The organism is Thermoanaerobacterium sp. R66 (assembly GCF_028895185.1).
GTDB lineage: Bacteria > Bacillota > Thermoanaerobacteria > Thermoanaerobacterales > Thermoanaerobacteraceae > Thermoanaerobacterium.
The window spans coordinates 57,672-115,342 of record NZ_JAEUWW010000001.1 but is presented as its reverse complement, the minus strand read 5'-3'; the positions used below and the strand labels follow the sequence as shown (position 1 = coordinate 115,342).

The window sequence follows — 57,671 nt, the reverse complement described above, 5'->3', positions numbered from 1 at the left end:
CAAAATTTCTTTTAAACATGCACCCAGCTCCATTTGAAATTATATGTTACCATTGCCAACAAGCTGTAGAAAAAGTTTTAAAAGCATATTTAATTTATCACGATGTTGAACCATTGCGAACTCATGATTTAAGATTGCTTTGCAAAACGTGTTCAAGTATTGACAATGATTTCGATGAAATAAGTAAGTTTTGCTCAAGCCTTACAGTATATGGTGTGCAGCCAAGATATCCATTTGAAATTGAAATAAACGAAAGTGATGTACTTAAAGCCATAAATGATGCGGAACATATAATAAACTTTACTGTTAAAAAAATAGGATATAATACAAAAGATCATCAATAATTCGGATTACACTAAAAAAAGCCCAACGTTTAGTTGGGTTTTATTAATCATTCAGCAGTTTTTAATCTGCTTAACTCACTTTCTAACATCTCTATCCTGCTTTTAAGCTCATTTACTTCTCTTATTGCCTTCTCTCTCTCTTTTTCTAAGCTGTCTATTTCGCTTTGATATAAATTTTCATCTTCAACGTTATTTCTTTCATTGTCATTAAACATTTTTGCTATTCTATCTTTGCCTTTATTAATTACTGAAGATGCCTTATCAGCCATATCATAAGTGCTTTTAACGCCATTTACCAGGACTGGCTTTACCTTTTCCTTTGCTTTTGGAAATAGGATATAACTTAATGCAGCAACACCAATTCCCCAGAAAAAGCTTCTACTTCCTAAAGTTTTAGCGATACCCATTGAAGTTTCCTCCCTTCATAGGTTCTTCTATTATTTTATCCCGAAAAAAATATATTATTAAATCGCTATTTTCCAAAAATGAGTGCCCTTGCAATAGATTTATACAGCTCTTTAGCTTGGTGTTTTTCGCTCATCTTTACAGCATACTGTAAAAAATCGTTAATTGTTTCTTGCCACAATTTTACAATTTCGTTTTTAGTCGATTTATCCTTTGAATACTCTGTAAAAGATATGTCAACCGTCTGTCTTAAAACTTTCGAAGCTTCTTCAAATCTTTTTTTCATTTCTTCCATCAGAAATAATCCTCCTTGATGAATATTTATAAACTTTAAGCGAATTTGCCAATATTATGATTTGATTCATGCTGTGAAGCATTGCAGCCGTAAATGGATTCACCTCGCCAAAAAGTGTCATGATGTATTCTATATAGCTCATCATCGATGCTATAACATGATTTTGCTTTATCACTTCTTTTGAATACCTTGATAGCTCTATTAAATACGTTATTTTTAAAGGATTTTCGTCGATTACAGCCACATCGAGCGCTTTTAATATTTTTTTACTTATGGGCCTTCCTAAAATGATTCCAACATCAGCGCTTCTCATCGCCTTAACATCATTTAGCCCATCACCAACCATTATGACGGTTTTGCCATAATCTTTTTGCCATTCTACAAAATTTTTCTTCTCCTCAGGCGATACTGAACTAAACGCATTGATTATACCTAACTCATAAGCAACTCTATCTGTAGGCTCTTTATCATCACCTGATAAAATATAAATGCTATCATCGTTAAAGCCTAACGATCGTGCAAATTCTACTGCAGCTTTACTTTTTTTCTTAAGCACGTCTTTCATTCCGATGACTCCAATAGCATTTCCATCAACAGCAACGTATATCACACCTCTATTTAGGTTTTTTAAAACATTGCTAAGATCCTCCACATCATGTAGATCAATGTTGTTTATCTCCATAAATCTCTCATTGCCAACATGCAATTGTTTCCCATCTACATAAGCAAAAGCACCCATGCTTTTGACTTCTCTGCCATGAGAAAAATCCTCAACCTTTATTCCCATATCATCTGCTTTTTTAATTATAGACAATGCTACAGGATGTACGACACCAGATTCTGCAGACGCAGCTATCTTTAATATATGATTTTTGTCAGTACTTGATGACGGTAAAATTTCACTTACAATAGGTCTGCCTTCCGTAAGTGTTCCCGTTTTATCAAAAATCAACATATCGGCTTTTGCCATATTTTCGATTGCAGATGAGCTTTTTATCAATATGCCTCTCTTTGCAGCATTTTTGACAGCTATGCCGTAGACGCCAGTAGAACCATGTGCAAAAGTACATGGACATAAAACAAGCATGGATGATATTCCTTTTAATATATCCTTCGTACAAAATGCCACAAGCCCCGTTATGATAAAAGACAGCGGTATAACTTTGTTAATATATACGTCAGCAGTATTTGTAATATATTTCTCCCTTGACTCTAATTCCACAATTTTGTACAGATCTTCTATGCTCTCGTTTGCCTCAATGTCAGTTATTCTGGCCTTTACTTCCCCGTCTATCAGCAAAGATGATTCAATTATTTTATCTCCTTTTTTCTTTTCAACGTATTTCACTTTTCCTCGTATATACTTTTCGTCCACGACTGCACTGCCTTCTACTACTTCGCATTCAAACGGCGCCACATCACCTTTTTTGAGCGAAATCACATCGCCTTCATTAAGCTCCTCTACAGGTACTTCTATTTCTTTCCCTTCTAATGCCATCCACACTTTCCCCGGTTTTAATTTAAGGAAACTTTCAAGTGCTTTTTTATTATAGTGTATGTTTAAGGAGTGAATAAAGACACTTAAATTGACCAGAAAAATAACCACAAGTCCTAATATGCTTTCTCTCATAAGAAGCGTTATAGTAGTAGCAATTGTTATCATTAAATCTCCATTTATTTTGCGCTCCTTAAGCAGTGTATTTATACCGCTTCTAAATATTGGATATCCAGCAACAATCGATACAATTGACGATATACTTAGTAGTCCATAATGACCGCTTAGCGGCGATTTGCCAGCAAATATGCGCTTTAACACAGTGTAAATCGTAGCAACCATTGGAAGAGACACCATAAAAAATTGAGTCTTTAATGGAAGATCTTCTGGTTCATATGGCTTTATCTCATCATCTACATCATCTTTGAAAATCGTATCTATGATTTCTCTTTTTATTTCTCCTATGGTCTTGCCTTCGTACTTTACAAGCACTTTTCCAGTAACACTGCTGGCACTTATATATTTGATTCCTTTAGAACTTTTTAAATAATGGTTTATCTTATTTTCAATAGATTTATCTTTGTAAAGTGCATCAAAGCTTAATCGTGCTAATCCAGTCAGCGAAAAAATCTCTCTTATCATGTTAAATCCTCCAAATACGTGCATAATCCCTCTTATGAGGGATTATCTGCTGTTTCAGGCTGTGTATTTATTTTTGATTGAGTATGTTGATACTGAGCTTCGGCTATTATATCTTCTACTTCCTCTTTTACATTCATAGCCAATTCTTTGCCTTTATCAGCAATAATCATGGCAGTACCTACAAGACCTACCGCTAACCTCTTTGCCGGTTTTGCCAATAAAAATGCTAATCCCAATACACCTACGCCAATCCAAAATTCTTTGCTCATACTAAAAACCTCCTGTTTGTTTTTATTTATTTTAACCTGTATTTGCAAATAATATTAATAAAACCATCGCTATGTCATTCATAATTTTTCCTTCTCTAAAATAAAAATTTTGGGACAAAATATTTTTATTATAAAGCATTCTGGAGGTATGAAGATGGAACTCATAAGAAAATATACATCATATACGAAGCGAATCAGATTTTCTGTAAACGGCCTATACAGAAACGAATTATTGGCAAAAAGATTGGAAAAAAATCTATCTCTTAAAAGCGGAATACTAAGTGTAACAGCAAACCCAATGACAGGAAACATCATCATTGCCTTTGATGACAGATTAAAAGCTGAAGACATCAAAAAAGAAATATACAAAATAAAGTTCAATATAAGAGACGCTAAAGATAATTTCCCTATGAAGCAACAAGCTCAATACCCTTGGCACATCATGACAAAAAAGCAAATAGAAAAAGTTCTAAACACAGATATTGACAATGGACTATCAACAGTTGAAGCTAAAAAAAGATTAAGTACATACGGTTTAAATCAACTGATAAACGGTAATAAACCATCTTTCTTTAAAATGATGCTAAATCAGGTGAACAACTACCTTTTTAAGATACTTTTTTTTGCAGGAGGCATTTCTTTGTTGATTGGAGATATAGCTGACTCTATTGTAATAATATCAATTGTCATATTAGAGTCAAGCCTTGGCGTACTTCAAGAGTACAATGCCGAAAAATCTCTAGAATCGTTGCACAAGTTGACATCACCCCGATCATCTGTTTTAAGAGACGGTAAGATTTCATTGTTAAGCTCATCAGAACTTGTACCAGGCGATGTAGTGATTGTAAAACCAGGTGACATTGTCCCTGCCGATGGTCGCATAGTGGAAAGTAAAAATTTAGAAAGCGACGAAAGCTGTCTAACGGGTGAGTCACACCCATCATCAAAACATGATTTAGTGATATTAAAAGATGATATTCCATTAGCTGAGAGAAAAAACATGGTTTACATGGGAACAAACATAACTAAAGGATATGGCAAACTTATCATAGTCACAACCGGAATGTCAACAGAAATAGGCAAAATTGCAAAAATGTTGAACGAAGAAAGAAATGCTTTATCACCACTTAAAAAAAGCCTTGAAATCTTAGGGAAAAACATAACAATAGCAATCATAACAATCAGTTTCGGCATTTTTTTAAGCGGCATAATAAAAGGCAAATCTTTTTCACAGATGCTTGGAATAGGCATAAGCCTTGCCATAGGTGCCATACCCGAAGGCCTATCTACTATCGTGACAATAGCTTTAGCTTATGGTGTACAACGAATGGCAAAAAGAAATGCCATCGTGAGAAAACTTAATTCTGTAGAAACATTGGGAGTAGCTAATGTAATATGTACTGACAAAACTGGAACACTTACAAAAAATGAAATGACCGTGAAAGAAATACGAACCCTTGGCAAAGTCTGGACCATCTCAGGAATTGGGTATTCACCATTAGGTGGTTTTTATCACGATAATGTTAAGATAAATCCAAAAGATGATAAAGACCTATATTCAATCTTGCAGTATGGTGCTTTATGCTGCAATTCAAAATTAATAAAAAAAGGAAATGATTGGACAGTATCTGGTGATCCAACAGAAGGCGCTATAATTGTTGCAGCTTCAAAAGCTGGCATTGAAAGTGAGGAATACGAAAAAATTGATGAGATACCCTTTGACTCATCAAACAAATTCATGACTGTCGTAGTCGATGCTGTTTCATACAAATTGGTCATATCAAAAGGGGCTCCTGATGTGATCTTAAATAAATGCAGCTACTTTTTAAGGTCAGGCAAAGCTATAAAATTAGGAAAAATAAACAAAAACAAGATCATCAAGCAAAACGATGAAATGTCTAACAAAGCATTAAGAGTCTTAGCTGTTTCTTACAAGATTTTAAACGATGAAGACAATAACGTTGACAGTGATTTTATATTTGCCGGTCTTATAGGCATGGAAGATCCGCCAAAAGATGAAGTCAGTCAGACTATTGAAGAATGCCTTAGGAGTGGAATTAACGTCGTCATGATAACAGGAGACCAAAAAAACACTGCTATGTCAATAGGAAAGAGAATCGGACTTTTAAAGGACAAAAAAGCAATTTCAGGTCAGGAGCTTGATAAAATGGATGACGATGAGTTAATAAACCTTATAGATGATGTAAACATATTTTACAGAACTTCACCCCATCACAAGCTAAAGATCGTCAGAGCTTTGAGAAAAAAAGGGTACATCGTTGCCATGACAGGAGATGGCATCAACGATGCACCAGCGGTAAAAGAAGCAAATATCGGCATTGCAATGGGTAAAGGCGGAACAGATGTTACAAGAAATGCCTCTGATATAACACTGGCTGATGACAATTTCACTACAATTGTCATTGCTATAAAAGAAGGTCGCGGCATCAACGAAAACATAAAAAAATTTCTAAGATACGTTTTGTCAGGAAATGTTGGCGAAATAATAGCTTTAGCCATGGCATCCATGACAGGCATGGAGATGCCACTGACATCAAGCCAGATTTTAAGCATAAATCTCGTCACTGAAGGAATACCTGCACTGGCATTAGGCGTAGAACCATCATCATTAAAACTTAAAAAAAATGAAAATGCACAACTGCTTGACAGCAAACTATACAACTACATACTCAAAAGAGGCTCCTTAATAGGATTTACGACGCTATTTGCGTTTAAATACGGTGAAGCATTTAGAAATCCAGCCATCGCCAAAACTATGGCATACTTAAACTTAGTCATGGCACAGATGTTCAATGTATTTGACGCAAGACGTACAGAAATGGCTACACCGATTTCACAAAATAAATTATTGGTGCCATCTGTGGCAATATCTATTGCAACGCTATTGACAACCATATACGTAAACCCTATTGCAAATATATTTGGAAATGCAAGGCTTAGCCTTATGGATTGGCTCATCGTACTTGTAAGCTCCGGCATAATTAGCAGAATTTAATAAAGAATTGAGAGCTTTTGGCCTCAATTCTTTATCGCTATGTCAAATATCTTGTCAATATTTATATCTTCAGCAAGCCTTAATATGGTGTACCTCTTTCTTACCTCTTTTGCATTCAATAAAACATCTTTAAGTTCATCATATTTAAGCTCAAGATAGGTGATATCATTTGGTGCACCGGCATCATTTAAAAGCTCATCAACATACTCCACCGTCGGCACATTTTCTGATACCCACTTCCGCATCTTATCCCAGTTGTCCAAAATCCTTTCCTGTCTCGTCTTTCTATCATTTTCATCCAAATAGTAATAACCTATATCGTCAAAAATCTCCGATGATAAGTTTCCAAAATTTTTATTTATCCTAAATTCAAACTCTTCCTTTGATTCACTTTTTCTTTCCTTCATCATTTCAATAATATCATCTTTGTCAAAAGAAAATACAGTATTGTAAAGTTTGACAACAATTTTCGTCATGATGCCTACCTTTGCACCATGGGAGTGACGAATTTCTCCGTTTGAAAGTTCTTTCATCTCGATGAAGTGTGACAAATGGTGCTCAGCACCTGATGCAGGCCTGGAATTTCCAAACTTAAGCATCGATATGCCTGACAAAATTAGCGCATCCATAAGCTTGCTTACAGCACTTTCATCTTTGCTTTTTAAGCTTTTGCTGACATCCACACATTTATAAAGGGACTTTTTTACATCATCTGCGATTTCTTCAGAGTAGTCCTCTCCCGTTATGATGCTACCTATATACCAATCTGCTAATGAGGTGAATTTACCGATTATATCTCCAAATCCTGATGCAATCATGTCATATGGTGCATCTTTAAGCACTTTAGTATCACCCACAATAAATATGGGATACGTAGCATCGTAAGTCCTTTTAAAGCCATTTACGATAAGAGGCGACACAGATGACGCATAACCATCCATCGATGGGGCTGTTGCAACAATGCCATAAGGTATTTTGGCTCTGCTGCTTACAAACTTCACAACATCGTTTATTGTGCCTGCTCCAACAGCAATCATAGCCTCGATATCATCTTTAAGATGTATCAGCACTTCACCTACTGCTTTTTCATCAGGCACTAAATTTCCACTTCTATTCAGATTGCACAACAATACATCGTACTTTTTATCTTTTAATACATCTTTTAGAGTCAATCCTGCCGCTTCGTAAGTATTTTTATCGCATACGAGCAATACTTTAGAATTTATACCTACTTTATTCAATATATTCGGAACATCATACAAGGCACCACTGCAGATTTCTATCTCCTTTATCTTTGTGCCATCATTCATCGCACTTCCTCCAATTCGATCTCCTTAGTAGAATTCCTAATCCTTATTTCAGGCTTTATGCAAATATTAACAGGATTTGCAAAAGCCTTTTTCCCTTTTTTTATAAGGTCGAATAGTGTTGAAGCAGCAAGCCTTCCCATCTCTTCTTTAGGATGTATGATGGACGTAAGCTTTACATTGGAAAGCTCTGCATAATCAGAATCATCAAAGCTTACGATTGAAATGTCATCAGGCACACTGTAGCCCAATTCTCTTATTGGATCCAATATCCACATGGCGATTTGGTCGTTGTAACTGACAATAGCCGTCGGTTTATTGACCCACTTCGAGTATATCTCGTATATTTTTTCCCTTGGCTTTGTCTTCATTTCCTCTGTCGTGTAAAAGATTATGTTGTCCTCTTTGATTTTAATATTGTGTTCCCTTAAGGCTTTAACATATCCTTTGTACCTATTAAGCCCCTGGTTATCGTCGCTTTTAAATATGCCTATTATGTTTTTGTGTCCAAGCTTTATAAGATGGTCTGTTGCCATGTATCCTCCACCTTCATCATCTTGAATGATGTAAGATGGATTTAATTCTTCATAAAAGCTATTGATAAAAATGTACGGTATCCCTTTGTTTTTTAACTCATCAAAATAATTTAGATTGATATGGGGCAGTGCGCTCTTTGTAGGCTCGATGATCAGTCCTCTAATGTCCTTCGTCAAGACGTTCTCCAATATGTCCATTTCAGTTTCAATGCGGTTATTCGTATTGAAAAGCAATATAGAGTATCCGTTTTTGGCTAATATTTGATCAATTCCTTTTATGATCCTAGGAAATATATAGTCATTTATATACGTTGTTATAACTGCAATATTTTTATTATCATAGCTTTTCACAGAATTTCTATCAGCACAAAAAGTCCCCAAACCTTGCTTCCTGTAAAGCCACCCTTCATTTTCAAGGTCATCAAGAGCTTTCCTAATAGTATGTCTGCTTACACCGAATATTTCCATTAATTCGCTTTCCGTCGGCAGTGGATCATCTATGTTTATATTGTTTTTTATTATTAAATTGGTAATATAGTCTTTTACTATTTGATATTTTGGCACATTTTCTTCCAAAATAGAACATCCCCCCTCACATCATATCTACCTATATATAATTATATCGCTTACTTAGAATATAACTAAATTTCAAATCTGACAAAATATTTATTAAATATTCGTCACAATTATTTTATTTTTTTAAGTAATGGGTAATAAAATTATCACCTGAATCATCTTAACAGGTGATAATTTAAAAACATCTTATTTAAAAGGGTTCTCGCTTTTGTACAACATTGAAGCTGGCTGATTAAATGAAACATCATCTACGCCTAATAGCTTCATAGCAGCGTACAAGACTTTACCTGCATGTTTAAATGCGACTCCAACATGATGCGGGAAATTCTTTTCTATCAATACATGCCTGTAGAAGCGAGCCATCTCTTTAACTGCAAACACTCCAATGCTTCCAAAAGACATAGGATCTATATCCAGCACTTCACCTTCGGCCACGTAACTTCTAAGCTTAGTATCTGCAGTGCTTTGCAACCTAAACAGAGTTATATCGCCAGGCCTTATCGTGCCTTCCAATGTTCCTCTTGTTATATCAGGCTCTTTATCAGGTTCTAACAATCTGTGCATTATTCTCTGATACTTCATAGAGAAATTTTTCATCATGCAACTGCTGGTATTGCCGCAGTGAAATCCCATAAAAAGATCGCTATTTTTATAATCGCCTATGATTTCCTTATTGCTTTCGTACATATCTTTGGGCACTGTATTGTTTATGTCAAGAAGCGTAGCTGGTAAGTCTGTAGCGCATGTTATGATATACTCGCTAAGTGCTCCATAGATGTCTGTCTCACAAGCCACAGGTATGCCATTTGCTGCAAGCCTTGAATTCACAAAGCATGGCACAAATCCAAACTGTGTCTGAAATGCTGGCCAACACTTATTTGCAAACACAACGTACTCCGATGCACCTATATTTTTTTCTACCCAATCTTTTAATGTAAGTTCATACTGTGCAAGCTTCGGCAATATCCCACCAAACATATTGCCAGAACCTAATTCCTTTTCCATATCTTTTATGACATCTGGAATCCTTTTGTCATCTTTATGATTATTGTAAGCCTCAAAGAGATCCAATTCTGAGTTCTCCATTATCTCAATCCCTAAGTCGTACAAAGGCTTTATGGGGGCATTGCAAGCGAGGAAATCCTGCGGTCTTGGACCAAAGCTCATTATTTTTAGCTTCTTAAGTCCAAGTACCACTCTCGCAATATCTTTAAAATCGGATATCATATCAGCTATTTCATCTGCATATCCTACTGGATATTCTGGTATATAAACCCTCAAATTTCTCAAATTTATATTATATGATGCATTAAGCATTCCGCAATATGCATCTCCACGCCCATCGTAAAGATTGTCCTTCGTCTCCTCCGCTGCGGCTACGAACATCACTGGACCATCAAACTTTTGGGCCAGCATCGTCTCTGGTCCTTCAGGGCCAAAATTCCCAAGGTATACGACAAGCGCATTTACGCCTAAATCGTAAGCTTCTTTCAGTGCATTCATCGCATCTATTTCATTTTCTACAGTTTTGGTGATTTCACTTATAGATATGCCTTTTTCAATACACGCTTTTACTACCGCATCTCTTCTTTTCTCACTTAAAGTGATAGGGAAACAATCCCTGCTGGTAGCTACAATTCCTACTTTAACTTCTGGTATGTTTATCATGCAAAATCCTCCTTCATTAAACTGACATCATATTTTTCATTGACCATATTTCGTCATATATCTCTCATGTGCTCTTTTCACTTCTTCATCTGGTATCACATCAGGTGTGCCTAAAAGCAGTGATAAGTGCACTGTCTTAGCTGTATCTTCTACCATAACAGCGGCTTTTAAAGCTGCTTCAGGTGAATTGCCAATGGTAAAAACACCGTGATTTTTCATAAGTATTGCAGGGCTTTCCCCTATATAATCTACGATAGCCTTCCCTATTTCTTCTCCACCAATCTTTGCATAAGGTCCTACAGGAATTGCACATCCAAACTCGTCTGCAATGGCTGTAAGATAAACCGGAATTGACCGGCCAAGTACTGCAAAACTTGTAGCATAGGGTGAGTGTGTATGGACAATTCCATTCACATCACTTCTATGTCTGTAGACGTAAAGATGTGTAGCAGTATCAACAGATGGTTTTAGCTTACCTTCAACCACATTGCCATCTAAATCCACGACTACCATATCATCTGGCGTCATGTCATCGTACAAAACTCCACTGGGCTTTATGACAACAAGATTTGTTTCAGGGTCTCTTCCGCTGACATTGCCGCTTGTCATTGTGACCAAATTGTTTTTAGGAAGCATCATGTTCATTTTATATACACGTTGTTTTAGGTTCTCTAACATCTGAAACCACCTCTTTTATGTTTTTAAGCCTCTTCATCACATCATTTGCTCCTCTCCCGAAGTAATCATGAAGCAGTTTGTACTCCTGGAAGAGTTTCTCGTAAATTTCGACATTTTCAGAAATAGGCTTGAACGTCTCATCTTTTAACTTTGGTATGACTTTAGCTGCTTCAAATATGCTGTCAAATCCTCCATTTTCCCTTCCTGCCGCCACTGCACCAAACATTGCTGCACCTAATGCAGGCGTCTGATTGGACTTGGAAACTTTAATCTCTAAGTTTGTCACATCAGCGTATATCTGCATAAGCATCGGATTTTTTTCAGGAAGTCCGCCACATGCGTAAAGCTCATCTATCTTTATGCCATACTCATTGAATGTATCTATTATCATACGTGTACCATATGCTGTTGACTCTATCAAAGCTCTGTATATCTCTTCAGGTTTCGTCCTAAGTGTCAATCCTAAAATCAAACCGGTAAGATCCGCATCAACCAGGACAGACCTGTTTCCATTAAGCCAATCCAGTGCAAGAAGTCCGCTTTCCCCCGGTTTTAACTTTGAAGCTTTTTCTGTCAAAAGCTGATGTACAGATATGCCTCTTTCTTCGGCTTCTTTTTTGTAATCATCTGGAACACAATTATCTACAAACCACGCAAATATATCCCCTACCGCTGACTGTCCAGCTTCATATCCATAAAATCCTGGCACAATGCCGTCTTCAACCACTCCACACATACCAGGAACTTCAACTTCTTTGTCGCCTAAGACTACATGGCATATAGACGTGCCCATTATCATAACCATCTTTCCCGGGGATGCTACACCTACTGCCGGCAGCGAAACATGTGCATCGACATTGCCTACCGCAACAGCAACACCAGGGTTTAAGCCGATCGTATTAGCCATTTCCTCAGTTAATTCACCTGCTTTTGTACCTAACGGATATATGTCTCTTGACAGCTTTTCATCTACTACATTTTCAAGCCTTTCATCTAATGCTTTAAAAAATTCCTTTGAAGGGTATCCTTTTCTTTTGTGCCAAATCGCTTTATAGCCTGCAGTACAGCTATTTCTCCTTTCATTGCCAGTAAGCTTCAATATCACCCAATCAGTCGCTTCTATGAATTTATCTGCTTCTTCATAGATATCTGGAGCCTCATTTAAAATCTGCCATATCTTCGGTATCAGCCATTCGGAGGAAATCTTCCCACCGTATCTTGCTAAGAAATCCTCTCCTCTTTCAGATGCAATTTTATTTAACATATTTGCCTCAGGCTGTGCTGCATGATGCTTCCACAGTTTGACATACGCATGGGGATTTGATTTATATTCTGGTAAATCGCACAAAGGCGTCCCGTCTTTTTTTATGGGAAGCATCGTACATGCTGTAAAATCTATGCCAATTCCAACAACATCATCTTTATTTATACCAGACTTTATTATCACATCTGGAATTATCTTTTTTAGAACTTCAATATAATCATCTGGATGCTCTAATGCCCAATCCTGTGGTAATACTGTCCCATCTGGAAGTCTCTCATCCATAACTCCGTGTGGATAGTTCATCGTTGAAGAAGCTACTTCCTCTGCCGTATCAAGATTTAAAAGCAATGCTCTTGCAGATTCTGTGCCGTAATCGATACCTATTGAAAATTTTGCCATGTTACCAACCCCTTTACACTTCAACATACTCGATATCTAATAACTCGCATAAAAGCTTCCATCTTTTAGTAGCATCACCTAATGTCAAGCACTGATGATGCGTACCACCATTTTTAAGCCAACCGTTTAAGCATCCTCTAACTCCACTTTCAGGTTTAAAGTGGAAATACGGCATCTCTATATTCTTTGCTTCTTCTGTATCTAAAATTTCTCCCTTTGAAACAACAAGTCTATATTTTTCGCCTTCCAATGACACCAACGATGCCAGTGTCGCAATACCTGGTTGAGCCATAAACACCACTGTTGGAGGATTATCAAGCTTTCCTATTCCAAGCTCTCGATCGACTAATTTTATAGGTCTATCTTTTCTGGCTATCTTCCAATTGCCCTCTCCCATGTGGCTCATCAAAATTGAATCTCTCTTAAAATCCATCGCATACATCTCAGTAAAGTGTGCATCGCCTATCAAAACATGACCTGCTGCCACCAGGCTTGCCGTAACTACATCGCCTTCTGCCGCATAGCCATATCCTTCTGCCATCAAGTTTGATGCCGCCATCATGTGTATCTGTTTAAACCTTCCATCGCCTTTAAACACATCAAAATGGGCGCTAAAGCCAGCGTATCCTTTCTCCTCAAGCAATTTCTTAAATCCTATTTGAAGCCTTGCAGCATATCTGTGGCTCTCATCACTTAATTTAGGATCTATATAGAAATTCTTCTTGTTTTCCTCTATGACTTTGTCGATTTCTTCATCGGTAGCTTCTTCCATGTATCTAAAAACTTGGCCAATATACTCTTGATTTATTTGCGGCCCCAATTTTCTTGTAAAAGCTGCATCATCACCCATTATGTCATACATGCCATGCATTCTTCCAAATTGTGCTATCTTCATATTCCTCAAAGCTTTTACTGTCTTTACAGTTTTAGCCCAATCATTCACAAAATCTTTAAATGCATCAGAATGCCAATCCTCTGTTATAACAGGACAAGTTATGCCCATTCTCAGGATAATATTTGAAGTATCCTGCGCACCATGAACACCTTGATTGTATGTCAAGTCCCCCATATCCCAATCGTCTGTCACAGTGCTTTCTGGCTGTATATTTGCCAGCATAATTGGAAGCCTATTATTTCTTAAAGCATTCACAAGATTCGTGGCTGGCCCGTATGTCAGCATCACGATCATTATTCCGTCAAGATCTTTATCATTGAATTCTTTAACTATCCTTTCTATATCATTTCTGTTTTTTGCAGCGCCCGGGAAATAAAAATCCGCAATATCACCTAATCTGCCTATAACCTGTTGTGCATACATCTCTTGCCTTTCGGTGATACCCGGTAACATATCATCGTATAACTCCTGCATAATACCTAGAAAGCCTATCCTGGGCTTTTCATCTTTGTACACAATAATCACTCCTTTGGATTAAAATAATGTCATACATTCGGATATATCTATCCATTATTATAAATGTACGTACATTTATAATATTTATATTCTACATCACATCCAAAATTCCTGCTAATTAAAAAACTTCTTATCATTCTCGTACCCAAACTTCCATTTCACCAGGTGTACGATTTGCCCATACAAAATATGGCACAAATCTTATTCTTGTTTTTTCATAAGAAACTTTTACGTCAGATTTGTACAGTTCATCATTCCAATCATCATATTTCTCTCTAAAAGCATCCGTTTCAATAACGCATACATCATTTAAATCTTTATCTTTTTTTATTTCAAACTTACTATCAGTTGGTAATACGATATTATTTAGATTTTTACCATTATCAACTTCTTCAAGACAATATACAATCGGTCCTCTTTGAATAGCAACTTTACCCTCATCTTCCCTTACATTAGGATTAGCTTTTATCCTCATAACAGGCATTGAAAGATATACTTCTACCTTATCATGTTTCCATATGCGATTGATTTTTGCATATCCTTTTATCATAACATTATTTAAATCAATTTCTTCATTATTAACTTTGATTTTAGCCTCTTTGCACCAACCAGGTATTCTCAAAGACAATGTAAATTCTGTTTCTTTCTCACAAACAACCTCTATATCTATCTTCTCATCCCATGGATATTGGGTGCTCTGTTTAATACTTACTTGACTTTCTGAAATCTTTTCTTTTAATTCACTATCAACATATAAATGAGCAAATACCTCTTTGTCTTTCTTAGAATATATATATTTACCTAACGATGTCAGCAATCTCGCAATATTAGGTGGACAACATGCACATCCAAACCATGGTTGTCTTGTATATTTCACATGCGATTTAACTTTATTCTTTTCACAAGCTTCCGGCCATACTTCAAGTGGATTTACATAAAAGAATTTCTTACCATCTAATGACATTCCACTTATAACTGTATTATACAAAGCTCTCTCCATTACATCAGAATATTGTCTATCAGCATCAATCTGTAACATCCTATATGCAAAAAACACAAGCCCTACGGATGCACATGTCTCTGAATAATTAGTATCATTAGGAAGATCATAATCAAAAGTTAAAGACTCCCCTATCGACATAGAGCCAATACTTCCTGTAATATACATTCTCTTCTTCGTTAAATTGTCCCATAATCTTTTACAAGCATCAATTAGGCATTGATCCCCTGTCTCTAATGCAACATCAGCCATACCTGAGTATAAGTAAACAGCTCTAACAGCATGTCCTTCAGCAGTAGTTTGTTCTTTCACAGGTAAATGCACTTGAAAATATTTAGGTCCTAATTTATCCCATAAATCAAAGAAATTTGTGTTTCCTCTCTCTTTTGCTTCAATTTCAAAATAGAGTGGCCTTTTACCTCGTTCATCAATAAAATATTTGCTTAAGTTTAAATACTTTACATTGTTAGTTACTCTATATAATTTAATTAATGCTAATTCAATCTCTTCATGTCCAGGATAACCTTTTTTCTTATTTGGTTCCGGTCCAAAGACTGAATCTATATGATCGGCAAAACGACAAGCTACGTCAAGCAATTTTTTCTTTCCTGTAGCCTCATAATAAGCAACTGCTGCTTCTATCAAATGTCCAGCACAATACAGCTCATGACAATCTCTTAAATTCGTCCATTTTTTGTCAGGTTCTTTAATTGTAAAATAAGTATTTAAATAGCCATCACTTTGTTGCACTTTTGCAATCAAATCGATAACTTCATCAGCAGTTTTTTCTAATTCCGTATCCGGAAATACAATTAAACTATAGCTAACTGCTTCAAGCCATTTATACAAGTCACTATCTTGAAATACCATTCCAGCAAATTCACCTTGTATTTCACCTGCTGCTATCTTGAAATTTTTAATAACATGGCTAGGTTCAGCATTAGGAACACGATCATTTAATGCTTCCCATTGATATGGTATCATCGCATCTTTTATCAGTTTTATATAATATGACCAAAAACCTTTATTAATTGAAATCTGTTTCAATGATATGAAATTTTGATTATTAATCATTGTCGCCACCATACCTTTTTACAAACTTTAGTTTATGGATAACCAAAAACATTATTATTTTGGTTATCCATAAAAAATTATTTTTTAACTTTTCCCAACCGAATAACATTCCATGATAATCTAGGCAAAATCACCTTTACCAATCCATCTTCAATTACAACATCATTTTTACTATGAGGAACAACATTGTCTGGATTTTCTTTTGTATTAGTTGCTTTTATATCATTATTTTCAAGTACTATATGCTCGATAGATCTATAGTTTTCAAAACCTTTTAATTCACATTCAAAAAGCATCGAATCATCTTTGTCTCTATTTACAGCAAATATTGTAATTTCATCATTTTCATCATTTGTTACGGCAGTAGATTCTAAAAATGGTACATCGCTGAAATCTTTACTATCATATTTGGGAGAGTCGATAACAGATGCTAATACTTCCCCTCTGCCATAAGTAGAAGCATGTAAATAAGGATAGTAAATTGTTTGGCGCCATGAACTTTTAATTCTTTAACTAATTCTATTACATCTTTTCGAAAACCCATTTCATCCGCTTTTTTTATGATCTGGTTCATAAATTCCATCATAAACTGCACGTCCTAAATGCTCAATGAACGATCCATAGATACGTTTATCCACCTTACTTATTTTAAAATCTTTATCCAAAATCATTTTTGCTTTCTTCTGCATTCAAATCTCCTCCTGTTTATTAATTGTTACTTTAAAATGATAATCAAAAATAATCATTTTTAATTTATTTCTTTATAAGCTTAAGAAGTCTCACTCCATGGGATGGAATTTCTAAATTCATGTTTTGATTTACTATTCCAATAACCTGATGCCTCCATAAATCTCTAACTAAGTAATCACCTGATGGAATATCTGCTTTATTTAATTGGAAAACTAAATTGCTTATAATTGGTCCAATATTAAAAATTGCAAGATAATAACTACCATCTTCATCCAATGCTGACCATACAATATATTGTCCATAACGCAAAACTTGACGTCCTGAATGAGAATGTTTAAGTGCCCTAAGTACTTCTTCATTAGTTAATATAGAAAGAGTCCATTCATCGTTATCTCTCAACTCACAGCCAACCATAAGTGGAGAACGGAATATACACCATAATGTCATTAATGTCATTTGTTCATCTTTTGTAAAGCGAGTCCATCGATCACCTAAGCCATGCTCACATGATCTAATGCCTATATGCCCTATTGGCAACATATCAGCATCTGGCCAATGTCCTGGTCCCACATATTTGCTCCATTGGTTACATCTTTCAAATGTATTATACAAATCATCCCATCTATCCCAAAAGTCTCCTGATATTCTCCACATATTAGCATACTGCTTTAAATGATCAGCATATTCTAATAACGCTGGACCTGGTGATAAACTTAATACCATTTCTCTACCACATTTATCTATAGCATTTCGAATTAGTTCTACTTCTCCACTATGATATTGCTCATACCCTATATCTGAATAAGCTATATCATCAACTTTAACATAATCTACTCCCCAATCAGCATACAATTTAAAAAGAGAGTCATAATATTGTTGTGCACCTTCCTTAGTAGGATCAACTCCATACATATCTGTATTCCATGAACAAATAGAATTCATATGTGCAATTTCCCTTGCTTTTACTTCTGTCCCATATATCGGTGTATTAGCATGAACAGCTTGTCTTGGAATACCTCTCATTATATGTATGCCAAACTTTAGTCCAAGATCATGAATATAGTCTGCTAATGGTTTAAAACCTTTCCCATTTTTTGAACTAGGAAATCTGTTGGGAGCAGGAATTAAACGCGAATATTCATCCATTTGTAATGGAACAAAAGGTCTATAAATTGAATTCTTTGCTCCTGGCTCATACCATTGTATGTCAACGACAACATACTCCCATCCACATTCTTTCATATGATTTGCCATATATTCAGCATTCCCTTTTACCTCATCTTCTGTAACACTTGCGCCATAACAATCCCAACTATTCCAGCCCATTGGCGGTGTCATAGCAACTTTATCATTAATTTTTAATACCCCCTATATTTTTTTAGACTATTGCCAAACCCCAAAAAACTCTAAAATATTGATGTTTCGCATTATATTTTCAAAGGCTTTCCCCCGCTTTTATTGAATTAATATATAGACTTGTGCATATCTCAAAAGCCTTGATTTAAGCTATTTTTAAGATATGCTTTTTTCTTATCACCCTAAAAATTTTTATCTGATATGTGGGATTTCATTACTTTTATGTCGAACTACTGTATTATTAACATCATTAAACATTAAAGGAGGAAACCCTATATGTACCAGCTTCAACAAGTTTTGAACATTATTGACCCTTTTACTTCTAAGCTTAAAATTGATTTTTATACTTCTTTATTTAGTAATCTTGATCTATCTTCTATTCCTGAATTCCCGCCTTCTAAATTTGGTCCTACGGATTATTCTCGTCACGCTCTCTTTAGAGCCATCATTGTTATAAAAGCTGAAAAATTCGGCGAAATCTCTGATCTCATTGATTATCTTAGTAATAATCTTATTATTGCTCATCTATGCGGCTTTGATATTACTAAAAGGATTGTAAACTTTGTGTTCATACTGTTTCTAATGATTCTTCTAATAAAAATTATGAGTTTTATTGAGGATATAAAAATCACATTATTATTGATTGTTTGTCTGGTCTTCCTATTGCTGAAGTAACTACTACTTATTTCATATTCAGCAGCGATTTCATTAAACGTTTTTTCTTCTCTATACCTATAATACAATTTATGCTCTTTGTTCTGGTGTAAAATTTCTTCTTTTATTCATAACTATATTCCAACTTATTTTTGCATTTTTGTCCGTCTAGTTTTCTTACTTGCAGCAAATAAATTATTCTTTAAAAAATAGTAACTTTTATCATAAATTATATGAAATTTTCAATAAACTCAAGATTTATTTTAAAACTCAATAGTAATTGCAGTAACACCATGTTTAGGCTGAAAAAGTTTTATAATTTTTTTGTCTCCTTCGTTAGAAATTCCCACGCATTCTTTTTCCAACTTCGACTTATTAATAAGTTTTTTAATCATATCCTGATCTAGATACTCAAGTGAACCCATTTTAATCCACTCTTTCTTTGGATTTGCATGATCTTCATCTATCCTTTCTGCATATGCGCACTTCCATCTATCCAAACCTCTGATTTCTATACTAACCTCCACATCTTCTATAGGATTTAATGGCATATTATGGTTATATATAAATAACATAAGCTTTTTATCATCAATTACAGCAGAAAGCTCAACAAGAGAATCTTTTTCTTGATTTACAGTAAGCAATTTATTTCCCGTTCGATGTAAAAGTTCAAAAGCCCTATATGTCGGTTTTGGTATGCCATAAATGTTTAAAAGGCCAAATCCACCATGATAAGGCATTGAAGATTGAGGCAATTCTTCAAAGATGTCTGAAAATGTCCAAAAAGAATATATATCTACAAGCCCAACATTATCAAATATTGACTTAACTACAAAGGCAGCTGCAAAAGGCTCATCGTGATAAATATCTCTGCAACTTGGAGAACTATTCCACTCAGTATAAAACAAAGGATAATCTCCAGCTTCTTTTCTGGCTTTTTCAGCCCTTATTTTAGTAATCCCACGAGGAGCTTTAGCCAATGCCTCTTCCATATTAAGACCATGTCCTAAAGGTTCATCGGTTGGATAATGATGTGTGGATATAAAATCTAATGGAACATTTTCGGTACTGCAAAAATTAATTAAGTCTGGTATCCATTCATCACAGGCTGTGGCCGGTCCACCTACCTTCAAATTCTTGTAAACTTTTTTAATAGCATGTGCAGTTGTCTTATACAACTTAAAGTATTCTTCCTTCGTACCGGACCAAAACATTTTAAGATTAGGTTCGTTCCAAACTTCAAAATACCATTTTTCAACTTCTTCAATGCCATATCTGTCTACAAGATGTCTAGCCAGTGCTTCTATTAAATTTCCCCATTCCTTGTAATCTTTGGGGGGTGTTATATTGCCTTTATAATGAAAAACTGTTTCTTCACCAGATGCCAATGCTTCAGGCATAAAGCTCAATTCAACTAATGGCTTCATATCAATACTTAAAAGAAAATCAAATATTGAATCTATATTAAAAAATGAATAAATATACTTACCATCTTCTTTTGAGCATACACTCATATCATCATTTAATAATCCGTGAAACCTCACATATTTAAATCCCAACTCTTCTTTAACTTTTCTTAATTGAATTCTCCAATCCTCTCTAAGTGCTGTTGCCGCATGGCAACTTCCAACACACTCTTCAAAATAATGTGGAAAGTCAATTTTATCACTATTTAAATCAACAATAAATTTTTTCATGCTTAAGAACACCCTTTCTTTATTTCTATATTTCCTATTTTTCAAAATACTCCGCTATATGATATAAAGCACATATAATAGGTTTGAGTTCACATCAAAAGCCATAAGCAATGTATTATAATAATTTTTTTATCCCACCAACATTTAGTAACTAATATTTACCTTTTAGTTCTCTAACTTTGCAAAGCCATATTTGTTGATATAATAAGTAAACTAGCAATTAGTATTTAAAGAATTCTTTCCATCAATTTATTTGTAAAATATTTTCTAATCATTTCTAAAAGCAACATTCTTCTTCAATAAATTTCATGAAGCTGATCATCAATGACAACAAAACTATTAGCTTCAATATCAACTAATGTTTTTAAATTTCTATACCGTATGGTATATTTTCCCGAACAAGACGCCTTCAATCGTGCCTTAGTAAGCTTCCCTTGCTCCCATTCAATGTCCACCTCTATTCCTCCTCGAGCACGTAAACCTTTTACATACCCATCTGACCACGCCGATGGTAATGCAGGAAGAAGGCTTATCCATCCCGCATGACTTTGCAATAGCATCTCGGCAATCCCAGCTGTACCTCCGAAATTCCCATCAATCTGGAATGGAGGGTGATTGCAGAAAAGGTTAGGTAATGTAGAACTTTTCAATAGCTCAAGTAAATTTTCATACGCCTTTTGACCATCATCCAACCTCGCCCACAGATTAATAATCCACGCCCTGCTCCAGCCGGTATACCCGCTGCCATGGGCAAGCCGCCTCTCTAATGTAACCTTTGCCGCTTGAGCAAGTTCAGGTGTAGTCGTATTTGTAATAAGATTACCAGGATATAATGCAAACAAATGTGAAATATGTCGATGCCCTGGCTCAGCTTCCTCGTAATCCTCTAACCATTCCATAATCTGGCCGAATTTTCCGATCTGTAGTGCTGGAAGTTTTCTCAACATTGTCCTAATGGTATCGGTAAATTCATCTGAAATACCCAGAATATTAGCTGCTTTAATACAGCAAGCAAAAAGAAGTTGCAAAATTTGGCTGTCCATTGAAGGACCAGCACAGAGAGATCCTTTTTCTCCGGTTGGAAGGATATAAGTATTTTCAGGCGACACTGAAGGGCATGTAACAAGTATGCCCTTCGAATCTTCCACGAGGAAATCAACAAAAAACTCCGCAGCTTCTTTCATTGTGGGATAAACTTTTTGCAGGAATTCAACATCCTGACTAAACTCATAATGATCCCACAGATGCAAACAGAGCCAGGCTGCTCCTATTGGCCAATATGTCGCAGGAACAAAGATATCCTGCGGCGCGGTGTCAGCCCAGATGTCGGTATTATGGTGAGCAGTAAACCCTCGACAACCATACATCTCTCTGGCGGTCTTTCGTCCTGATACTCTCATACGTTCAATATGGTCAAATAACGGCAAATGGCATTCGGCCAGGTTGCATACCTCGGCAGGCCAATAATTCATCTGTGTGTTAATATTAATCGTATACTTGCTATCCCACGGCGGCGTCATGTCCTTGCACCAAATGCCTTGCAAATTTGCAGGCAATGTCCCTGGCCTGCTACAAGAGAGAAGCAGATAACGTCCAAATTGAAAGTAAATACTGATCAACCCCAAATCTTCGAAACCAGCTTTTAACCGTTCCAGACGCTCGTCGATAGGAATCTTATCAAATTCACACTCTTGTTCCGTGCAGCAAAGTTTTAGCTCTACCCTATTAAAAAATGATGAGTAGTCCTTTATATGATTTTCTAACAATTCAGCATATGGTTTCTGGGACGCATTCGCCAATTGCTGCAAACACATCACTTGATAATCTTCATGTCTAAATGATGTTGCACAAGCAATAAATATCGTAACAGCATCTGCTTTTTCAACAATAAGATTCTCCCCTATTGTATAAGTAGTACCTCCTTCAGCCACTGCACGAACCAATGTACGAAAGCGAACAGCTTTACCACCACCGCAACTTACATCCATAAAAATAGTATCTGAAGACAATCGCCCAACTGCATCGAGATACCTACCTCTGCGCAAACATGCGGTAAATGAGATACCGCCATGCGTATCCGATGTGATTCTCACAACTATAACTTGATCGACTGCACTAGCAAAGTATTCGCGAATATAATTTGCAGAACCTAAAGTATATCGTACTTTTGCAACAGCATTCTGCAAATCGAGTTCTCGTACATATTCTTTTACTTCTTCGTCTGGATGGGTAAAGTAAAGATAAAGATCCCCCATAGTTTGATATGGGCGCTGGCTTTCGGGTGTACCAGAAAGTGCAAGCTTTGCCAACTTTTCTGCCTCAGAAATCTTACCACTAAATATCAATTCCCTTATCTTAGGTAAATATTTAATGGCATCAGGATTATTCCTATCAATAGGTTCCCCATACCAAATGCTATCCTCATTCAATTGAAAGTGTTCTTTTTCAATTGTTCCGAAAACCATGGCACCCAAGCGCCCATTACCAATAGGAATTGCCTCATTCCAATCCCTTGCAGGATTTCTGTACCACAATCTTCTCAATATCATCACGCTTCTAACAAAATTAAATTTTTATCCTTCCGTCCTATGCGTTTTTCCATTTTTCAGTTGGTAAACATCTCTATTGTTTCAATATATTCCGTCACATTATACCAAGCAACCATTTGCAACTGCTCTTACACGTAAATGATGGTACACTTCCATATTAGGAATCATTTGATGCATATAAACCATTGAAAATCTTTCGCTTGGATCGATTGTGACATAAGTCCCAAGTGCTCCAGTCCACCCAAATTCTCCAATTGAACCATTAGAATTGCCTTCAGCAGGATTCATTAAAGTTCTAACTCCCAAACCATATCCATATCCAGCCAAATAAGGATTATTAAAATTAAAGTCTTTTAGCTGTCGTTCATTTAACTGGTTTGCCCTCATCAAATCTATAGTTTTTCTACCGATGATCCTTTGTCCATTGTAGCATCCATCATTTGCAAGCATTTGTGAAAACTTTAAATAGTCCCTTACTGTAGAATAAAGACCCGCACCTCCAGATTCATAAATAGCATCAGGCTGATGATACTCATCAAATATCCCCGAAGCCTTCTCTAATGTTCCATCTTCATTCTTCTTATAGCAAGAAACCATTCTTTCTTCAATGTCATCGTGGAAACGGTATCCTGTACTATCCATACCCAAGGGACCAAATATCTCATCATATAAAAACTTTCCTACAGATTTCCCAGATATTACTTGAATTAACCCCGCAATTATATCATGTCCATATCCATATAGCCAATGAGTACCTGGCTCGAAAGCAATTGGGACTGAACCCATCGCTTTAACTTCTGTTACAATATCATATTTCCCATACTTCTCGCTTAACTCTTTTTTTATTCTTCTCATTTCATTTGCCGTCGGTGAATCATCTAAAAATGGATACGGCATTCCTACCGCCATAGTAAAAGCATGCTTGATTAACATAGGATTCTTTGCTCTCTCCACATGCACATTCCCATTAGAATCTGTAACAAATACCTTAGTATCTTTGTACTCTGGAAAATATTCGTAAATTGGCTCATGTAATAAGAACTTTCCTCTTTCAAAAAGTATCAAAGCAGCAGTACAGATTATTACCTTAGTCATAGAAAAAATACGGAAAACACTGTCTTCAGTTATATGTGTTTTCTTATCTAAATCAGAATACCCAAAATATCCTTCATACAAAATTTTTCCATCCTTTGCAATTGCACAACCACATCCTGGAAGTCCATCATCTACAAATTTTTTTAACAGATTAGATAAATCATCAAATTTGGCCATAACATTTTTTCACCCTTTCAGGATTTATATAAATCAAAAACATATTAACCCTTAACACTGCCAATAGTTAAACCCTTCACAAAATACTTCTGCAAGAATGGATAAACCATCATAATTGGAACAACCGCTACTATCGTCATAGCTGCTCTTATGCTTTCTGGGGTAACTGTATTGGAATTGTTTCTTAGTCCCATATCAAATGATGCTTGCTGTGTAAACTGCTGAGTCGACTGCAAAACTTTCTGCAATTCATACTGTAATGTGCTTAAATTTGGATTCATTGAACAAAAAAGCATTGTATCAAACCATGAATTCCATTGTCCAACTGCAACAAAAAGCGTTATCGTCGCTAATACTGGTACACTAAGTGGAAATATGATAGAAAATATTATTCTTAGTTCGCTTGCACCATCTAATTTCGCTGATTCTACAAGACTAGCTGGTAAACCATCAATATAGCTTCTTACAACCATTATATTCCATGCACTTACTATCCCTGGCAAGATGTAAACCCAAAAATTGTTCATAAGATGTAAGTCTCTGATCAACAAGTAATATGGAATTAAGCCACTTGTAAAATACATTGAATAAGTAAAAATTTTCGAAACGATTCCTCTTAAAACAAAATCCCTTCTGCTTATGGCATATGCGACTATTATGCTTGCAATAACATTTAAAACAGAACCTATGATAGCTCTTAATGCAGAGATTATCGTTGCATTGTAAATCTCAGAATCATTTAAAATTGAAACGTAATTAAAAGTCGTAAATTTCCTTGGAAACAGATAAATTCCACCTCTCACTGTATCTATAGCATCGTTAAATGAAACTGCTAATACATGTACAAATGGATACAGGGTGACTATTATTACAATCGTGAGAATAATGTAATTGATTGTGTCAAATACAATGTCTTCTGTACTCAACCTTATTCTATTATTTCTAGCCACTTTATAACCTCCTGAAATTTTGTAAATTAGATTAAAATGCACTTTCACCACTAAGTGCCTTCGATATTCTATTTGCTAATGTAACCATTGCTAAAGAAACAACTGAGTTAAATATACCGGCTGCTGTCGCAAATGAAAATCTCCCCATTGGTATACCATAATTGTATACATACAATTCCAATGTCTGTGAGTAGTCTATAACCATCGGATTTGATAATAGAAATACTTGTTCAAATCCTGCGTTTAATATCCATCCTGCATTTAATATTAAAAGTATTTTTATGGTTGGCACTATTGATGGTAATGTTATGGAGAAAATCCTTCTTATTCTGCCTGCTCCATCTATACTTGCCGCCTCATATAACTCACTGTCTATGGCAGTCATTGCCGCCAGGTAAATTATTGAATTCCATCCAACTTCTTTCCACATATCTGAAAGCGCCATCAAGGGCCAGAAAAGATGTGGAACTCCTATAAAGTTTATAGACTGCTTTATAATGTGAAATTTTAGAAGTAGTTGATTTATAACTCCATCTGGTGATAAGACATCAAGGACGATACTTGCTGCAACAACCCATGAAACGAAATGAGGCAAATATGATATAGTTTGCACCGTCTTTTTGAATTTCACATTTCTAACTTCATTTATCAGAATCGCCAATGTTATTGAAGAAAAAAATCCAAGAAAATATTTTAAAATACTAATTCCTAACGTATTTCGTATTGATTGATAAAAAGTTGGATCTTCAAACAACATTTTGAAATTTTCAAGTCCGACCCAAGGAGATTGGTTTATTCCAACAGCTGGATTAAAATTTTTAAATGCTATTATCCATCCCCACAACGGCACATAGCTAAATATAATCAGCAATACAAGAAACGGTATTACAATCAATACCAGTTCCTTTTGCTGAGCTAATTTTCTAAAAAACTTCTTTCTCTTGTCTTTTTTATCATTTACCATCTTTTCTTCTGATAAAACTTCTACTCTAGCATCTGTAACAGCCATGTTCAATCCTCCAAATAATATTTTAAGCGTAATGAAGTACGAAAATCGTACTTCATTACAAGATTTTTTAATTATTTTAATTATATTGATTTATTATTTCGCGCCCCAATGCTGTATTCTCCAATCAATTTGCTTCTGGATATATGGCACTTCAAGATCGTAATTGGCTTTCTGCATTTCAGAAACGTACTCTTTCCAAATGCTTTCAAACTGATCTGGTTTTGCTGGTATCATTTGTGCTACATATTTTCTTGTAAGGTCAGATGCTTTTTGGTTTGCAATCTTAATCTGCTGTTCACTATCCGGTATGCTTATATCGTATACAAAGCCATAAGGTGTTTCAATTGGTGGTGCCATCATTTGCGACAAATTGGTTATATTATATGCTTTTAATACTTCTTGTTCGTATGGTTTGTATGAACTTGCTATATATTCTGGAGTATCTTGCGGTGATGCAAAATTTCCATCTGCAAGTTTTTCACCGTCATTTGGATGTGGGAAATACCAATATTGTCCGATTCCTTCTTGTTTAGTATAATTGCTATCTTTATATTGAGTTAATTGGTCTGGTGTCATGTACATCTTTCCGTCTTTTACTGAATAATCTTTGCCTTCGATGCCCCAGTTTTCAAGCTTCAAAGCTTCATCGCTGCACATAGCATCTAAGAATTTGAATGCAGCAACAGGATCTTTGCAGCTCTTTGTTATAACAATGCCTGCACTATTTCCTGTCATATTCATGCTATTATAGTCTTCTTTTGTAACACCATCGAAGGTAACAGGCAAAGCAAAAGGTACTCTGTCATAAAGTTTTTGCTGTTCGAGTGAATTAATTGCATTTTGGATATCCCAACGTTGATCGTAAAATCCTAAAACTCTTCCTGATGAAATCAAAGATAGATATGAATCATAATTTCTAGTAAACATCTGCTTATCAAGTATGCCTTTGTTCCATTCTTCGTTCAACTTTTTATAATAATCATGTGCCCATTGGCTTATTGCAAATGGATGTGCTTTATTGTTTTCATCAACCCATACATCGCCTGTATTTGCATTCCCAGCTAAGTAACTTGGAACACCAGTTAACGTAAATATCTTCCAACTGTCAGTAAGAGCAGTAAATCCTACTACTGGCTGTCCATTATATGTCGGATGCTTTTTAACATAATCTTCGATTATATTAAAATACTGATCAAGCGTTAATTTCTTAGGCCATCCAGCATCTCTTAAAACCTCTAATGGAAGATAGAAACCAGAATATGGATATAGGTATTGTGCTTTTCTTGCCGGTGTCAAATAATAAATATGTCCATCTTTTGGGTCTCTCATCTTGTTTAAATCTTCTTGAGAATACCATCTTTTAATGTTTGTTCCGTATTTGTCGATCAAATCATCAAGAGGCACTAGATCATTAGCTTCTCTAAAAAGTTCAAATGTGTTATTACTTGCCACAATTAAATCAGGCAAATCGCCACCACTTATCATAAGTGTCGCTTTTGATGTTTCATCTGTACCAACAAGATAACTTACTTGTAAATTAACACCTGTTAAATCAGAAAGCTTTTTCCAGACAGGTGTCTTTGTATAGTCGTATGGCGTAGCTGTTGATGTATCGTAGAAAAGTGTGAATGTCTTCTTTTCTTTAGTATTATTGCTAGATGTGTTTTTGCTTATATTATTGCTGGTTGTTTTTGTGTTACTGCAGCCTGTCAAGAGAGCTGAGATAACCATTACAATCGTCAGAATTAAAATAAATAATTTTTTCCCTTTCATCATTTCCCCTCCTAACAAAATAAATTTAATATCTTAAAATTTTTTTTAAAACAATCACCTCTCTTTTTAATAAGTTTTAGACTTGTGCACATCTCAATAGCTTTGATTTAGGCTATTTTTAAGATATGCTTTTTTCTGATCACCGTAAATTTTTATCTGATATGTAGGATTCCATGCTTTCTATGTCAAATTAGTATCTTGATAACATTATTAAGCATTAAACCCTACATATATCAGCATCAACAAGTTTTTAATATTATTTTTGTCTTTATCAGATTAAATTAATTTAACTTTATGTTTTTAGTTTTTAACGTAAATTTATGTTAATATCCTCAAAAATTTTACTTTGTATGGATTTTCATCGCTTATGTTTTTATAGCTTTTACAATATTTCAATTTCAAATTTTCCATTACCCATCAATTTCTACCCCTACAATCGCCATCTTAGGCATTGTTACGACTATCTTATTTTCAGCAATTTTAATACCGTCAAATTCTTTTGGTACAACTTTATTAGGATTATCAAAAGTATTATGTGCATTCATTTCATCAGCAGTTAAAATTGTACCTGTTGCTTTGCTTACTTTTGCTCCTCTAAATTCACATTCCACTGTTACCGATTCTTCAGGATTTAGATTGCACAGAGAAATATGAATTCTTCCGCTATCATCAGAAGAAACAGTAGCTGTTACTTGAGGAATACTTTCTTTCGAATTTACATTATATTCAGGCGTATCAATATTAAAATCTAATAACTCTGCATCATGATGAACTTTGTACATGTCAAATACATGATATGTCGGTGTAAGTACCATTTGGGCTCCATCAGTAAGAATTACTGCTTGTAAAACATTTATAGTCTGCGCAATATTAGCCATTTTGACTCTATCGCAATGTTTATTAAATATGTTAAAGTGAATACCTGCAACCAAAGCATCTCTCATTGTATTTTGTTGATACAAGAACCCAGGGTTTGTACCTGGTTCTACATCATACCATGTGCCCCATTCATCTACAACTAATGCAACTCTTTTTTCAGAATCATATTTATCCATAATAGTGGAATGTTTTGTTATTAATTCATCCATGTATAACGCTTTCTTCATCGTGATAAACCATTCTTCTTCATCAAAATCTGTGGCTGATCCTTTTCTTTCCCATGTGCCTGGTACTGTATAGTAATGCAAACTAAGACCATTCATCAGTCTTCCAGCTTCTCTCATCAAAACTTCTGTCCAATTATAATCGTCTGTATTGGGTCCACAAGCAATCTTAAATATCTTATTGCTGCCAAAATTCCTGACATATGTGGAATATCTTCTATATACATCAGCGTAATATTCTGGGCGCATATTACCACCGCAGCCCCAGCTTTCATTGCCAACGCCAAAGTATTTAAGCTTCCACGGTTCTTTTCTACCATTTGAGGCTCTCAAATTTGCCATTGGCGATTCTCCATCAAATGTCATGTACTCTATCCATTCTCTCATCTCTTGAACTGTGCCACTTCCAACATTGCCACAAATATATGGCTCTGCATTCAATAGACCACATAGTTCAAAGAATTCATGCGTACCAAAGTGATTGTTTTCGATTACACCACCCCAATGTACATTGATCATCTTGGGTCTTGATTCATAAGGTCCTATGCCATCTTTCCAGTGATATTCATCTGCAAAACATCCACCAGGCCATCTCAATACAGGTATCTTAATCTTCTTTAATGCTTCAACAACGTCTTTCCGAATCCCATCTATATTAGGTATCTCTGAATCTTTTCCAACCCAAAAACCACCATAAATACATCTTCCTAAATGCTCTGCAAAATGGCCGTAGATATTTTTACTGATCTTGCCTTTTTTGTTATCTGCATTGATAACGATTTTAGCTAACATATAAATGCTCCTTTATATTAAAATTCATTTACTATCTATAGATACTACTTATATATACATTTAAGATGATATTTTAAATTTATACGTACATCTTATATTAATATATATTCTACATGTTTTTTAAAATTCCTCCTTCCATTTTAAAATTTTTTAAAAAAATTTTTTATGCTAACTTTTTCCCTTGAATTATCAGTAACTGTGAGGCAATTCATCTTACGTGCTTATAAATTATATATGTTTTTATCATTGTACGTACATCTTGTTATAATATATTCGACGTCATTTTTAAAATTCCTTCTTTGATTTAAAAATTTTTTTACTTTTTTATAAAAATAAAAGGCTTCCCTCTAATCAATTTATTAGTGGAAACCTTTTATCTATTAATAATATCTTACAACAATATGATATTTATTTTTGAACTATCTTTCTCAGGTATTATCCTTATGCCCAACTCATCTTCCTCATATGAAGCACCTACTATTTCATTTACATTATAAATTCCTCCCAGCAATACACTCCAAGGTTTTTTGGCACCATCTACATTTACTACAATTGAATTTCCATCTTTTCTAGCAATTACGGTTACTTGATCTTCTCCGTTTATTCCATAAACTACTGTAGATGCCTCTAATCTATCTTCTAACTGGAATATCTCAAAAGTTACATTGTCTAAATAATCATAGTCAGGTCTACTGTCGATATTTCCTGTTGCGATAATCGTATTTGGTTTAACCATAAGAGGTATACTCATATAGCCATGTTTTTCCTGAATCCATTGTTGACCATTTATGACTGCGCCATTTAAATAATTAGTCCATTTTCCCTTTGGTAAGTAGTATTTTGCAATTCCTTCTTCGTTAAATATTGGAGCAACCATTAAAGAATCTCCAAGCATATACTGTCTATCAATGTACGCACAAGTTGGATCATCTAAAAATTCCACAACCATCGGTCTCATGACAGGCACTCCAGTAATTGATGCTTCATACGCTTTTGAATACAAGTATGGCATCAGTTTGTTTTTCAATCTTGTAAAATGCCTTAGAACATCGACGGCTTCTTCACCATATAACCATGGCACTTTATATGCTGCATTGCCGTGAAGTCTACTGTGAGAAGATAAAAGCCCAAAAGCTGTCCACCGTTTATATATATCTGGTGTAGCTGTACTTTCAAATCCAGCTATGTCATGACTCCAAAAAGCAAATCCCGACATGCTTAATGAAAGACCACCGCGTAAGGTTTCTGCCATTGATTCATATGTGGCATTGCAGTCACCGCCCCAATGAACTGGGAACTGTTGACTACCTACTGTAGCTGACCTTGCAAAAACAATCGCTTTGTCTTTTCCAAGTTTTTTGGCAAGTGTATTATAAACCACTTTATTGTATAAAAATGTATAATAATTGTGCATTTTTTCAGGATCAGAACCATCGTAATAAACAACATCTGTTGGTATTCTTTCGCCAAAGTCCGTCTTAAAACAGTCTACGCCAATGTCAATAAGTTTTTCTAATTTTGACGAAAACCATTGGCACGCATGAGGATTTGTGAAATCAACTATTCCCATTCCAGGCTGCCATAGATCCCATTGCCATACATCCCCATTTGCCTTTTTCAGAAGATAACCCTTTTCTGATGCTTCATCAAAAAGCTTCGACTTTTGGGCTATATATGGATTTATCCAAACAGATATCCTAACACCTCTTTCCTTTAACCTCTTTAACATATTTTCAGGGTCAGGAAAGTATCTTGAGTCCCATTCGAAATCACACCACTGAAATTCCTTCATCCAAAAGCAATCAAAGTGAAATACACTAAGTGGTATGTCCCTCCTTAGCATTTCATCTATAAAAAAGCTAACCGTCTTCTCATCATAATTTGTTAAAAAAGATGTTGTAAGCCACAATCCAAATGACCATGCAGGAGGCAATGATGGCTTCCCTGTTAGAGAAGTATAATTTATAAGTACGTTTTTTATGGTTCCTCCGCCGATTATAAAATATTCCATCTCTTCATCCATCACACTAAATTGTACTTTTGAAACCCTCTCAGAAGCTATCTCGTATGAAACGAGTCCTGTATCATTTACAAAAACACCGTATCCTTTATTTGTTACATAAAGTGGTATATTTTTATATGCTTGTTCACTGCTGGTACCACCATCCCTATTCCATATATCTACCTGTTGACCATTTTTAATAAAAGACGTAAACCTCTCGCCTAAGCCATATACATATTCATCAACACCTAAATCTAATTGCTCCCGCATGTAAGTATCTCCACTTTGCGATGTTATACATGCCATGTTTTTAAAACCTGTACCAGTAATACGCTTATCACCTATGAAAAAATCAATTGACCAATCTCCTTTAGTTTTTATCTTCGCCGTAAGATTTCCGCTTGTAAAAGCAATATAGCCATCATCTTCTTTTATATCTACTTCTACGTCTTCTTTTCTGTTTATTTTAAATTTAGGACTCTTTTTTGTCTTGCCTTTAAAATGATATAATTTAACACTAATTACATTTTCCATCGGCGAACTCACTTCTACAGTCAAAAGAGGACCACCTAATGTATTTCCTCTACTGTTTACATGAAACGTAGGTACATATAAAATTACACTATTACTACTAATCTCATAATCATTTACTTCTACAGCTCCAAAAATGTTGTATTCTTTCTTTACAAGCCAATTTCCATCTGTAAATTTCATTGTCTATCAACCCCTTTATTTTCTCTTTTCTACAATCTTAAATCCATAAGGCGGCAATACAACTTTTCCGCTTAATATGCCATTATCTACTATATCTATATATTCAGTGTCTTTTAGATTTAATGCTTTCTCTTCATCTGTGAAGTTTAACAAGAATATAAATTCTCTATTTCCATCTGTCCGCAATTGAGCAGTAACTCCAACTGGCAAATCAACATCTATCGCTCTTTTTATATCTAAAAGTTCTATTATCTTGCCATAAAAATCATCGACAAAATCATCGTTATTTCTAAATGCTATATAATATGCCTTCCCATTGCCGTAATTATTAACTGTCACAGCAGGATAACCTACATAAAAGTCTTTTTTGTATTTGGCTAAATCTCTTGCTCCTTCAAGATGAATAATTTCGCAAAGCTCCTTTGCTTTATATTCACCTCTAACGCCTAATTCGTTAGCTTCATCGAAAACTACATAATTTTCATCTTTATCGTACAATGCATCTATTTCTTCGCTCCAAATCCCCAATACCTCTTTCAGCGGTCCAGGAAAGCCACCTAAATAGCAAAGATCATTTTCGTTTGCTATGCCGCTTAAATAAGTCGTTACAAAAGTTCCGCCATTTTTTACGAATTGCTTTATCTTTTCAGCTACACCATCCTTTAACATATAAAGCATCGGTGCTATTAATAATTTGTACTTATTAAAATCGCTTTCCATGTCGATTACATCTACCGGAATGCCTTTACTCCAAAATGGTCTATAGTGTGACTGACATGTCAAAAGATAATCCTTTTTTTCTTGCCTTGGGCCTTTTGCATCTTCTATTGCCCAATTATTTTCCCAATCGTAAATTATAGCCACCTCTGGCTTTACAGATGTACCTATAATCGGATCTAACCTTTTTAGTATTTTTCCTACTTCTTTAACATCTTTAAATACTCTTGTATTTTCATGTCCGCAGTGATCTACTACTGCGCCATGAAATTTTTCAAATCCTCCTCTGCTTTTTCTCCATTGAAAATACTGAACAGTATCTGCTCCATGGGCAACTGCCTGTATTGATGATAAAACATGCATTCCTGGTCTTTTTAATTTTGAAACAGGCTGCCAATTTGTAACACTTGGTGTACTTTCCATCAGCATAAAAGGCTGCCCACCTTTAAGTGAGCGATTGATGTCATGAACAAATGCTGTTTTATATGCAACTACCCAATCCTCTTCATCTCCATGCCAAGTCGGATAGCTGTCCCATGATATGACATCAAGATGTTTTGCAAATTTCCAATAGTTAAGTCCCGGAAAAGTCCCCATAAAATTAGTTGTTATAGGTATATTGGGTGTTAACTCTTTTAAAGGTGTAATCTCATTTTTAAAAAAGTCTATCGTCTGATCTGTTACAAATCTCTTGTAATCTAAATTTAATCCATGTATAGTTGTTTCGCCAATTGGTGAAGGCGTTTGTATCTGTGACCAATCTGTAAATGTATGACTCCAAAAGTAGCTCCACCATTCATGATTTAATTTTTTTATATCGTTATTGTATTTTTTCTTAAGCCAATTTCTGAATGCTTCTTGACATAAATCGCAATGACAGTCATTTCCGTATTCATTTGATACATGCCAAGCAATCAAAGCTGGATGGTTCTTATATCTCTCTGCAAGTTTTTCATTAATATTTTTTACTTTTTCTCTGTATATAGGAGACGTAAAGCAATGGTTCTGCCTCCCTCCAAAGAAATGCCTTACTCTATTTGAATCAACCCTTGTTACTTCTGGATACTTTTCAACAAGCCATACCGGGGGTGCAGCACTAGGTGTCGCAAGTATGACATATATTCCATTATCATACAACTTGTCCATTATGCGATCTAGCCATTCAAATTGATAATTGCCTTCTTCTGGTTCTATGGCTGCCCAAGCAAATATGCCTAAACTTACCACATTCCAATTGGCTAATTTCATCAATCTTATATCTTCATCTAAAATTTTAGGATAATCTAACCATTGGTCAGGATTATAATCTCCACCATGAAAAAAGTGTGGATATTTTTCACTTATTGGTTTATATCTCTCCATAAAATTACCTCCATTAGACTTAAAGTTAAAACATATTTTTGTCATTTTAATTCCAGCTCAATTACAGTATCAATTTCATCAGGAAGTCCTGCCCATTGAACATCGAGGAATGCACAATCTTGACCACCTAAATTGTCATGCCAATAATCAGTAACTTTAATTTCCGAGAGATCAGATAGCAATCTGGCCTTGTTCACTTTCCCTTTTAAACCTTTCAATTCTATCGGTCCTAAACCTCTTTCAAAAATATGCGCATATAGCTTTTTCCCATTCTTCGTATACCTTCCCCACTCTGGCTTTGGCAGTTCAGATGACCCGCAATTGTATATACTATCGCTATTTTTATTCATCCATTTACCTATTTGCAAAAGCACTTCTACAGATTCTTCTGGTATTTCCCCTTTAGCATTTGGACCAATATTTAAAAGCAAATTACCACCTTTGCTTACGCATTCTACTAAAAGTCTTATAATCTGTTTTGAGGATTTAAAGTTTTTATCTATTGCACAATACCCCCAATGGTCATTCATTGTTATACATGCTTCCCATGGCACAGGATTACCCAATTCATCAAAAACACCTTCTGTTGGAATCATCTGCTCAGGTGTTGCAAAATCACCTGCATATATTTCAGGATTTTTTGATTTTAAATTTCCACCTAATCTACTATTTATTAATATTTCTTGTTGATTAGAACGAACCATTTTGACAAGATCTGATGCTCGCCATACATCGCCTGTTTTATCATCATAAGAAAAATCAAACCATATAATATCTAATTTGTCATAATTTGTTGTAAGTTCTCTTACTTGACCGTGCATGTAATCTATGTATTTTGAAAAATCATGATTTTTGTTTTTAAATAATTCATTTCCTCTCATCGGATGATATGGATCATTATATGCTGGATATTCATCATGATGCCAATCAAGCAACGAATAGTATAATCCGACACGCAAATTTTCCTTTCGAAATGCATCTAAGTATTCTTTTATTAAATCTTTCTTAACAGGCGTATTTGTGGACTTATAATCAGTCAATTTACTATCAAACAAGCAAAATCCATCATGATGCTTCGCAGTCATTACAGCATATTTCATACCTGCATATTTAGCCAATTGAGCCCATTGTTGAGGATCATAATTTGTAGGATTGAACTCCCTAAAATATATTTCATAATCTTCATTAGATATTCTTTCTTGGCTTCGTACCCATTCACCTCGTGCAGGAATTGCATACAATCCCCAATGTATAAACATACCAAAGCGGGCATTTGTAAACCAATCAATGGATTTTATTTTATTTATTGCCATAACAAAACCTCCATTTTATCAACTTTGAATATAAATTCACATTTGATAACATCATTCATTTTTTATAAGCTTAAATACTTTATTTATTCCAGGAGGAATGCGAAATCTTATAACATAATTTCCTTTTTCAATTTCTGACTTTATAATCTTTCCACTTACTAAATCTTTTACAGCCGTGTACCCATTCCTCAATATTAAACAGACTTCATCGTACCACGGTATAAAAGAATGCAAAATAAAGCAGTCATTATCATAAAGAAACAATCCTATCTTCGAAACTGAATCTAACATTACAGGACTATTTTTCAAAAATATAGATCGAATTATATATAGAATTTTTCTGGGATAATTATACAAATCTCCATAATCTTCTGGTATAGTAAGTATATATAGATGACCATTTCCATAAATTATTTTTAACAATATAGGAAAGTTGTTATCTTCACCAAAGCCTGCAATAAGTTCCCACGTATCATTAGTTTGAAATTCTATTTGTGGTATTTCAATTGATTTTGTCGATTCTTCACAACCGCCAAATGCAATTCCTCCATCATTTGAGTAAGCGTAATTGTTAATACTTGCCTTTCTATTTGTTACTGTAACGTTTGCCAATACATTCTGAAACCCAAGGTTTGTAGCCGTTTCAAGAAAACCAGATGTAACTATAACATCTGCACCATTTTCTAAGCTTTTAGCCACTTTAAATACAATATCTTTATCCATAGCTGCACTTTTTGTTAAAAATATTGTTTTGGCATCTTCGGGATATTTAGTATACGGCTCAAGTGGAATTCCCAACATACCTATATAGTTATGCAAATAGTCTTCCCCATGGCTATGATATGGCAAGTACGTAGCAATACCAGTCGGTTCACCTATATCCCCCAAATAAGAATCCAAATCCATAAAAATTTGGCCATTTAAAGGCACACATAGTGAAAACTCTGGGTCCAATAATGAACCTAAACTAAACATCATCACCTCTTTTGCTTTTGCAAACAGCGTCAGGTAGGCTTGTTCTGCATATGATGTAAGATTGTATGAACACTCAAATGGATCATACCATCCACCACCATTCCGCTTAGGTGCTACGTTCTCCATATACCGCAAATTAAAATAGCTTAAATACTTTGGCAAATGCTGCTGAGTATACATAGGATTTCGCGTTTCTGTGCCTGTATAAATTCCATCAAAAATCTTTGGTTCTTCTTCAAGATTATAACCTGTCTCCTGATAATGCTCATACCAATTTGGATATTTTATGATCATCTTGACATTTGGATTTACCGCTTTAGCCGCACCAACTATTATTTTCTCAGAGATTTCTTTCATCAACTCTAATCTAAAATCTTTCCACGATCTATTTCCTTTTGCTTTGATACATGATGAGCATCTACAATTTGTAAAATAGAAATCATCTAAAATTATTTCATCAAATAGTGAAGCCGTAAATTTCACCACATCTTTTAGAAATTGAACTGTATCAGGATTGGTATAGCATAGTGGATTAAAACCTCCTTCCTCATTTGGAGCTCTGTCAGTCGTAATTCCTCCTGCAATCTCAATTCCTTTTTCTTTAAAAAAATCTATTAGCTTTACAATTTGATCTTTAGGAATAATTACGCCTTGTCGATATGTTTCCAAGTAGACTTTTCCTATATTTATATGTTTCTCGATCCATTCAAATTTTTTTGCAAATAGCTCTATATCTGTAATGCTTATTAAATCTCCGACAGGACAGTATATTGCAGCTTTAAAATTGTTATAACTCTTTGTACCAAATTCTTTATCTGGTGAACGGTTGTTTCCTTCAATGTTCACGATTGAAAAATACTCCTTTCGTTTAGATTGATTGAAAATTGGGATCTTACCAAATAAGCGTAAGACCCCAATACTGCTTATTTACTTCTTACTTTGTCATCTAATGATTTGCGTATCTGTGCTTCATGCTGTTGATACTTGATGCAGTCCTCATATCCATGTGCATATGCTTGATTCGTCATATCTTTTACAATTGAGTCAAATTCCGCATCTGATTTTGCATATATCGCTTTCCAAGAACCATTTACAATTATTTGCTTTACTTGGTTCCAGGTAGTAGTTAATTCATTAGACATAGGTGTAGCAGAATAAGTAGTTCCCAGTGAAATTGCTAACTGATTATTTTTTACTAAGTACTGATCCAAGTTAGGAACGCCCATTTTGTCTCTCCAATCCTGTTCAATTGAACTTACAGGCAGTGATTGTTGCGTCTCCCAGAATTTGTAGTTGTAAGTATCGCCATTTTTCGCATCTGGATTTTTCGAATCTATTGCCCAAGTAGTGTTATTTATTTCATCAACGCCATCGCTGAATTTTCCCGAGTATGGAGCGGGAAGTTCTGTATTACCATCACTCATGGCTTTTTCACCTAATTCTGTCAAATACGGTCTGCCTTCCTTATCATAATCCCAAGTTATACCTTTTGGACCATAGTTATTTGTCATTACCCCCTCAGGTGTGGATAGCCAGTTTATGATAGCCATGCACAATTCAGGATATTGTGTTTTTGCGCCAATAGTCCAAACGCGATTCCCTCCATACATATTTAAACCATAAGCCACATTCTTTTGATCGGAAGCCACTAAAGGCATCATAGCTTTTCCTGCCTTCAGATGATCTGGTGTATTGTATATTGCACTACTCATAAAGTCAAATATATTAAAGAATGCACCACCTGTTTTATAAGTCTGTGTTACGTCATCAAAAGTTTGTGTCATGGAATTTGGATCAAGTAGCCCTTTTTGATATAAAGTATTGTAGAATTTTAGCATCCTCAAGTACTCTCCACCCGGCTTTAGTGCATCTTGATACTCTCCTGTATTCACGTTATACAATCCAAATCCAAATTCATCCCAGCCATATAGAGCTGCCGTAGCTTTTACAAACATAACCATATTTCCATCCCAGTCCTTAAATAAAGAGACTCCATATGTTTTCTTCCCTGTGTCAGATGTTGGCGCTAATTGCTGCATTTTTTCTAAGAGAGGAATAAAATCTTCTAATGTGTTTATCTTTGGATATCCTAACTGCTTATACAGATCCCATCTGATGAATGGACCATAGAATGGAGCTGAATGCTCTGTAGCAGTGCTGCCAACATCATGTCCAAAACCATATACATGTCCACCGGAAATAGATTTATTCTTTTCTAAAGCCATCTGCATGTGAGCCTTAATATAAGGACCATAATCATCGAGTAAATTGTCTTTGTTCCAATCCAACAATGCACCGGCTTTTACAGCTGTCTGGTAATCTGTGGAGTCATTTCCAAATACCACTATATCGCCAAGATTACCTGATTCTAATCTTGTAGCAAAAACACCATCGCCATCTTTGACAATGTTCAATTTTACGTTGAATTTATCCAAAAGAATTTTTGCAAACCATCCTGTCTGTTCACCCTGAAAATTTGCCAACTGACTATAAACAGTAAGGGTTATAGGATTCTTAGGTCTTATTGACGCTATGTCGCCTTCTTTTGCATTGGCTGAAACAGTATTTGAATTATTTGTTTTTGTTTGAGTGACTTTAGGTGCGCAACCGGCCAGTGTAAATAATATCATGGCACTTGTTACTAAGACGGCTATAATTTTCTTCATCTTCACATTAAAACCTCCTTAATTTATAATTTTTTATAAAAATTAATATTTGTTAAAAATATTAATTTTTCACAACTTAACTCTTAATTTCAGCCTTTAACAGCACCAATCATAATTCCTTTCTCAAAATATCGTTGCATAAATGGATACACCAGTAAAATTGGAATAAGAGTTACCATTGCAACTGTCATTCTCATCGTCCTCATATTCATAACCGAATTTATGACGTTTTGAGAAACCGATCCTCCTGAATTCATCAAAGTCGCTAAATCTGACGTACTTGTCAAATATATATACAACCTATACTGCAATGTGTATAAGGATGGATTTCCAGACATTAATATCATAGAATCAGTAAAGCTATTCCAGTTACCAACAGCACCAAATATAGCAATCGTAGCTAAAATAGGTTTAGATAGCGGCAAAATAATTTTCCAAAATATAGTGAAATATCCTGCCCCATCTATTTCAGCACTTTCTTCAAGATCTGGTGGTATTGACTCAATATACGTTTTTACTAATATAATGTTAAACGGCGACACTATTCCAGGAATTATATAGCCCCAAAAATTATTAGTTAAACCTAACATAGACATATTTAAATACCAAGGAATTAATCCGGCATTAAAATACATGGTAATTACTATAAAGCGATAAATAAATCTACGACCATACATTTTTTGTTTTGTCACTAAATATCCAACAAAAGCCGATGCCAATACCATCAATGCTGTTCCAATAATAGTTCTGGCTACAGATACAAATGTTGCAGTTGCAAGATCATGTACTTGTAACAAAGCTAAATAATTATCAAAATGAATTCCTTTAGGATACCATAATATCTGTCCTGAACTTACTAAATTATTATCACTTATAGTGTTTATGAAAAGATAATAAAATGGAAATAAGCAAATTAAACTAAATAATATGAAAAACACATGATTAAAGAAATCAAAAATTATATCACCTAGACCTCTATCACTTCTGACCTTAAATATCTTAAATTTTTTTGATGGCAAATTAGTCTTATTTACACTATCTGCATTCATTATTAATCCCCCTAAATTATACTTTCACCACGTAACAATTTGGAAAACCAATTTGCAGCCATTAATAACGTAATACTGATTACAGATTTCAACATGCCAACGACCGTTGCCAACGGTATATTTCCAGTTCCACCACTGCCAAGCCCCAATAAATACACGTATAAATCTAACACTTCAATTGAATTTTGATTTGCCGCATTCCTGAATACATAATATTGGTCCATTCCATTTGAAAGAATGCCTGCAATGCTCAAGAGAAGCAACACATAAAATGTTGGCATAAGACCCGGTATAGTAATATGCCATATCTTCTTAAATCGTCCTGCACCATCCACAGTAGCTGCTTCATAAAGTTGCTGATCTATACCTGAGATGGCTGCTATGTATATGATTGCACTCCATCCAAGACCTTTCCATGTCCCCCATAACCACATCTTAAGCCAAATATGACTTCCACTCATTAGAAAATTAGTGGCCGTTTTTTCCAATCCTAATTTTATCAAAACTGTGTTGACAAATCCTTCCGTAGAAAACATAGCAAAAGCCAAACTGTACACCAGGACCCAACTGATAAAATTCGGTATCGTTGTAACAACCTGAATTGATTTTCTCAATTTTAGTGATCTGATTTCTGTAAGGCAAATTGCGAAAGCCATTGGTAAGAATGACGTTGCGATGCCAATTCCACTCATCGCAAGAGTATTTGTCATAACCCTTATGATATCAGCTCTACTAGCCGCATTTTTAAACAAAAATTCAAACCATTTAAGCCCAACAAAGTTATTCCAGCTTAATCCAAGTCCTGGAGTATAATCAAAGAATGCATAACGCCATCCCCAAAGAGGCAAATACGAGAACAAAAAGCAAAGGATTACAAACGGAAGCGCCATTAAAAACAACTTGTACTTTGCTTCCATTTCATACTTATCGTTTTCCGAAGGTTTGGGCAGTAATTTTATATTAACAAACCCTAATATAGCACAAACGATTAAAAAAATATCAAAAATCAAATATGAATATGATATAATAGGTTGAACTGCGTTAAGGTTAGCACTTCCGCAAAGAGCATAATACGCCGGAAACAAAAGAAGCAAAGAAATTATAGCTGCTCCACACCCTATAATAATAATTTTTATACCTAATCTTTGCAATTTCAACTTACCCAGCGTCATGCAACAACCTGCCACAATTGCAGTAACACTAAGAAAGGTTAGAAGAGAAGAAATATATATATTTAGCACTGTACCACTATTAACCCATCCTCTGTTTATTGCTCTTGTAAATCCTTCTACAAGCGAACTATAAGACACTGCCATAGTAAATAAAGCAGAATTCTTATCAATCAAACCACTGACCATCGCTGGGTTCAATGCAGGAATAAATGTTGATATCAAAATCAGAATCGCACATCCACGTAGCAAAAACATCCAAGTGTTGATTTTGTTAAGCTGATTTTTTGATACCACTAAAATGCTATTTGTTCCAGGCATTATATTCACCACCTATAGTTTAATTTAATTTATTTTTTTGACAGAACCATTAATAACGAGATCAGACACTACAACTATTTCTTTAGGATTCGCTTCTTTATCCTTTATTCTCTCTAAAATCATTTGTCCGGCTTTTTTCCCCATTAACAAAGCATTTTGTTTAATACAAGTAAGTTTTGGTTCTATCAGCTTCTGATTTTCAATTTCTTCAAAAGTCACAAGTGAAACATCATCAGGAATTTTTAAATGATTCTCTTTTAACACTAGCATCGTACCCTCTGCCATCCTATTATTAGCTGCAAAAATAGCTGATGGTACAATCTTTTTATCCACAATCAACTTTTTTACTTCTTCATATGCTTTTTCCCAAGAATAATACCCATTGAGGATAAAATCATCTTTAATCTCAATATTGTGATCCATCATTGCAGCTTTAAACCCTTCATACCTTTCTATACCAGTGCTAACATTTAAATTGCCATTTACAATGCAAATATCCTTATGTCCCATTTCTATTAAATATTTAGTCAATGTATAAGCACTTCCAAAATCATCACTTGCAATAACGTCCACATTGCTGTTTTTAATCTTTCTATCTATCAATACAACAGGAATATTCTCCTTAATTAGATCATCAACATATTTATTATCCGTATTTGAAGATGCCAAAATTATTGCATCAACACGTTTTTGTGACAATCTTTTAAGAACATTTAACTCTCTCTCAAAATTTTCATCTGTGTATGATAGAATTAAACTGTATTCTTCTTTACTGACAACACTATCGATCCCTTTTATTATTTCCATAAAAAACGAATTAGAAATGTCAGGGAGAACTACACCAATTAAATGAGTAATATTGCTCTTTAAACTTCTGGCTATACTATTAGGTTTGAAATTTAACTCATTCATTGCTTTTAAAACTTTTTCCTTAGTCTCTTTACTGACAGGATAATTTTCGTTTAGAACTCTTGAGACAGTTGCTATTGACACTTGTGCATGCTTTGCAACATCTTTTATCGTTACATTTTCCAAATCAAATACCTCCATAGTAATCAATTTCTATACTATAATATTTATTCTACAAAAATTTAAAAATTCCTGCTTTGTTACAAAAAAATTTTTTATCTTTAAAAACGTAGCAAATCGCAGATTAACCGTATCATCATTATTGCCTTTATTTTGAAACATTTGTTAAGAAAATAATTTTATAGATAACAATTTCTATAATAAATAAAAAAATCCCTCATAAAGAGGGAACATTTTACTCGCTAAACCCATTGTTTTTTGCTAATTCTTTATACCAATATCCACTTTTCTTGATGGTCCTCTTTTGTGTTGATATGTCAACCGATACGAGCCCATAGCGGTTTTTATACGCATTTAAGAATGACCAATTGTCCATGAAAGACCAAAGATGATAGCCTTTTACATTGCACCCTTCTTCAATCGCCTTATGAAGCCATTTTAAATGACCTTTGATAAAGTCTATTCTATAGTCATCTTGGATTATACCGTCTTTTATGAAGCGTTCTTCTCCTTCTACACCCATGCCGTTTTCTGAAATATACGATTCAATATTCCCATAGTTGTCCCTTACATTTATCAAGATGTCATATATTCCTTTTTCGTATATCTCCCATCCTCTGTACGGATTCATTCTTCTTCCTGGCATTACATACTCATCAAAAAACCAATCAGGTGTAAATACACCATAAGGATTTGGCATGTTTTCTTTTGCTTTTACTCTTCTAGGTTGATAATAATTGATTCCAAGGTAGTCAACCGTATTATTTTTTATGAGCTCAAGATCTTCCTCAGTATACACTGGCAAGTGGTCGTAACTTTTTAAAAGTTCTACAAGTTTATCTGGATATTCTCCTTTGACACATGGGTCTAAAAAGCTTCTGTTGAAAAGAAGATCAGCTATCTCTGCTGCCTTAAGATCTGCAGGATGATTGCTGCGAGGATATGATGGAGTTAAGTTTAGTACAATCCCGATTTTTCCATCTTTTATGCCTAACTTTTTGAACTCGTTTATCGCCATAGCACTTGCCAAAACTGTATTGAAACATACCTGTATAGCTTTCTTAAAATCCACAATATCAGGATAATGAAAGTTATAAAGGTATCCTCCCTCCGCTGGAACTATAGGTTCATTAAAGGTAATCCATCTTTTTACTCTGTCTCCAAAAAGCTCAAAGCATGTCTTAGCATAGTTTTTATAATTCTCCAAAACTTGACGGCTTTCAAATCCTCCAATGTGCTGCATTTCTATCGGCATATCGAAGTGAAATAAAGTAGCTATAGGCATAATATCATTTTCTAAAAGCTCATTTATGACGTTATTGTAGAAATCTACCGCCTTTTTGTTTACTTCTCCTACTCCACCAGGAATCAGTCTTGACCATGATATAGAGAATCTAAATGAATTGTGTCCTATTTCTTTCATCAATTTTATGTCATCTTTATATCTGTGGTAAAAATCAGACGTCAATTCGGGTCCTACACCGTTAAAAAAGCGATTCGGCACTTGCTTGTACCAATAATCCCATACATTCATTCCTTTCCCGTCTTCACTCGCAGCACCTTCTATCTGTGTTGCAGATGTGGCAGAACCCCACCAAAAACCTTCTGGAAATTTATACTCTTTTGCCATTTTTCTTTCCTCCTCTTGCTTTGTTAGTCACATAGCTTGTAATAAGTTTTTCCCCACCTAATGATATTAGAAAATAACCTATGGAAAATACTATCACTAAGGGGCCAAAGAATTCTTCTAATACAATACATATTGCCAGTGCATGCGTCGCATAAACTATCAAATCGTAATAATTCAATTCTTTTTGTTTCTTTATAAGTGCCACAACATAAAAGACAAGTGATAGTACAAGTGACGACGCTATCAAACCAATGTATAGAAATATTAGTGAAGATGCAATATTTTTTATTGATAGTTTTAAATAGCTATTTAAAAATACTGAAAAATTGCCTGTAAATAGTGATATTATAAGTTTTATAAGCGTTAAATAGATAACACCAAAAATCGTCAAGATAAGGTCAAATCTGAGAAGTTTTATTATAGATTCGCCTTTTAATCTTTTGTAATTTTGAGGCATAAAAAGGCTTATTTTTAGTTCTTCCAAAACACCCATAAATTTTATCTCCTTACACCTTTTAAAATGTTTAAAGCAATTAGACGATTACGACTGTAACCGCCTAATTGCAATTATATCAGCCTTTTTGGCTTTCAACAGCCATTGCTTGCTCTTGCTCAAGGTACTGTCTATCTACGACTCTTAAGAATGGCAAGTATATGAAGAATGAAATCACTAATTCGATTATTTGCCATACAGCACCGCTAAAACCTGATACTAAAAGTCCTCCGATGATAGGTGGTGTAGTACATGGTATTACGACACCTGTTGGATGCCCAACAAGACCTATTGACATGACGATGTAAGTCAAAGTAGCTAAGATCATCGGCGTCAATATGAATGGTATTACCATTATTGGGTTTAAAACAATTGGAAGTCCGAATATTACAGGTTCATTGATATTGAATAAACCAGGAACTATAGCAAGTTTTCCAACAGTCTTAACCTGTCTTGATTTTGAGAAGAAAAGCATAGCAAGTACAAGTCCTAATGTGCTGCCTGAGCCACCTACCAGCATGTACATATCGTGGAACTGCTGTGTTATGATGTGTGGAACTGGATGACCAGCTTGGAATGCCTGTAAGTTCTCTGCTGCAAGCGCCAACCATATTGGTCCCATAACAGATCCGACTACGTTTGCGCCATGTATACCAAACGACCAGAAAAGTCCTTCGAAGAAGTTTGCAATCAACGTAGCAGGCAGTGTATCGCCAAGTCTTGTCAAAGGTATCTGCAATACTGTGTAGATAAATTGATGTATTGTACCGTAAGATGTCATAGCAAACAGCATTCTTATAACATCGATGATGATAGCAACTATAGCCGCAGGAATCAACGCAGAGAAAGCCTTTTCAACTGCAGGTGGAACACCTTTTGGCATCTTAATTACCCAGCCTCTTTTTATAACAAATCTTACGATTTCAACTGACAGTATTGCCGTTAAAATGCCTACAAACAGACCTTTTGAGCCCATCCAGTCAACCGGTATACCACCGCTTACTTGAATTGCTTTTTTAGCTCCTTCAGGTGTATAATTAACTATAAACGGTGTAAATATCAAAAATGCAACGAGTGCAGTTGCAGCCGTGTTTAAACCATCAATCTTGTAATGCCCTGCGAGGCTGTATGCAATGCCAAATACTACAAATATACTCATTATTGACATTGTAGCCTCAAAGGGCCTCATAAAGAATGTATTCCAGTTTGGTCCGAAAGCCTTTGCCATAAAATCAGAATATCCAGGTATCGGCAAAAACGCCAGCAACAAGAAAACAGCACCTATTGTAATGAGTGGAACAGCAAGCATAAAGCCATCACGAATTGATGTCAAGTACCTATTTTCAGAGATTTTGCCCGCTATAGGCATCAATTTTTCCTCAAGCGAATCTGTAAACTTACTCATTTTATAACACTCCTTATCTTAAATTTGGATTTTTGGTTTTAAAACTTATAAATGAGAACTATTTATTAGCCATGCTTAAAGCTTGGTCTAACACTTTTTCCCCATCCATCATGCCGTAGACGACTGGATTTATCACATCCACAGGCACACCTTTTTCACTGCATATTTTCTTTGCTTTTGGCAAGATGAATTTTACCTGCGGACCTAAAAGAACCACATCCGCTTCTTCTACGTATTTTTCCATCTGTGCCTCAGGGTATGCATCGACAGCAACCTCTATGCCTCTTGCTTTTGCTGCTTCTTCAATTCTTCCAATCAACATACTTGTGGATGAACCTGAAGAGCAAAATAGAATAATCTTAAGCATTAACGTTTTCCCTCCTTTCAAAAAGCTTTGTTTGTAAAAGCAATTTTGCGTTTTATCTTCAAGGATTTCCCTACTACATATCAAGACAAGAACTATTAAAACATCTTAAAAAGAGGGAAATCCCTTGAAAGCAAAAGTATTCAATCCAAAAACATCGGTATCACCCCTTAATCCTGCGGAAAATATCCTTCCTCTTCAGGAGATCCTATAGGCTGTCCTTGAGCCAACTTTACTGCAAACTTTGATATCTTTCTCAATGAATCGTTTAGTCCTATACCGCCTCTGTTGGGAGTCTCTATGATGTATATCTTTTTTCTGAACAATTCTGTACCTGTGTTGTCTTTCGACATGGCCGCAAATGCAGGAATATTTAATTTCTCTATGACGGCTTCTGTCAAATATCCACAACAATCACCGTATCTTTTGTAGTTTAATGCAGGGCCACATATGACAACATCTGGATTAAACGCCTTTATCATGCTTAATAATTTTTCAATAGCTTCATCCTTATTTTCAAGAAAATAGTTATCACCACATATTACGGTGCCAATTATGTCACCGCCGTTTCTCATCATGGTGTTTTTCAAAAGCATCCCCAATCCTATAGCACCAAACTGAGATTGAGGTTCCATATTCATTTTTTCATCTGTTCCGTATCCTGCTTGAACTTGATTTAAAAATTGTACCGCTTTAATCATTTTATCCTCCTATTTAGTGTTTGATTTTTATTTTGTCACGCATGTATGAAGAACTGGCTCCAACATCTTTCTAAGCTCAATAATCTCTGATATGAGATTTTTCTCTGATATAGCAGTCATAAGATGATCTTGTGAATGCACAAACAATATAGAAAAATCTAATTTTTCGCCCGATGCTTCTTTTTGCAACATGCCGGTCTGCACATTGTGTGCCTTCTCGATAGCCTCATTAGCCTGAGACATAAGTTTTTCAGCTTCTTCAAATTCGCCGTCATATGCCTTTCTAAGCGCTTCATGTGCATATGCCCTTGCTTCACCTGATTGTATAATGATTTCCATAACTATTTGCTGCAAATCCATATTATTTTCCTCCTTGAATTGGTTTTATCTATTTTGGGGTTCACTAAATAATATATGCAAAAACCATGCCAAAACACTAAACTGCGCAATTTATGCCGTCCATGCGCTTTAAAGCGAGTAGTGTTTCTTAGTGTTTAATAAAAATCTGCATATTGTTTTATTGTTTTTTGTTAGTGTTTTAATGTTTAAATAGTGTTTAATCCAATAAATCACTATTGAAAAACTTATTGCGAAATATATAATAAAATATAGGTAGAGAAAGTTATTTGTGGTAAAGGGGATCTTTAAGTTGAAAAGAAAAGAATTAATTTTAAAAAAGTTGATAGAGCTAAATAGAGGAAACGGCGTAGATGCCATGACGTTAGCAAATGAGCTAAATATGTCGCGAGCAAACGTTAGTCATGAGTTAAATCTTTTGTGCAAGGAAGGAAAAGTCGTAAAGTCAGATGGCAGGCCAGTGATGTTTTCACCAGTGTTTGAAAACACAAAAAGCAATTCCAGTGACAGCAAATTGTACGAACTGGACATGCTTATTAAAAACAATATAAGCCTAAAACAAGCTGGTGAACAGGCAAAAGCCGCTATTTTATATCCTCCTAAAGGAATACACTGCTTAATATTAGGTGAAACAGGTGTGGGAAAATCCACTTTTGCGCGAATAATGCACAAGTATGCCATAGATATGGGGGTAAAAAAGCCTGACGCTCCATTTATAGCATTTAACTGCGCAGATTACAGCAACAATCCTCAGCTTTTGACAGCGCAACTATTTGGGGTTAAAAAAGGCGCTTACACAGGCGCTGATACAGATAAAGAAGGGTTAATCGAGAAGGCAAATGGAGGAATCTTATTCCTTGATGAAGTCCATCGCTTACCGCCTGAAGGACAGGAGATCTTATTCACTTTCCTCGATACTGGATATTTTAGAAGAGTCGGCGATGTAGAAAACAGGACATCTGATGTGCTAATCATATCAGCTACAACTGAGGATCCTTCTTCATCCCTTTTAAATACATTTACCAGAAGAATACCGATGATAATTAAAATACCGCCACTTAGAGAAAGGACTTTAGAAGAAAGGTTTTACCTTTTAAAAAGATTTTTTAAACATGAAAGCATAAAGCTAAACAGAGATATATTCGTGTCCCTTAATTCCATGAGGGCGTTTTGTTCATATGACTGTCCAAACAACATCGGTCAATTAGAAAGTGATGTCAAGCTTATATGCGCAAAGGTCTATTCAGAATTTTTGACTAACAAGGAAAGCGACATAAGGATCTGCAGCAGAGACTTGCCTGATTATATAAAGAAAGGATTATACACAGATAAACAGCATAGGATGCTTTGGAATGAAGTCATAGGTGACGATATAGAATTCTTTAAGTTTTCTCCTACAAATGAAATAGAGGAAATTCCAACTGCATCTAACGATAACAGCATTTACGAGATAATAAACGACAGACTAAGGCAGCTTAAAGCAAAAGGTATATCTGATATAGACATTGAATCAATCTTGGAGAAAGACATAGCAAAGTACTTCCACAAGCAGATATACGGTATAACTGAGGAGAAAAACAAGCAGAATTTGATTCATATCTTAGGAGAAGACATAATAAGCATCACAGATAGGATCGCAGAACTTGTATCCGAACTACTTGGGAAAGATCTCAGCCAAAACAGCTATACTGCACTGGCTTTGCACTTAAATACGCTTATTGAAAGGGTCAACAAAAATAAACCTATTGTAAATCCTCAACTGTCAAAAATAAAGCAATTGTACCCAAGAGAATTTGAAGTTGCTATTGAAGCTAAAAAAATCATTGAGAGATATTTGAATGTTTCGATTCCAGAAGATGAAGCTGGATTTATCGCAATATTTCTCATGTCCGACAAGGAATACATCAATAAGCAAAGCGAAAAAGTCAAGGTGATAATAATTGCCCATGGCAATTCTACTGCTACATCCATGGCAGATGTGGCTAATAAATTGTTGGGTGAAAATTATGCAATAGGTTTAGACGCCCACCTTGACAAAAGTCCTCTTGAAGTCTTAGAAACTCTAAAAGATTATGTGCGAAATGATATGAACCAAGCAGGATACCTTTTACTGGTAGACATGGGATCACTTACGACATTTGGTGAAACAATCGAAAAGGAATTTAATGTGCCAGTAAAAGTCATACCGCTTATTTCAACACTCCACGTCATTGAAGCTACCAGAAAAGCGCTATTAGGCATGCCTCTTAACAATATTTACATGAGCGTACAGTCCATAAATTCTTATATGGAGAACAACATGGATTTTGCCCCACCAATAAGCGACAAAAAGAAAATCGCAATTATAACAGCATGTCTCACTGGTGAAGGCGCCTCTGTTGCGATTAAAAGCTTCTTGAAAAACAACTTAAAGTACGACAAAGATTTATTTGAGATAATACCAATTGACAGCCTTGATAAGCACATGACAATGAAAAAAATAAACGAAATCCAGGAAAACATGGAAATAGCTTTTATCGTATCGTCTTTCCCATTGGACACCAATATTAAACAGTACAGCATGAATGATGTCTTAAGCTTGAAAGTCATAAAAGAATTGCAGGAGATAGTAGATATTAAGACAACCCTCATCAAGATGGGCAATGTACTGAAAGAAAACATTCATAACATTGATGGAGAGGAACTCTACATCGACATACAAAACACTATAATGAAACTTTGCGACACGCTGTCGATTTGCTTTGATGATGACATGCTACTTGGCATAATACTTCACTTTGCTTTTATGGTAAGCAGAATCAAAAAAGGAGAAAAAAGCATTGAGTATATAGGGAAAGAGGAGTATATTAAAAGCAACAAATCATTGTACAACGCAGTAAAGAAAGCATTGACACATTTAAACACAAAATATTCTATAATAATACCAGATGATGAAATATGCTATATAATGAGGTTTTTCCAAGAAAAAGATGCTCTTTTCAATATGATATGAACAATCCCCTGTGCATTATATGCATAGGGGATTTTTCATATCATATTGATGTTAATTTCTTCTAAAAACTCATTATAGATAAAAATATCACAACCTTTATGCCATCGTTTTAATCTTCAGTGCTTATTGTACATATTGTTTATAATTTGTAAAAATTCTTTAACTGTTACAATGCGTATTCCTTTATATTCTTTTATTTCTAACAAATCTTTATCTCCGGATATTATATAATTGCAATCACCATCAATTGCACAGTTAATGAACTTATCATCATCTTTATCCCGAGATATCGCTACATTGCTTGTAACATGCACAAATTCTGCAAGATTTTCAATAAAATAAAACATTTTTTCTTTGATTTCTTTACGAAAATGAAATTTTTTATATTCCACAACTTTTCTATATTCATAGTATATATTCTCAGATATTACCCACGTGAATTTGTGCATTGCACAGTTTTCAAAAAGTTCTTCCATGATGGGACTACTAAACAATATTGATACAAATACATTAGTGTCAATTACAGCTCTAATCATTTGTATACCTTATTTCTTTTACCAAATCAGAAATATTTTCTTCTGAATAACCGTATCCTTCTAATACCTTTTTAGTTTCCTTCGTTGTTTCAAACATATCTCTTACAATCTTTAACCTCTTTTGTATTAGATACTCTACAAAATCTAAAACTTCTTTCTGTTCATCTTTAGGCATTGCTTTTACTTTCTCATATATTATATTATCTAATCTATCAATTGAGTTTGACATTTTTATCACCACCATTTATTATTCTTTCTTTAATTATATCATTTTTTAAAAATATAAAAAGGTATGTGTATAGCAAAAACATTGCAAAACACATACCTTTCCATCAATAGTTATATTTTTAAAATAGAATTTATAAGATTTATGATTTTTATATCTCCCGGCTCTTTTGAACATTTTAAAGTGTACTTTTCACCAGGTATCATGTTAAGAAAGTTGTCACTTAGAGAAACGTCGTTTTCTGTGTCGACAAACACTCCAAATGCAGGTACATCAGTTGAAAGAATTATGTCAGTTCCCTCGACATGGCACGTAATGTTAGGTTCTGTAAGTTTAAGGTTCCTAAATTTATCAAAAATATAGTAATTTTCATATATCTTTTCATCAACAATCATCCTTACGTATACGACGCTGTTTAATAGTTTCCAATTTTTCTCAACAGGAAGTGTACAATGGGATGCATCAACAGGTACCACATGAGGCACATGCTCTTCAGCAATCTGGCGCTCATCATAATGCGCTATTTTTACAACATCGTTGGCAATCAATCTTGTATTAAACTTTTTCTCCCACATCTTTTCACCATCAAAGCTGTAGCACAATACTTCCACATATGCTTCTACATCCTGCTGCAAATCGCTTATACCGTAAATCGTTATTCCACCATCTTCCTCTGCGATATATGGCAAAACATTTGCAAAAAACCTGCCAGAATAATAGTAAAGAGCCTTTTTCCTTTTGTAGTAGTCTATGCAAGACCAGCTTGCTACTGACCAACAATCATTAAACTGCCAATAAAGTGTTCCTGCCGTCATGAATTTGCGAGCTCTCCAGTGTTCTACACCTTTTTTTATTGCCTCTGCCTGATTAAACTGTGTCAAATACACAAAGCTTTTAAAGTCTTTTGGAAAACCTAATTCACTTACCATGTACCTTATCAGGCGTTCCATTCCATCAATCTGTTTATTGTGAGATATCATTACAGGGCTTAAAATATATCTGTCATCTTCTTTGGTATACGACAATACCGTCTTCCAATCAGGCATTGACTGGAAGCCAAACTCGCTTACAAATCTGCTTTTATCAGCTAAATAGGCTTTGACATCAGTCCATCCACTCCATACATTCCACTGATGCCTGTCACCTTCTGATTCACTGTTGGGATCTACTCCACCGTATGGGCTTGATACCCAATAGGGTCTTGATGGATCATACTTTTCGCAAATCTGTGGCAATATTTCTTTGTATATGTAATTTCCTAGATACTTCGGATCACCATTTCCCCACCAAGAGTAGAAACCAGTGTTGTTTTCATTGTTGCCGCACCACAATACGATGGATGGATGGTTCCTAAGCCTTAAAAGTACATCCTCTGCTTCTTCTGCAGCCATCTGCTGAAACCAATCAAATTGATCCGGATATTGAGCACAAGCGTACATAAAATCCTGCCAAACCATTATACCCATTTTATCACACGCATCATAGAAAGCCTCATCCTCGTAAATGCCGCCACCCCAGACTCTTAGCATGTTCATATTAGCATCTTTAGCAAGCTTTATAAATGTATAGTAATCTTCTTTGGTTATTCGGGGCAAAAAGCTATCTGCAGGTATCCAATCAGCCCCTTTTGCAAAAATCTTTATTCCGTTTATTTCAAAGATAAAACTTTCGCCAATATCATCTTTCTCACGAAGAAGTTCTACAACCCTTATACCTGATCTGAAATTTAACTCATCAACAACCACATCTGCCATTGTAAGCTTTATGCAAATGTCGTAAAGGTTTTGCGGTCCTACACCATTTGGATACCATAGCTTTGGTTCATCTATCTTAAACGCCGCATCAATTTCACCGTATGTAATTGAGACAACTTTTCTACCGCATACTTCTCCATCATATGAAATAGTGACTTCCGCCTTTAAGTCAAAATCAGCAAAATACGATATAGAGGCAGAAACCCTTACATATGCTGCGCCATCTCTCAACTTTTCTGTGTAAAAGAACGGTTTTTCAATTGCTGCATCTTTTATGATAGATATATATGCATCCTTCCACAGCCCAACTTGAATCAATCTCGGGCCCCAATCCCATCCAAATGAATACTGCGCTTTTCTAATGTATGGTCTTGCCGATTCAAACGATGATTCCAGCTTCAGAGGGCTGTCTTTTTCAATGCTTCTTATCGCCTTTGTTATAGATTGAAAATACACTTCTAAAACATTGTTTTTCTCTTTTATCAAATCTGTCACATCATATTCATAGGAAATAAACATGTTTTCAGCAGTACCTAAATAATCTCCGTTAAAGTAAATGTCCGCCAACGTGTCGATGCCTTCAAACACCAACTTGATTTCGTCAAATTCATCAGGAAATTCAAAATCGAATTCTTTTCTGTAAATCCACTCTTTATCCTCTAACTTGTGACATTCAATTTCATTCATGCGATAAAACGGATCGCTAATCTTGTTTTGAGTCATTAAATCAAGCTGAACGCATCCAGGAACCTTACCTTCAAGCCAGTCATATGAAGTCGCTTCTCTAAATTGCCATGTGCCATTTAATGAAATGCGATTTTCCATGTGTCTCCTCCTTTCCCATCAAAATTTATCGTATTTGTTATTTGTACATATTATTCATGATTTATATATTATTTTATAGCTCAACAGCTTTTCCTAGCTGGTTTGATTTAAACGCAGCTTCTATTATTGAATAAACCTTTTTTACTTCATCTGGTTTTACTATAAGCTCCGCTTTTCCTTCGATCGTATCTCGGACATTTGCATAAAACTCTATCCATTCCGAGTTTACAACTGGAAGTTCAAAATGATCTTTTACTTCTTCTGGCCTCGGTGCAAATGTGCGAGTCGGCCCTGCTGTTGTCTCTACTATTTCCGCATCAAATTTGTCAGCAAGCTTATTTAGCTTGACAATTTCACCATGTCCTTCAAAATCATCTACTACCAATGTTCCTTTATCTCCGCCCACAAACCATCTTGGCAATGGCTTTAGACAAAATGTTCCAACTTCTATCTGTGCAGATAAACCATTTTCAAATTTCATCAACAGTTTAAAATAGTCATCTACATCTTTATTTAATACGCTAAATAGTTCAGCGTATACTCTAACTACTTTATTTGGAATCATATATAGAATCTGGTCTATAAGGTGGACGCCCCAATCTAAAAGCATACCACCACCGCACTCTTTTTTATTCCTCCAACCGTAAATCAATCCACCTGCACCGTGTACCCTGCTTTCGATTGTATAGACATCACCAATTATACCTAATTCTATAGCTTTTTTCACTTTGTTAAAGTCTTTATCCCATCTGCGGTTTTGATGTACTGTAAACACTACATTATTCTTTTCTGCAGCCTCTATTATTTCATCTATTTCCCTCATCGACATTGCAACAGGCTTTTCAACTATGACATTCTTTCCAGCATTTGCTGACGCCACTGCAAGATCCTTATGCACATCGTTGGGAGTTGCGATTAATACGGTATTTATTTCCTCATCACTTAAAAATTCATCCAACTTATCATATCCTCTAAGCCCAGCTTCTTTTGCTACATCAACTTGATATGCATCAATATCGTACGCCGCTACTACATCTACACCTTTAACTTTTGGGGCGTTTTTATGATGCCACATTCCCATTCCACCATAGCCTATTATTCCAAGTTTAACTGGCATCTTTCTACCTCCTACGTGATTAAATAAAAACATTTTATAGACAAGTAGATTAAGCTACTTGCCTATTTGAAGTATTTATATGAATTGTTTCAAATGATCATATCCTAACTTCAATCCTTCTTTTACTTTCTCCTCACTGCCTTCATACAGTGGGTCTTCATGTTCAACGCTTATAACTCCATCGTATCCTACATCTTTTAAGGCTTTTATAAACTTGTTCCAATCAACTTGACCAAGGCCAGGCATCCTAAATCTCCAATAGCCTGTTTCGCCTTTTTTATGAAATTGCCTGTTAAATACGCCATACCATTCAAGCTTATCCTTGAAAATTTCAGCGTCTTTCGCATGAACATGAAATATCCTGTCCTTAAATGCCGGAACAACTTTTACATAATCTATAAGCTGAAATAAAAGGTGGGACGGATCCAAATTAAGTCCAAAATTCATAGATGGTATCCTTCTAAACATCTCTTCCCAAAGCTCAGGAGTAAATGATATTGTGCCGGGAAGACCTTCTCTCTGCCAACCTTCCATCGGGCAATTTTCAATTATCACTTTTACGCCTTTACTTTCTGCATAGCCTACTATATCGCCAAAAATTTTTTCAAATTCGTCAAAGTTTTCTTTTAAGTTTTTCTCAGGATTTCTCCCTATAAAAGTTCCAACCATAGATGTACCCAGCATTGCTGCAGCATCAATGCACTTTTTGGTGTGATTGTTTATAAATGCCCTCTTTTCAGGATCAGGGTGCAAATTATTGTCATAGTATGCCAAAGACGATATAGAAAGGCCCAAATCCCTCATGTATTCTTTTATTTTTTGAGCTTCTTCTTCTGTCAACGTCTCTACATCTATGTCACAACTGGAATAGTCTCTGTCGTTTAGCTGTGGCCAGCAAGCGATTTCTAATGATTTAAAACCATTCTCTGATGCCCACTTTGCCTTATCCAAAAGTGGCATATTCCCTAAACAAACTGTTAAAAATCCAAGATGCATAATCTATCTCTCCTCACATTTTCTTTATGTTATCAAAGCTTATCTTGACACTTTCAAGGGGCAGTCTTTTGCAAGCATCTTGTTCAACTATAAACCAATCGATACCTGCCTCAAGTGAAGCGTCTACAATCTCCTTAATATTCATAATACCTTCGCCAATCTCAGCAAAATCCTTTGTTTCCTCATCCATATCCTTTAGATGTACCAAAGGCACACGACCACTATACTTTTTAATGTAACTTACAGGATCTTCTCCAGCATATTTGACCCAATACGTATCTATCTCCGCCTTCAAAAAATTTGAATTTGCATTTTCATAGATCAAATCTAATCCGTATTTACTGTCAAACTCGACGAATTCATGATTATGATTGTGATAGCAAAAAATCAATCCTTTTTCTGCACACTTTTCTCCAATTTCATTAAAAAGTTTCGCAGTTTCAATAAAATCCTCTTTCCCCTCGTATTTGTTCCAAGGGCATACAATGTACTTGTTTCCTATTTCAATGTTGTACTCTATTTCTTCGTCAAGATTGTTTTTTAGCACATCTAAACTTATGTGACTTCCAGTAGGGGTCAATCCAAGCCCTTCTAAATGTCTTCTTAGTTCATTTGCCTTTAAACCACCATATCCAGCAAATTCAACACCTTTGTACCCTATCTCTGCCACTTTCTCTAAAGTTCCTACAAAATCGTCTTTCAATTCATTCCTCACTGTGTAAAGCTGCAGTGAC

At 35.2% G+C, this 57,671-nt stretch carries 46 protein-coding genes (2 of these 46 cut by a window edge); 4 read left to right on the top strand and 42 right to left on the bottom strand.

The genetic code is table 11. From position 1 onward, the window contains the following. Positions 1-344: the 3' portion of a HEPN domain-containing protein gene (locus JJQ93_RS00480; RefSeq protein WP_045411606.1), read on the top strand. The gene continues 61 nt to the left of window position 1, outside the view; 344 of the gene's 405 nt are visible here — the last part of the coding sequence; its start codon lies beyond the left edge, outside the window; its stop codon occupies positions 342-344. Positions 345-391: 47 nt separating this feature from the next. On the opposite strand, the gene JJQ93_RS00475 is transcribed toward JJQ93_RS00480, so the two are convergent. The 4 genes from JJQ93_RS00475 to JJQ93_RS00460 form a co-directional block, all read right to left on the bottom strand. Next, entirely contained in the window at positions 392-751 is a 360-nt protein-coding gene (locus JJQ93_RS00475; RefSeq protein WP_045411603.1) for a Na(+)/H(+) antiporter, read from the bottom strand. A 65-nt stretch (positions 752-816) separates the two neighbouring features. After that, positions 817-1,044, bottom strand: coding sequence for a hypothetical protein (locus JJQ93_RS00470; protein WP_045411600.1), 228 nt, complete (start codon positions 1,042-1,044; stop codon positions 817-819). After that, complete coding sequence (locus JJQ93_RS00465) at positions 1,019-3,181, bottom strand: heavy metal translocating P-type ATPase (RefSeq protein ID WP_274892363.1); 2,163 nt, start codon at positions 3,179-3,181, stop codon at positions 1,019-1,021. The genes JJQ93_RS00470 and JJQ93_RS00465 overlap by 26 nt, the downstream gene beginning before the upstream one ends. Before the next feature lie 32 nt (positions 3,182-3,213). Continuing rightward, positions 3,214-3,450 (bottom strand): hypothetical protein, encoded by a 237-nt coding sequence (locus JJQ93_RS00460; RefSeq protein WP_045411594.1) that lies wholly within the window; start codon positions 3,448-3,450, stop codon positions 3,214-3,216. 154 nt (positions 3,451-3,604) lie between these two features. Here JJQ93_RS00460 and JJQ93_RS00455 point away from each other — a divergent pair, with 154 nt between their 5' ends. Beyond that, positions 3,605-6,466: a cation-translocating P-type ATPase gene (locus JJQ93_RS00455; RefSeq protein WP_274892362.1), complete on the top strand. Its 2,862-nt coding sequence runs from the start codon at positions 3,605-3,607 to the stop codon at positions 6,464-6,466. A 23-nt stretch (positions 6,467-6,489) separates the two neighbouring features. Here JJQ93_RS00455 and JJQ93_RS00450 read toward each other — a convergent pair whose 3' ends face one another. From JJQ93_RS00450 to JJQ93_RS00400, 11 genes are all read right to left on the bottom strand, one after another. After that, positions 6,490-7,776 (bottom strand): sn-glycerol-1-phosphate dehydrogenase, encoded by a 1,287-nt coding sequence (locus JJQ93_RS00450; RefSeq protein WP_274892361.1) that lies wholly within the window; start codon positions 7,774-7,776, stop codon positions 6,490-6,492. After that, the gene (locus tag JJQ93_RS00445; protein WP_274892360.1) at positions 7,773-8,885 is read right to left on the bottom strand and encodes a GntR family transcriptional regulator; all 1,113 of its coding nucleotides are present in this window, start codon (positions 8,883-8,885) and stop codon (positions 7,773-7,775) included. Before JJQ93_RS00445 ends, JJQ93_RS00450 begins: the two co-directional genes overlap by 4 nt. A gap of 186 nt (positions 8,886-9,071) precedes the next feature. Continuing rightward, positions 9,072-10,553 (bottom strand): L-fucose/L-arabinose isomerase family protein, encoded by a 1,482-nt coding sequence (locus tag JJQ93_RS00440; RefSeq protein WP_085112264.1) that lies wholly within the window; start codon positions 10,551-10,553, stop codon positions 9,072-9,074. Between the two features lie 36 nt (positions 10,554-10,589). Continuing rightward, a complete protein-coding gene (locus tag JJQ93_RS00435; RefSeq protein ID WP_274892359.1) occupies positions 10,590-11,231 on the bottom strand; it encodes an L-ribulose-5-phosphate 4-epimerase in 642 nt (213 codons plus the stop codon). Next, positions 11,200-12,894, bottom strand: a complete 1,695-nt coding sequence (locus JJQ93_RS00430; RefSeq protein WP_274892358.1) for a ribulokinase — start codon at positions 12,892-12,894, stop codon at positions 11,200-11,202. The genes JJQ93_RS00435 and JJQ93_RS00430 overlap by 32 nt, the downstream gene beginning before the upstream one ends. A 13-nt stretch (positions 12,895-12,907) precedes the next feature. Continuing rightward, complete coding sequence (locus tag JJQ93_RS00425) at positions 12,908-14,305, bottom strand: L-fucose/L-arabinose isomerase family protein (RefSeq protein ID WP_274892357.1); 1,398 nt, start codon at positions 14,303-14,305, stop codon at positions 12,908-12,910. A gap of 133 nt (positions 14,306-14,438) precedes the next feature. Beyond that, positions 14,439-16,379 carry a glycoside hydrolase family 127 protein gene (locus tag JJQ93_RS00420; RefSeq protein ID WP_274892356.1) on the bottom strand — a complete coding sequence of 647 codons (1,941 nt, stop codon included), beginning with the start codon at positions 16,377-16,379 and terminating at the stop codon, positions 14,439-14,441. Positions 16,380-16,456: 77 nt separating this feature from the next. Beyond that, positions 16,457-16,861: an alpha-L-arabinofuranosidase C-terminal domain-containing protein gene (locus JJQ93_RS00415; RefSeq protein WP_274894018.1), complete on the bottom strand. Its 405-nt coding sequence runs from the start codon at positions 16,859-16,861 to the stop codon at positions 16,457-16,459. After that, positions 16,810-16,965: a hypothetical protein gene (locus JJQ93_RS00410; RefSeq protein ID WP_274892355.1), complete on the bottom strand. Its 156-nt coding sequence runs from the start codon at positions 16,963-16,965 to the stop codon at positions 16,810-16,812. The genes JJQ93_RS00415 and JJQ93_RS00410 overlap by 52 nt, the downstream gene beginning before the upstream one ends. After that, positions 16,925-17,068 (bottom strand): hypothetical protein, encoded by a 144-nt coding sequence (locus tag JJQ93_RS00405; RefSeq protein ID WP_274892354.1) that lies wholly within the window; start codon positions 17,066-17,068, stop codon positions 16,925-16,927. The genes JJQ93_RS00410 and JJQ93_RS00405 overlap by 41 nt, the downstream gene beginning before the upstream one ends. A gap of 64 nt (positions 17,069-17,132) precedes the next feature. Continuing rightward, entirely contained in the window at positions 17,133-18,407 is a 1,275-nt protein-coding gene (locus JJQ93_RS00400) for a glycoside hydrolase family 27 protein (RefSeq protein ID WP_274892353.1), read from the bottom strand. Positions 18,408-18,701: 294 nt separating this feature from the next. Here JJQ93_RS00400 and JJQ93_RS00395 point away from each other — a divergent pair, with 294 nt between their 5' ends. Continuing rightward, complete coding sequence (locus JJQ93_RS00395; RefSeq protein ID WP_274892352.1) at positions 18,702-19,100, top strand: transposase; 399 nt, start codon at positions 18,702-18,704, stop codon at positions 19,098-19,100. 242 nt (positions 19,101-19,342) lie between these two features. On the opposite strand, the gene JJQ93_RS00390 is transcribed toward JJQ93_RS00395, so the two are convergent. The 21 genes from JJQ93_RS00390 to JJQ93_RS00290 form a co-directional block, all read right to left on the bottom strand. Beyond that, positions 19,343-20,776, bottom strand: a complete 1,434-nt coding sequence (locus tag JJQ93_RS00390) for a GH39 family glycosyl hydrolase (protein ID WP_274892351.1) — start codon at positions 20,774-20,776, stop codon at positions 19,343-19,345. 296 nt (positions 20,777-21,072) lie between these two features. Continuing rightward, the gene (locus tag JJQ93_RS00385; RefSeq protein ID WP_274892350.1) at positions 21,073-23,325 is read right to left on the bottom strand and encodes a glycoside hydrolase family 95 protein; all 2,253 of its coding nucleotides are present in this window, start codon (positions 23,323-23,325) and stop codon (positions 21,073-21,075) included. 99 nt (positions 23,326-23,424) lie between these two features. Then, complete coding sequence (locus JJQ93_RS00380; RefSeq protein ID WP_274892349.1) at positions 23,425-24,597, bottom strand: serine hydrolase domain-containing protein; 1,173 nt, start codon at positions 24,595-24,597, stop codon at positions 23,425-23,427. Between the two features lie 44 nt (positions 24,598-24,641). Further along, a complete protein-coding gene (locus tag JJQ93_RS00375) occupies positions 24,642-25,547 on the bottom strand; it encodes a carbohydrate ABC transporter permease (protein WP_085113010.1) in 906 nt (301 codons plus the stop codon). Positions 25,548-25,578: 31 nt separating this feature from the next. Continuing rightward, positions 25,579-26,556: an ABC transporter permease gene (locus tag JJQ93_RS00370; protein ID WP_143588989.1), complete on the bottom strand. Its 978-nt coding sequence runs from the start codon at positions 26,554-26,556 to the stop codon at positions 25,579-25,581. 93 nt (positions 26,557-26,649) lie between these two features. Next, a complete protein-coding gene (locus JJQ93_RS00365) occupies positions 26,650-28,329 on the bottom strand; it encodes an ABC transporter substrate-binding protein (RefSeq protein WP_274892348.1) in 1,680 nt (559 codons plus the stop codon). A 410-nt stretch (positions 28,330-28,739) separates the two neighbouring features. Next, a complete protein-coding gene (locus tag JJQ93_RS00360) occupies positions 28,740-30,224 on the bottom strand; it encodes an alpha-N-arabinofuranosidase (protein ID WP_274892347.1) in 1,485 nt (494 codons plus the stop codon). 391 nt (positions 30,225-30,615) lie between these two features. Continuing rightward, the gene (yicI, locus tag JJQ93_RS00355) at positions 30,616-32,940 is read right to left on the bottom strand and encodes an alpha-xylosidase (RefSeq protein WP_274892346.1); all 2,325 of its coding nucleotides are present in this window, start codon (positions 32,938-32,940) and stop codon (positions 30,616-30,618) included. 15 nt (positions 32,941-32,955) lie between these two features. Then, a complete protein-coding gene (locus JJQ93_RS00350) occupies positions 32,956-35,019 on the bottom strand; it encodes a beta-galactosidase (RefSeq protein WP_274892345.1) in 2,064 nt (687 codons plus the stop codon). A gap of 41 nt (positions 35,020-35,060) precedes the next feature. Further along, entirely contained in the window at positions 35,061-36,332 is a 1,272-nt protein-coding gene (locus JJQ93_RS00345; RefSeq protein WP_274892344.1) for an alpha-L-fucosidase, read from the bottom strand. Between the two features lie 51 nt (positions 36,333-36,383). Beyond that, positions 36,384-38,153: a putative glycosyl hydrolase gene (locus JJQ93_RS00340; RefSeq protein ID WP_274892343.1), complete on the bottom strand. Its 1,770-nt coding sequence runs from the start codon at positions 38,151-38,153 to the stop codon at positions 36,384-36,386. Between the two features lie 77 nt (positions 38,154-38,230). Next, positions 38,231-39,979 (bottom strand): type 2 periplasmic-binding domain-containing protein, encoded by a 1,749-nt coding sequence (locus JJQ93_RS00335; protein WP_503009851.1) that lies wholly within the window; start codon positions 39,977-39,979, stop codon positions 38,231-38,233. Between the two features lie 83 nt (positions 39,980-40,062). Next, positions 40,063-41,022: a carbohydrate ABC transporter permease gene (locus tag JJQ93_RS00330; RefSeq protein WP_274892342.1), complete on the bottom strand. Its 960-nt coding sequence runs from the start codon at positions 41,020-41,022 to the stop codon at positions 40,063-40,065. A gap of 11 nt (positions 41,023-41,033) precedes the next feature. Further along, on the bottom strand, positions 41,034-42,512 hold the full coding sequence (locus tag JJQ93_RS00325; protein ID WP_274892341.1) for an ABC transporter permease: 1,479 nt from the start codon (positions 42,510-42,512) through the stop codon (positions 41,034-41,036). Between the two features lie 24 nt (positions 42,513-42,536). Further along, complete coding sequence (locus JJQ93_RS00320; protein ID WP_274892340.1) at positions 42,537-43,547, bottom strand: LacI family DNA-binding transcriptional regulator; 1,011 nt, start codon at positions 43,545-43,547, stop codon at positions 42,537-42,539. A gap of 229 nt (positions 43,548-43,776) precedes the next feature. Beyond that, positions 43,777-45,171 (bottom strand): 6-phospho-beta-glucosidase GmuD, encoded by a 1,395-nt coding sequence (gmuD, locus tag JJQ93_RS00315; protein WP_274892339.1) that lies wholly within the window; start codon positions 45,169-45,171, stop codon positions 43,777-43,779. Then, positions 45,155-45,664: a hypothetical protein gene (locus JJQ93_RS00310; RefSeq protein ID WP_274892338.1), complete on the bottom strand. Its 510-nt coding sequence runs from the start codon at positions 45,662-45,664 to the stop codon at positions 45,155-45,157. The genes gmuD and JJQ93_RS00310 overlap by 17 nt, the downstream gene beginning before the upstream one ends. Before the next feature lie 79 nt (positions 45,665-45,743). Beyond that, positions 45,744-47,069, bottom strand: coding sequence for a PTS cellobiose transporter subunit IIC (gene celB, locus JJQ93_RS00305; RefSeq protein ID WP_274892337.1), 1,326 nt, complete (start codon positions 47,067-47,069; stop codon positions 45,744-45,746). A 58-nt stretch (positions 47,070-47,127) separates the two neighbouring features. Beyond that, positions 47,128-47,436 carry a PTS sugar transporter subunit IIB gene (locus tag JJQ93_RS00300; RefSeq protein ID WP_013787347.1) on the bottom strand — a complete coding sequence of 103 codons (309 nt, stop codon included), beginning with the start codon at positions 47,434-47,436 and terminating at the stop codon, positions 47,128-47,130. A 167-nt stretch (positions 47,437-47,603) separates the two neighbouring features. Continuing rightward, positions 47,604-48,134, bottom strand: coding sequence for a glycine/betaine/sarcosine/D-proline family reductase selenoprotein B (locus JJQ93_RS00295; protein ID WP_014758155.1), 531 nt, complete (start codon positions 48,132-48,134; stop codon positions 47,604-47,606). Between the two features lie 27 nt (positions 48,135-48,161). Then, positions 48,162-48,494, bottom strand: a complete 333-nt coding sequence (locus JJQ93_RS00290; RefSeq protein WP_015311075.1) for a PTS lactose/cellobiose transporter subunit IIA — start codon at positions 48,492-48,494, stop codon at positions 48,162-48,164. Positions 48,495-48,783: 289 nt separating this feature from the next. Here JJQ93_RS00290 and JJQ93_RS00285 point away from each other — a divergent pair, with 289 nt between their 5' ends. Continuing rightward, positions 48,784-51,483, top strand: a complete 2,700-nt coding sequence (locus JJQ93_RS00285; protein ID WP_274892336.1) for a sigma-54-dependent transcriptional regulator — start codon at positions 48,784-48,786, stop codon at positions 51,481-51,483. Between the two features lie 116 nt (positions 51,484-51,599). Here the strand turns inward: JJQ93_RS00285 and JJQ93_RS00280 are convergent, their stop codons facing one another. The 6 genes from JJQ93_RS00280 to JJQ93_RS00255 all read right to left on the bottom strand — a co-directional run. Beyond that, positions 51,600-52,019 carry a putative toxin-antitoxin system toxin component, PIN family gene (locus JJQ93_RS00280; protein ID WP_085112276.1) on the bottom strand — a complete coding sequence of 140 codons (420 nt, stop codon included), beginning with the start codon at positions 52,017-52,019 and terminating at the stop codon, positions 51,600-51,602. Next, entirely contained in the window at positions 52,012-52,263 is a 252-nt protein-coding gene (locus JJQ93_RS00275) for a DUF2281 domain-containing protein (protein WP_274892335.1), read from the bottom strand. The genes JJQ93_RS00280 and JJQ93_RS00275 overlap by 8 nt, the downstream gene beginning before the upstream one ends. Before the next feature lie 95 nt (positions 52,264-52,358). Beyond that, the gene (locus tag JJQ93_RS00270; protein WP_274892334.1) at positions 52,359-54,824 is read right to left on the bottom strand and encodes a beta-mannosidase; all 2,466 of its coding nucleotides are present in this window, start codon (positions 54,822-54,824) and stop codon (positions 52,359-52,361) included. A 73-nt stretch (positions 54,825-54,897) separates the two neighbouring features. Next, complete coding sequence (locus JJQ93_RS00265; RefSeq protein WP_274892333.1) at positions 54,898-55,941, bottom strand: Gfo/Idh/MocA family protein; 1,044 nt, start codon at positions 55,939-55,941, stop codon at positions 54,898-54,900. Positions 55,942-56,016: 75 nt separating this feature from the next. Beyond that, positions 56,017-56,937 carry a sugar phosphate isomerase/epimerase family protein gene (locus JJQ93_RS00260; RefSeq protein WP_274892332.1) on the bottom strand — a complete coding sequence of 307 codons (921 nt, stop codon included), beginning with the start codon at positions 56,935-56,937 and terminating at the stop codon, positions 56,017-56,019. Between the two features lie 13 nt (positions 56,938-56,950). Continuing rightward, a protein-coding gene (locus JJQ93_RS00255) for a sugar phosphate isomerase/epimerase family protein (protein ID WP_274892331.1) crosses the window boundary here: on the bottom strand, positions 56,951-57,671 show its 3' portion. It continues 14 nt past the right edge of the window; the window shows 721 of its 735 coding nt (coding positions 15-735); its start codon lies beyond the right edge, outside the window; it ends in the stop codon at positions 56,951-56,953.

Excerpts from the sequence above, each read along its gene's own strand:
- JJQ93_RS00475 (WP_045411603.1), bottom strand. The coding sequence starts at position 751 with ATGGGTATCGCTAAAACTTTAGGAAGTAGAAGCTTTTTCTGGGGAATT.
- JJQ93_RS00470 (WP_045411600.1), bottom strand. The coding sequence starts at position 1,044 with ATGGAAGAAATGAAAAAAAGATTTGAAGAAGCTTCGAAAGTTTTAAGA.
- JJQ93_RS00465 (WP_274892363.1), bottom strand. The coding sequence starts at position 3,181 with ATGATAAGAGAGATTTTTTCGCTGACTGGATTAGCACGATTAAGCTTT.
- JJQ93_RS00460 (WP_045411594.1), bottom strand. The coding sequence starts at position 3,450 with ATGAGCAAAGAATTTTGGATTGGCGTAGGTGTATTGGGATTAGCATTT.
- JJQ93_RS00455 (WP_274892362.1), top strand. The coding sequence starts at position 3,605 with ATGGAACTCATAAGAAAATATACATCATATACGAAGCGAATCAGATTT.
- JJQ93_RS00450 (WP_274892361.1), bottom strand. The coding sequence starts at position 7,776 with ATGAATGATGGCACAAAGATAAAGGAGATAGAAATCTGCAGTGGTGCC.
- JJQ93_RS00440 (WP_085112264.1), bottom strand. The coding sequence starts at position 10,553 with ATGATAAACATACCAGAAGTTAAAGTAGGAATTGTAGCTACCAGCAGG.
- JJQ93_RS00435 (WP_274892359.1), bottom strand. The coding sequence starts at position 11,231 with ATGTTAGAGAACCTAAAACAACGTGTATATAAAATGAACATGATGCTT.
- JJQ93_RS00430 (WP_274892358.1), bottom strand. The coding sequence starts at position 12,894 with ATGGCAAAATTTTCAATAGGTATCGATTACGGCACAGAATCTGCAAGA.
- JJQ93_RS00420 (WP_274892356.1), bottom strand. The coding sequence starts at position 16,379 with ATGATTAATAATCAAAATTTCATATCATTGAAACAGATTTCAATTAAT.
- JJQ93_RS00410 (WP_274892355.1), bottom strand. The coding sequence starts at position 16,965 with ATGATGGAATTTATGAACCAGATCATAAAAAAAGCGGATGAAATGGGT.
- JJQ93_RS00405 (WP_274892354.1), bottom strand. The coding sequence starts at position 17,068 with ATGCAGAAGAAAGCAAAAATGATTTTGGATAAAGATTTTAAAATAAGT.
- JJQ93_RS00400 (WP_274892353.1), bottom strand. The coding sequence starts at position 18,407 with ATGACACCGCCAATGGGCTGGAATAGTTGGGATTGTTATGGCGCAAGT.
- JJQ93_RS00395 (WP_274892352.1), top strand. The coding sequence starts at position 18,702 with ATGTACCAGCTTCAACAAGTTTTGAACATTATTGACCCTTTTACTTCT.
- JJQ93_RS00390 (WP_274892351.1), bottom strand. The coding sequence starts at position 20,776 with ATGAAAAAATTTATTGTTGATTTAAATAGTGATAAAATTGACTTTCCA.
- JJQ93_RS00385 (WP_274892350.1), bottom strand. The coding sequence starts at position 23,325 with ATGATATTGAGAAGATTGTGGTACAGAAATCCTGCAAGGGATTGGAAT.
- JJQ93_RS00380 (WP_274892349.1), bottom strand. The coding sequence starts at position 24,597 with ATGGCCAAATTTGATGATTTATCTAATCTGTTAAAAAAATTTGTAGAT.
- JJQ93_RS00370 (WP_143588989.1), bottom strand. The coding sequence starts at position 26,556 with ATGGCTGTTACAGATGCTAGAGTAGAAGTTTTATCAGAAGAAAAGATG.
- JJQ93_RS00365 (WP_274892348.1), bottom strand. The coding sequence starts at position 28,329 with ATGAAAGGGAAAAAATTATTTATTTTAATTCTGACGATTGTAATGGTT.
- JJQ93_RS00360 (WP_274892347.1), bottom strand. The coding sequence starts at position 30,224 with ATGTTAGCTAAAATCGTTATCAATGCAGATAACAAAAAAGGCAAGATC.
- yicI (WP_274892346.1), bottom strand. The coding sequence starts at position 32,940 with ATGAAATTTACAGATGGAAATTGGCTTGTAAAGAAAGAATACAACATT.
- JJQ93_RS00350 (WP_274892345.1), bottom strand. The coding sequence starts at position 35,019 with ATGGAGAGATATAAACCAATAAGTGAAAAATATCCACACTTTTTTCAT.
- JJQ93_RS00345 (WP_274892344.1), bottom strand. The coding sequence starts at position 36,332 with ATGGCAATAAATAAAATAAAATCCATTGATTGGTTTACAAATGCCCGC.
- JJQ93_RS00330 (WP_274892342.1), bottom strand. The coding sequence starts at position 41,022 with ATGAATGCAGATAGTGTAAATAAGACTAATTTGCCATCAAAAAAATTT.
- JJQ93_RS00325 (WP_274892341.1), bottom strand. The coding sequence starts at position 42,512 with ATGCCTGGAACAAATAGCATTTTAGTGGTATCAAAAAATCAGCTTAAC.
- gmuD (WP_274892339.1), bottom strand. The coding sequence starts at position 45,171 with ATGGCAAAAGAGTATAAATTTCCAGAAGGTTTTTGGTGGGGTTCTGCC.
- JJQ93_RS00310 (WP_274892338.1), bottom strand. The coding sequence starts at position 45,664 with ATGGGTGTTTTGGAAGAACTAAAAATAAGCCTTTTTATGCCTCAAAAT.
- celB (WP_274892337.1), bottom strand. The coding sequence starts at position 47,069 with ATGAGTAAGTTTACAGATTCGCTTGAGGAAAAATTGATGCCTATAGCG.
- JJQ93_RS00300 (WP_013787347.1), bottom strand. The coding sequence starts at position 47,436 with ATGCTTAAGATTATTCTATTTTGCTCTTCAGGTTCATCCACAAGTATG.
- JJQ93_RS00295 (WP_014758155.1), bottom strand. The coding sequence starts at position 48,134 with ATGATTAAAGCGGTACAATTTTTAAATCAAGTTCAAGCAGGATACGGA.
- JJQ93_RS00290 (WP_015311075.1), bottom strand. The coding sequence starts at position 48,494 with ATGGATTTGCAGCAAATAGTTATGGAAATCATTATACAATCAGGTGAA.
- JJQ93_RS00280 (WP_085112276.1), bottom strand. The coding sequence starts at position 52,019 with ATGATTAGAGCTGTAATTGACACTAATGTATTTGTATCAATATTGTTT.
- JJQ93_RS00275 (WP_274892335.1), bottom strand. The coding sequence starts at position 52,263 with ATGGTGGTGATAAAAATGTCAAACTCAATTGATAGATTAGATAATATA.
- JJQ93_RS00270 (WP_274892334.1), bottom strand. The coding sequence starts at position 54,824 with ATGGAAAATCGCATTTCATTAAATGGCACATGGCAATTTAGAGAAGCG.
- JJQ93_RS00265 (WP_274892333.1), bottom strand. The coding sequence starts at position 55,941 with ATGCCAGTTAAACTTGGAATAATAGGCTATGGTGGAATGGGAATGTGG.
- JJQ93_RS00260 (WP_274892332.1), bottom strand. The coding sequence starts at position 56,937 with ATGCATCTTGGATTTTTAACAGTTTGTTTAGGGAATATGCCACTTTTG.